General features: G+C 60.4%; 52 protein-coding genes (2 of these 52 cut by a window edge). 25 read left to right on the top strand and 27 right to left on the bottom strand.

Annotated elements, in window-relative coordinates:
- A protein-coding gene (locus IPK17_RS17635; protein ID WP_343419004.1) for a phospholipid carrier-dependent glycosyltransferase crosses the window boundary here: on the top strand, positions 1–659 show its final stretch. Its footprint begins 679 nt before the window's first position; only the last 659 of its 1338 coding nucleotides appear in the window; the start codon falls outside the window, past its left edge; its stop codon occupies positions 657–659.
- A 239-nt stretch (positions 660–898) separates the two neighbouring features.
- Here the strand turns inward: IPK17_RS17635 and IPK17_RS17630 are convergent, their stop codons facing one another.
- Positions 899–1864, bottom strand: coding sequence for a CHAD domain-containing protein (locus tag IPK17_RS17630; protein ID WP_343419003.1), 966 nt, complete (start codon positions 1862–1864; stop codon positions 899–901).
- 107 nt (positions 1865–1971) lie between these two features.
- Positions 1972–3636, bottom strand: coding sequence for a hypothetical protein (locus IPK17_RS17625; RefSeq protein ID WP_343419002.1), 1665 nt, complete (start codon positions 3634–3636; stop codon positions 1972–1974).
- Between the two features lie 307 nt (positions 3637–3943).
- Here IPK17_RS17625 and IPK17_RS17620 point away from each other — a divergent pair, with 307 nt between their 5' ends.
- The 4 genes from IPK17_RS17620 to IPK17_RS17605 all read left to right on the top strand — a co-directional run bounded on the left by IPK17_RS17620 (position 3944) and on the right by IPK17_RS17605 (position 7598).
- Positions 3944–5608, top strand: a complete 1665-nt coding sequence (locus IPK17_RS17620) for an acyl-CoA mutase large subunit family protein (RefSeq protein WP_343419001.1) — start codon at positions 3944–3946, stop codon at positions 5606–5608.
- Positions 5609–5699: 91 nt separating this feature from the next.
- Positions 5700–6485, top strand: a complete 786-nt coding sequence (locus tag IPK17_RS17615) for an SDR family NAD(P)-dependent oxidoreductase (RefSeq protein WP_343419000.1) — start codon at positions 5700–5702, stop codon at positions 6483–6485.
- Positions 6486–6510: 25 nt separating this feature from the next.
- Positions 6511–6978 carry a P-loop nucleotide/nucleoside kinase family protein gene (locus IPK17_RS17610; protein ID WP_343418999.1) on the top strand — a complete coding sequence of 156 codons (468 nt, stop codon included), beginning with the start codon at positions 6511–6513 and terminating at the stop codon, positions 6976–6978.
- Between the two features lie 83 nt (positions 6979–7061).
- On the top strand, positions 7062–7598 hold the full coding sequence (locus IPK17_RS17605; protein ID WP_343418998.1) for an aminoacyl-tRNA deacylase: 537 nt from the start codon (positions 7062–7064) through the stop codon (positions 7596–7598).
- 59 nt (positions 7599–7657) lie between these two features.
- Here IPK17_RS17605 and pfkA read toward each other — a convergent pair whose 3' ends face one another.
- Together pfkA and IPK17_RS17595 are read right to left on the bottom strand one after the other, a co-directional pair.
- A complete protein-coding gene (gene pfkA / locus IPK17_RS17600) occupies positions 7658–8641 on the bottom strand; it encodes a 6-phosphofructokinase (RefSeq protein WP_343418997.1) in 984 nt (327 codons plus the stop codon).
- Positions 8642–8746: 105 nt separating this feature from the next.
- On the bottom strand, positions 8747–12487 hold the full coding sequence (locus IPK17_RS17595; protein WP_343418996.1) for a DNA polymerase III subunit alpha: 3741 nt from the start codon (positions 12485–12487) through the stop codon (positions 8747–8749).
- 166 nt (positions 12488–12653) lie between these two features.
- Here IPK17_RS17595 and IPK17_RS17590 point away from each other — a divergent pair, with 166 nt between their 5' ends.
- The 5 genes from IPK17_RS17590 to IPK17_RS17570 all read left to right on the top strand — a co-directional run bounded on the left by IPK17_RS17590 (position 12654) and on the right by IPK17_RS17570 (position 16403).
- Positions 12654–12959 carry a DUF2267 domain-containing protein gene (locus IPK17_RS17590; protein ID WP_343418995.1) on the top strand — a complete coding sequence of 102 codons (306 nt, stop codon included), beginning with the start codon at positions 12654–12656 and terminating at the stop codon, positions 12957–12959.
- A 123-nt stretch (positions 12960–13082) separates the two neighbouring features.
- A complete protein-coding gene (locus IPK17_RS17585) occupies positions 13083–14039 on the top strand; it encodes an extracellular catalytic domain type 1 short-chain-length polyhydroxyalkanoate depolymerase (protein WP_343418994.1) in 957 nt (318 codons plus the stop codon).
- A gap of 70 nt (positions 14040–14109) precedes the next feature.
- Positions 14110–14937, top strand: coding sequence for a bifunctional DNA-formamidopyrimidine glycosylase/DNA-(apurinic or apyrimidinic site) lyase (gene mutM / locus IPK17_RS17580; protein ID WP_343418993.1), 828 nt, complete (start codon positions 14110–14112; stop codon positions 14935–14937).
- A gap of 3 nt (positions 14938–14940) precedes the next feature.
- The gene (locus IPK17_RS17575) at positions 14941–15897 is read left to right on the top strand and encodes a hypothetical protein (RefSeq protein WP_343418992.1); all 957 of its coding nucleotides are present in this window, start codon (positions 14941–14943) and stop codon (positions 15895–15897) included.
- A complete protein-coding gene (locus tag IPK17_RS17570; protein WP_343418991.1) occupies positions 15879–16403 on the top strand; it encodes a hypothetical protein in 525 nt (174 codons plus the stop codon). The genes IPK17_RS17575 and IPK17_RS17570 overlap by 19 nt, the downstream gene beginning before the upstream one ends.
- Before the next feature lie 100 nt (positions 16404–16503).
- Here IPK17_RS17570 and IPK17_RS40600 read toward each other — a convergent pair whose 3' ends face one another.
- From IPK17_RS40600 to secA, 8 genes are all read right to left on the bottom strand, one after another.
- Positions 16504–16701 carry a WD40 repeat domain-containing protein gene (locus tag IPK17_RS40600; protein WP_350341640.1) on the bottom strand — a complete coding sequence of 66 codons (198 nt, stop codon included), beginning with the start codon at positions 16699–16701 and terminating at the stop codon, positions 16504–16506.
- A 298-nt stretch (positions 16702–16999) separates the two neighbouring features.
- Positions 17000–17341, bottom strand: coding sequence for a hypothetical protein (locus IPK17_RS17565; RefSeq protein WP_343418990.1), 342 nt, complete (start codon positions 17339–17341; stop codon positions 17000–17002).
- A gap of 260 nt (positions 17342–17601) precedes the next feature.
- Positions 17602–18462, bottom strand: coding sequence for an MBL fold metallo-hydrolase (locus IPK17_RS17560; RefSeq protein ID WP_343418989.1), 861 nt, complete (start codon positions 18460–18462; stop codon positions 17602–17604).
- Positions 18459–19496, bottom strand: coding sequence for an adenosine deaminase (gene add, locus IPK17_RS17555; RefSeq protein WP_343418988.1), 1038 nt, complete (start codon positions 19494–19496; stop codon positions 18459–18461). The genes IPK17_RS17560 and add overlap by 4 nt, the downstream gene beginning before the upstream one ends.
- Before the next feature lie 366 nt (positions 19497–19862).
- Positions 19863–20156: a hypothetical protein gene (locus IPK17_RS17550; protein WP_343418987.1), complete on the bottom strand. Its 294-nt coding sequence runs from the start codon at positions 20154–20156 to the stop codon at positions 19863–19865.
- A gap of 8 nt (positions 20157–20164) precedes the next feature.
- Positions 20165–20455, bottom strand: coding sequence for a hypothetical protein (locus tag IPK17_RS17545; RefSeq protein ID WP_343418986.1), 291 nt, complete (start codon positions 20453–20455; stop codon positions 20165–20167).
- Positions 20452–20799 carry a hypothetical protein gene (locus IPK17_RS17540; protein ID WP_343418985.1) on the bottom strand — a complete coding sequence of 116 codons (348 nt, stop codon included), beginning with the start codon at positions 20797–20799 and terminating at the stop codon, positions 20452–20454. Before IPK17_RS17540 ends, IPK17_RS17545 begins: the two co-directional genes overlap by 4 nt.
- Before the next feature lie 14 nt (positions 20800–20813).
- Positions 20814–23615 (bottom strand): preprotein translocase subunit SecA, encoded by a 2802-nt coding sequence (gene secA, locus IPK17_RS17535; RefSeq protein WP_343418984.1) that lies wholly within the window; start codon positions 23613–23615, stop codon positions 20814–20816.
- A 171-nt stretch (positions 23616–23786) separates the two neighbouring features.
- Here secA and IPK17_RS17530 point away from each other — a divergent pair, with 171 nt between their 5' ends.
- Positions 23787–24758, top strand: a complete 972-nt coding sequence (locus IPK17_RS17530) for an aldo/keto reductase (protein WP_343418983.1) — start codon at positions 23787–23789, stop codon at positions 24756–24758.
- Here the strand turns inward: IPK17_RS17530 and IPK17_RS17525 are convergent.
- The 4 genes from IPK17_RS17525 to IPK17_RS17510 form a co-directional block, all read right to left on the bottom strand.
- Complete coding sequence (locus IPK17_RS17525) at positions 24755–26161, bottom strand: GAF domain-containing sensor histidine kinase (RefSeq protein ID WP_343418982.1); 1407 nt, start codon at positions 26159–26161, stop codon at positions 24755–24757. The genes IPK17_RS17530 and IPK17_RS17525 overlap by 4 nt on opposite strands.
- A 74-nt stretch (positions 26162–26235) precedes the next feature.
- Positions 26236–27237, bottom strand: a complete 1002-nt coding sequence (locus IPK17_RS17520) for a ribose-phosphate diphosphokinase (protein WP_343419116.1) — start codon at positions 27235–27237, stop codon at positions 26236–26238.
- Positions 27238–27397: 160 nt separating this feature from the next.
- Positions 27398–28390, bottom strand: a complete 993-nt coding sequence (gene meaB / locus IPK17_RS17515) for a methylmalonyl Co-A mutase-associated GTPase MeaB (protein ID WP_343418981.1) — start codon at positions 28388–28390, stop codon at positions 27398–27400.
- The gene (locus tag IPK17_RS17510; RefSeq protein WP_343419115.1) at positions 28387–28797 is read right to left on the bottom strand and encodes a cobalamin B12-binding domain-containing protein; all 411 of its coding nucleotides are present in this window, start codon (positions 28795–28797) and stop codon (positions 28387–28389) included. Before IPK17_RS17510 ends, meaB begins: the two co-directional genes overlap by 4 nt.
- A gap of 165 nt (positions 28798–28962) precedes the next feature.
- Here IPK17_RS17510 and IPK17_RS17505 point away from each other — a divergent pair, with 165 nt between their 5' ends.
- The 3 genes from IPK17_RS17505 to IPK17_RS17495 all read left to right on the top strand — a co-directional run bounded on the left by IPK17_RS17505 (position 28963) and on the right by IPK17_RS17495 (position 34503).
- The gene (locus IPK17_RS17505) at positions 28963–33117 is read left to right on the top strand and encodes a GAF domain-containing protein (protein ID WP_343418980.1); all 4155 of its coding nucleotides are present in this window, start codon (positions 28963–28965) and stop codon (positions 33115–33117) included.
- Entirely contained in the window at positions 33117–34007 is an 891-nt protein-coding gene (locus IPK17_RS17500) for a tyrosine-protein phosphatase (protein ID WP_343418979.1), read from the top strand. Before IPK17_RS17505 ends, IPK17_RS17500 begins: the two co-directional genes overlap by 1 nt.
- A 199-nt stretch (positions 34008–34206) precedes the next feature.
- Positions 34207–34503: a hypothetical protein gene (locus IPK17_RS17495; protein ID WP_343418978.1), complete on the top strand. Its 297-nt coding sequence runs from the start codon at positions 34207–34209 to the stop codon at positions 34501–34503.
- Between the two features lie 250 nt (positions 34504–34753).
- Here IPK17_RS17495 and IPK17_RS17490 read toward each other — a convergent pair whose 3' ends face one another.
- The 3 genes from IPK17_RS17490 to trxA all read right to left on the bottom strand — a co-directional run bounded on the left by IPK17_RS17490 (position 34754) and on the right by trxA (position 37130).
- Entirely contained in the window at positions 34754–35263 is a 510-nt protein-coding gene (locus IPK17_RS17490) for a nucleotidyltransferase domain-containing protein (RefSeq protein ID WP_343418977.1), read from the bottom strand.
- A gap of 207 nt (positions 35264–35470) precedes the next feature.
- On the bottom strand, positions 35471–36658 hold the full coding sequence (locus IPK17_RS17485) for a DUF4394 domain-containing protein (RefSeq protein WP_343418976.1): 1188 nt from the start codon (positions 36656–36658) through the stop codon (positions 35471–35473).
- Between the two features lie 142 nt (positions 36659–36800).
- A complete protein-coding gene (gene trxA / locus IPK17_RS17480) occupies positions 36801–37130 on the bottom strand; it encodes a thioredoxin (RefSeq protein WP_343418975.1) in 330 nt (109 codons plus the stop codon).
- 97 nt (positions 37131–37227) lie between these two features.
- On the opposite strand from trxA, the gene hrcA reads away from it, so the two are divergent.
- Entirely contained in the window at positions 37228–38331 is a 1104-nt protein-coding gene (gene hrcA, locus IPK17_RS17475) for a heat-inducible transcriptional repressor HrcA (RefSeq protein ID WP_343418974.1), read from the top strand.
- Positions 38332–39153: 822 nt separating this feature from the next.
- On the opposite strand, the gene IPK17_RS17470 is transcribed toward hrcA, so the two are convergent.
- Positions 39154–39708: a Uma2 family endonuclease gene (locus IPK17_RS17470; protein ID WP_343418973.1), complete on the bottom strand. Its 555-nt coding sequence runs from the start codon at positions 39706–39708 to the stop codon at positions 39154–39156.
- 249 nt (positions 39709–39957) lie between these two features.
- On the opposite strand from IPK17_RS17470, the gene IPK17_RS17465 reads away from it, so the two are divergent.
- The 6 genes from IPK17_RS17465 to IPK17_RS17440 all read left to right on the top strand — a co-directional run bounded on the left by IPK17_RS17465 (position 39958) and on the right by IPK17_RS17440 (position 46770).
- Entirely contained in the window at positions 39958–40554 is a 597-nt protein-coding gene (locus IPK17_RS17465) for a nucleotide exchange factor GrpE (RefSeq protein WP_343418972.1), read from the top strand.
- Positions 40555–40595: 41 nt separating this feature from the next.
- The gene (dnaK, locus tag IPK17_RS17460) at positions 40596–42500 is read left to right on the top strand and encodes a molecular chaperone DnaK (protein WP_343418971.1); all 1905 of its coding nucleotides are present in this window, start codon (positions 40596–40598) and stop codon (positions 42498–42500) included.
- Between the two features lie 254 nt (positions 42501–42754).
- Entirely contained in the window at positions 42755–43912 is a 1158-nt protein-coding gene (dnaJ, locus tag IPK17_RS17455) for a molecular chaperone DnaJ (RefSeq protein WP_343418970.1), read from the top strand.
- A gap of 362 nt (positions 43913–44274) precedes the next feature.
- Positions 44275–45192 (top strand): 50S ribosomal protein L11 methyltransferase, encoded by a 918-nt coding sequence (gene prmA, locus IPK17_RS17450; protein ID WP_343418969.1) that lies wholly within the window; start codon positions 44275–44277, stop codon positions 45190–45192.
- 3 nt (positions 45193–45195) lie between these two features.
- A complete protein-coding gene (locus IPK17_RS17445; RefSeq protein WP_343418968.1) occupies positions 45196–45867 on the top strand; it encodes a class I SAM-dependent methyltransferase in 672 nt (223 codons plus the stop codon).
- 195 nt (positions 45868–46062) lie between these two features.
- Entirely contained in the window at positions 46063–46770 is a 708-nt protein-coding gene (locus IPK17_RS17440) for a class I SAM-dependent methyltransferase (protein WP_343418967.1), read from the top strand.
- Here the strand turns inward: IPK17_RS17440 and IPK17_RS17435 are convergent.
- The 5 genes from IPK17_RS17435 to IPK17_RS17415 form a co-directional block, all read right to left on the bottom strand.
- Positions 46767–48209, bottom strand: a complete 1443-nt coding sequence (locus IPK17_RS17435; RefSeq protein WP_343418966.1) for an ArnT family glycosyltransferase — start codon at positions 48207–48209, stop codon at positions 46767–46769. The two genes, IPK17_RS17440 and IPK17_RS17435, sit on opposite strands and share 4 nt — an antisense overlap.
- 13 nt (positions 48210–48222) lie before the next feature.
- Positions 48223–48483: a translation initiation factor IF-1 gene (infA, locus tag IPK17_RS17430; RefSeq protein WP_343418965.1), complete on the bottom strand. Its 261-nt coding sequence runs from the start codon at positions 48481–48483 to the stop codon at positions 48223–48225.
- 102 nt (positions 48484–48585) lie between these two features.
- Positions 48586–48786 carry a 30S ribosomal protein S21 gene (gene rpsU, locus IPK17_RS17425; RefSeq protein ID WP_343418964.1) on the bottom strand — a complete coding sequence of 67 codons (201 nt, stop codon included), beginning with the start codon at positions 48784–48786 and terminating at the stop codon, positions 48586–48588.
- Positions 48787–48961: 175 nt separating this feature from the next.
- Positions 48962–50149 carry a 30S ribosomal protein S1 gene (locus tag IPK17_RS17420; protein WP_343418963.1) on the bottom strand — a complete coding sequence of 396 codons (1188 nt, stop codon included), beginning with the start codon at positions 50147–50149 and terminating at the stop codon, positions 48962–48964.
- Positions 50150–50462: 313 nt separating this feature from the next.
- Positions 50463–50609, bottom strand: a complete 147-nt coding sequence (locus IPK17_RS17415; RefSeq protein ID WP_343418456.1) for a Flp family type IVb pilin — start codon at positions 50607–50609, stop codon at positions 50463–50465.
- A gap of 843 nt (positions 50610–51452) precedes the next feature.
- Between IPK17_RS17415 and fusA the strand changes: the two genes are divergently transcribed.
- The 4 genes from fusA (at position 51453) to IPK17_RS17395 (ending at position 55267) form a co-directional block, all read left to right on the top strand.
- On the top strand, positions 51453–53537 hold the full coding sequence (fusA, locus tag IPK17_RS17410) for an elongation factor G (protein ID WP_343418962.1): 2085 nt from the start codon (positions 51453–51455) through the stop codon (positions 53535–53537).
- Positions 53538–53805: 268 nt separating this feature from the next.
- Positions 53806–54441, top strand: a complete 636-nt coding sequence (locus IPK17_RS17405) for a DNA glycosylase AlkZ-like family protein (protein ID WP_343418961.1) — start codon at positions 53806–53808, stop codon at positions 54439–54441.
- A complete protein-coding gene (locus tag IPK17_RS17400) occupies positions 54431–54865 on the top strand; it encodes a DNA glycosylase AlkZ-like family protein (protein WP_343418960.1) in 435 nt (144 codons plus the stop codon). Before IPK17_RS17405 ends, IPK17_RS17400 begins: the two co-directional genes overlap by 11 nt.
- 96 nt (positions 54866–54961) lie before the next feature.
- The gene (locus tag IPK17_RS17395) at positions 54962–55267 is read left to right on the top strand and encodes a putative quinol monooxygenase (RefSeq protein WP_343418959.1); all 306 of its coding nucleotides are present in this window, start codon (positions 54962–54964) and stop codon (positions 55265–55267) included.
- Positions 55268–55345: 78 nt separating this feature from the next.
- On the opposite strand, the gene ftsH is transcribed toward IPK17_RS17395, so the two are convergent.
- Both ftsH and xylB read right to left on the bottom strand, forming a co-directional pair.
- Positions 55346–57328, bottom strand: a complete 1983-nt coding sequence (gene ftsH / locus IPK17_RS17390) for an ATP-dependent zinc metalloprotease FtsH (protein ID WP_343418958.1) — start codon at positions 57326–57328, stop codon at positions 55346–55348.
- Between the two features lie 44 nt (positions 57329–57372).
- Positions 57373–57671: the 3' portion of a xylulokinase gene (gene xylB, locus IPK17_RS17385; protein ID WP_343418957.1), read on the bottom strand. 1186 nt of this gene lie beyond the right edge of the window; 299 of the gene's 1485 nt are visible here — the last part of the coding sequence; its start codon lies off the right edge, out of view — the gene reads right to left on this strand; its stop codon occupies positions 57373–57375.

Genomic DNA, 57671 nt, shown 5'->3' with positions numbered 1-57671 from the left:
ATGGGGGGAGGGAGCCAGCAGACTCTCTCCGTTTGCACCCCTCCTCGCATTCGGGGAGGGGAGGCGAGCGCAGCGAGCGGGGGTGGGGTCTGGCTTTGTTCCCTGCGTGCTCTTTGCTGGCCGCCTTCGTCGCCGCGCTGACCTTCTACGCGCTGAATCCGGCATGGTGGAGCGATCCGCTCAGCCGCGCGGGCGATGTGCTGCGCTTGCGGCAGGACTTGCTCGCCGGGCAAACGGCGACCTTTGGCGGCTATGCCGACTTCGGCGCGGCGCTGGTGGGGTTCTGGAATCAGGTGTTCGTCACGCCGCCGCAGTATTTCGAGGTAGCCGGATGGGATGTATATATCGCCGATCAGATTGCGGCTTACGAAGGCTCGATCTGGCGGGGGCTGCATATTGGCGCGGTGATCCTCGTGCCGCTCGTGCTGATCGGCGTGGTTTACCTGCTGCGAAAAACGGAACGGTCGCTGCGGGTGCTGGTCGGCGGGTGGGCGCTGGTCATGCTGGCGAGCGTGCTGCTGCTCACGCCGATTGAATGGCAGCGCTACTATCTGCCTGCATATCCACCTGTGCTGCTGCTGGCGGCGTTCGGCGTGGCGGGGATTGTCGACTGGGTGCGAAACAGGACGAGGCCTATAGTAGGCAGCTCAGTACAATAGTGTGAAGTCCGCTTAGGGACAGCGGACGCAATTAGCAATTTACTATGAGCGGGCCGGGGCCCCCCTATTGCGTCCCTACGAAAACAAATCCGGTTTGGCGAGCAATGTTGTCCCCCTCCCTGAATTCGGTTGAGGGCCGGGGGTGGGGTCGGAAGCAACCCGGTTGTTGACTAACGTGCATCGAGGTGTTTTATGCCCCCTCTCCATTTGGAGAGGGGGTTAGGGGGTGAGGTTAGCTTTTACAGTCCCGCAATCGCCGACGCGAGGTGCTTCTGTACCGTCTTGCTGTTGAAGCGCGTCCAGATCTCCGGCATGGCGGTGCGCAGCGCCGTCTCCTTCGATTGCAGGTGCGTGATGTAGTCACGCAGCACTTCGATAGCGGGTGCGGCTTCATCCGGTTCGAGGCTGTCGATCAGTTCGGTCAGGCGGGCTTCGGCGGTGCTGATGTCGTTCAATTGGCCGAGGTGATCCTGAATCACCTTCAGTTCTTCGATGAAGTTCTTGATCGTGCTCCCCAGAATGTCCGAGAACAGCGTTACAGCGTAGCGCAGACGTTTGAACTCGATGCGCAGCGCGTGCAGCGTCGTGGCGTCCGCGTCGGCGATCACGCTGTCGTAAGCGCGCACATGTCCGAGGTGATCATAGACGATGGTGGGCAGCAGGTGGCGTACCTGCACGGGCGCAAGATCCCCGTCAAGGCTGCGCGCCCCGGCCTTCTCCGTCGTCAGGAATTTCCCGAAATCTTCGACAAAGCGCTGATAACTCTTCTTGTCGAACAACTTGTTGAGGTCTTTGCGGGCGGCAGTGCGTTCGCCGTCCAGCTTGGCGATGACGGACTGGAGCGCGGCTTTGCGATCATCGGGCAGGGTGGCGGCGAACCCGGTCAGGTTGTCGATCATGACGTCGAGGTCGCGCACGGTGCCGAGCGCCCGCGCCACCCGGCGCAGGTGCTGGTTATACGGATCAATCGCTTTGGGTTTGTAGTACTCGTTCAACAGGCGCAGCGTCGAGCGAATGCGGCGGATCGATACGCGCATGTCATGCACATCCTCAATGTCTTCTCCCGTGCGGCTGCCCGCCTCATGCTTGAGCATCTTCACGAGGTCAGGCAGCAGCGCTTTGCGCCCCGCTTCCGCCATCGTGTCATCCGGCTTGATCGGCTGGATCTGCGGGTCAAGTAAGGCGATCAATTCGTCGGTTGTCATGCACATCCCTTAGAGTGGTTTTTACCTTATGCAGGGAAGTTTAAGGTTGCCGATAGAAATCCGCAAATTCCTTAACATGATTAAGGAATTTACGGATAACGAGGAATCTAGAACTGGGTCTGGCGCAGCAGCGCGCGGAAGAATTCGAACACGGTGATGTTCGGGTTGTTGATGATGTCGCGCAGGCCGTTGTTGAGGATCGCCCACTGATAGATCTGAATGAACAGCAGCAGCGGAATGCCGATACTCACGATACGAATGGGCAGGCGCGCCACGGTTAGCGATACGGGCGCTTCGGAGAGTTCTGCGAGGCTCTGGCGTTCCGCCACGAACTGCAAGCGCTGCATGTTGAGGTCGTCGCGGCGGCTGTTGAGCTGGACGTAGTGATAGAGCGTGTCCAGCCGCTGATCGTTCACCCAGTTCTGGTCGAGTTGGCCGAGCTGCGTGTTGAGCGTTTGAATCTCGCGTTCGACCTCGGCGAGCTGCGTGGCGAGCGTGCCGCTGAAGGTTTCGCGCCAGCGGTTTTGTCCGCGCCCGTAGGGCACACGTACAAACAGGAAGTAATGCCCGTAGAGCAGCAGCAGCGGGATCACCACATTAAACGTAAGGATGCGCCCCAAGTCCTGCGGGAGCTGCGGCAGTCGTCCGGCGATCAACACCTGGGTGAGCGGAATCGCGACCAGATACAACGTGATAATCAGCACGATCAGAAAGCCAATCGGCAGCTTGCTCACCAGTTCGTCACGCTGCGCGGCGGAGAGCTTGCTCTGCGCCATCGCCAGCGCGTAGATGACCAGCAGTCCGATGATCACGGCATAGAAGGGGATCGTGAACACGAAGGCCAGCGCTTGCTGCGACGATTCGATCAGCGCGCCCGCGCCCGCCTGAATGCGTCCGCTCAACACGCCGAGGAAGCCGCCCCGGTCGCCGATCAGAAACAGATAGGCGGGGATGACGGTCGCCAGCGCCGCGAGGATCAGCAGCATGTCCATATCGGAGATCGAACGCAGACCGCGCGCGAGGCGCGGCGGCAGGCGGTCGAGCAAGATGGTCGGCAAAAAGCGTTCACGCAGACCGCGCCCGCCCGTGTAGATCAGAATGACGACCACGAGGATCAGCAGCCAGATCACCGGGGCGAGCGCCAGCACCGTCAGATCGAGTTCGCTCGTGCCGAGCAGCCCCGCCGTGCGCGGATCCGCGCGGTTGATTAGGCGGCGCGTGATGAGCAGCGTTGTCATGATCAAAGCGAGCGGCGCATACAGGCGCGCGAGGTTGACCCACACGCTGCTGCGGCTGAAAAAATCATTCCAGCGCTGAATCCACATCAGTTCCATACCGCCGTAGTACGTCAGGATGATCACGGCGCTGCCGAGGGTATACAGCGGGTCGACGCGCGTGGTGAACACATCCGGCTGGAAGATGTGCACGAGGATGCCCGATCCAAACTGCGCCAGCAGCCCAGCAGCGACCGCCTCGTTGATCAGCAGCAGCACCTGTTCCCACACGGGCAGGGCTGTGCTGAAGCGGTCGTGAAACTTGGGCGTAATGATCAGCATGGAGCGTACAAACGCCCACAGGAAGGCGATGAGCAGGATGAGCGCGAAGTACGTCGTCTCGCTGCCTTTCCCGGTCAGCGGTTGATTGATCAGGATGCGGGCGAGGTTAGCACACACCAATAAGTAGACCAGCGCTAAGGCAGCATACAGCGGCTGGCGCACAAAGCGCATCTCAATGCGGCGAATCTGGGCGGTGATACGTTTCGGTTGGGTCATAGGCTCGGTTATCGTTTGCTAAATATTCTAAGGCAGATCGCGGTCGGGTGCTATAATGGCGACTAGACACCACCTGTCTTCCCCCGGATATTGGGGTCGGCTAGCACTCGACTGGGGGGCTGACTGACTTGCAACTGGTGCTCAACGCCCCGGGCCCCCCCCCCCCGCCCCCCACGCGGGGGGGGGGGGGCCACCCCCGCGGGGGGGGCCCCCCCCCCCTTTCTTGGGGGGGGGGGGGGGTGGGGTCAGAGAAAGATCCATAATCCATATTGATTATTGTAATGCGAACTATTTTGGAGACGGACTCATGACGACGGATGTCAAAGCGCAGGTGCAGCGGTGGGTTGAGGAAACCTATAACCCGACGCGCGCCAAACTGCCGGAACGTCAGCCGACGTTCATCACCCAGTCGAGCGTCCCGATCAAACCGCTGTACACCCCCGCCGATATCCCTGATCTGGACTATGTGCGTGATCTCGGCTTTCCCGGCGAATACCCGTTCACGCGTGGCGTGCATGCGACCGGGCAGCGCGGTAAGCTGTGGACGATGCGCATGTTCGCTGGCTTCGGCACTGCCGAAGAGACGAACGCGCGTTACAAATATCTGCTGTCACAGGGCAACATGGGCTTATCGGTCGCTTTTGACCTCGCGACCCTCATGGGCTACGACACCGATCAGCCGGAAGCGCTCGGCGAGTTCGGCAAATGCGGTGTGGCGATCAGTTCCCTGCGCGACATGGAAATCCTGTTTGACGGCATCCCGCTCGGCGATGTCTCGACCAGCATGACGATCAACAGCCCGGCGGCGGTCATCTGGGCGTTCTACATCGCCGCGGCGGAAAAGCAGGGTGTGCCGATGGCGAACCTGCGCGGCACGCTGCAAAACGACATCCTCAAGGAATACAGCGCGCAGAAAGAGTACATCTTCCCGCCGGAGCCGTCGATGCGGCTCGTCACGGATACGATTGAATTTGGCTCAAAATATATGCCGCACTGGAACACGATCAGCATCAGCGGCTATCATATCCGCGAGGCGGGCAGCACTGCCGTGCAGGAACTCGCGTTCACGCTGGCGGATGGGCTGGAGTATGTGCGCTGGGCGCTCAAACGCGGGCTGGATATCGACGAGTTTGCGCCGCGCCTGAGCTTCTTCTTCAACGTGCATAACGACTTCTTCGAGGAGATCGCCAAGCTGCGGGCGGCGCGGCGCATCTGGGCGCGCGAGATGCGCGAAACGTTCGGCGCGAAGAATCCGCGCTCGTGGCTGATGCGTTTCCACTGCCAGACGGCGGGCGTCAGCCTGACCGCGCAGCAGCCGGAAAACAACCTCGTCCGCGTGGCGATTCAGGCGTTGGCGGCGGTGCTCGGCGGCACCCAATCGCTGCACACCAACAGCATGGACGAAGCACTCGCCTTACCGAGCGAACACGCGGTCACGTTGGCACTGCGCACGCAGCAGATCATCGCGCATGAGACGGGCGTCGTGAACACGGTCGATCCGCTGGGCGGGAGCTACTTTGTCGAAGCGCTGACTGATCAGACGGAAAAGGCAGTCTACGACTACTTCCGCCGCATCGATGAGTTGGGCGGTGTGATTCCCGCGCTGGAAGCGGGTTTCATCCAGCAGGAGATCGCCGATGCCAGCTACCGGCATCAGGTCGAGATGGACAGCCAGCAGCGCGTGATCGTCGGCGTGAACGAGTACGTGAGCGAAGACGCGCCCGGCATCCCGATTCTGCAGATGGATCCGCGGGGCTACGAACGGCAGTGCGCGCGTCTGGCGCAGCTTCGTTTGGAGCGCGACAATGAGCGCATGAGTCAGGCGCTCGCCGCGCTCAAAACGGCATGCGCGGGCACGGAGAACGTCATGCCGTACCTGCTGGACGCCGCCCGCAGCGACGCGACGCTCGGCGAGATCATTCAGGTCATGCGGCAGGTGTTCGGCGTGTATCACGAGCCGGTGCATATTTGAGCTCACAGTGAACAGTTCACAGTTTACAGTCGGGACGAGGCATGCCTCGTCCGTTTAATCGCGACGGCAAGAAGGGCTACTGACGGATTACATGGCGAACAGAGTGGTGTTGATTACAGGCGCCTCGAGTGGCGTCGGCTACGCGCTGGCGCTGGCCTTCGCACGGCGCGGCGATCATCTTTGCGTCACGGCGCGGCGCGTGGAGCGGCTGGCGGAACTGGAGCAGGCGGTCAAGGCGCTGCCCGGTCACGGCGAATTTCTGGCCATCGCCGCTGATGTCACGGATCGCGCGGCGGTGCAGAGCGCCGTCGATCAGGCGGTGGCGCGCTGGGGGCGGTTGGATGTGGTCGTGGCGAATGCGGGTGTCGGTCAGCGCGGTTCCATCGCCGATTCCAACTGGAACGATCTCGAAACGCTGCTGCGCACCAACATCGATGGCGTGCTGCACACCATCCGCGCGGGCGTCCCGGCGCTGCGCACAGCGGGCGGCGGGCAGATCGTGATCATCTCGTCGGTCGTCGCGGGGATGATCGCGCCGTATGCGGCGGCTTACAGCGCCAGCAAAACGTTTGTGAGCAATCTGGCGCGGTCGCTGCGGCTGGAACTGGAAGCGGACAACATCGGCGTGACCGATGTGCAGCTCGGGCGCGTCGCGACTGAGTTCAGCGAGCGGCGCTTGGGCGCGAGCGGTCACGCGGCCAAAGCGCCACGGCTCCCGGTGATGACGCCGGAGTTCGTGGCCGAGGGCATCATCAAGGCGGTTGACCGAAAGCAGCAGCGCGTTGTCCTGCGCTTGTTCGACTGGCTGATTGTGCTCGGCAATCTGCTGGTGCCCGGTTTCATCGGGCGGCGGGCGCTCAAGCAGTATAAAACGTAGTCTGTCAACGTTTGGAGTGGTAAGTGTGGCGACTCTCCATTTGATGGTTGGACTGCCGTGCTCGGGTAAAACGACGCTGGCCAAGCAGCTTGAGCGTGAGCAATCAGCACTGCGACTGACAACCGATGAATGGCACGTGCGGCTCTTCGGCCAGGATGCTGAGCATCCAGACCATGATGCGCGCCACGGCCTCATCGAGGCAATGCTGTGGAACATCGCCAGTCGAGCACTGGAACTGGGAACGAATGTCATTCTCGATTTTGGCTTCTGGGCGCGCGAGGAACGCGAAGACTATCGAGCGCGAGCACGGCAGCTTGGCGCGAGCAGCGAAGTCCACTTTCTCGATGTCCCGGCGGAGGAGCTGCTGGAGCGGTTGGCGGTTCGCAACGCGCAGGCGTCGCAGACAACTTTCCATATTCCCGAAGCGATGATGAAACCGTGGCTTGCGATCTTCCAACGCCCAACGCCTGACGAACTTGAACGCCGAGCGTAGAGGCAAGAAGGTCGCATTGAGATTTATGGTGAGAACTGACCGAAGACGACACCTGTGTCGTCCCTACCAATAGCTGGATGCTCATGGCCGAAAAACTGAATTCAATGCGCTTGCTGGAACAGCACAAAATCCCGTACGAGGTGTTTGAGTACGACGGGTCGGAATTTCACGACGCGGGGGAAGTTGCGGAGATGCTCGGGTTTCCGCCGCATCACGTCTACAAGACGCTGGTGGTCGAACCGGACGGCGGTGGCAAGCCGCTGCTGGCGCTGCTCGCGTCCAACCGGCACCTTGACCTCAAGCGGCTCGCGGCGGCGGCGGGTGAGAAGAAGGTCCGCATGGCGGCGCACAAAGACGCCGAAGCGCAGACGGGGTTGAAGGTCGGCGGTATCAGTCCGCTGGCCCTGACGCAGAAGAACTGGAAAGTGTTCATCGACCAGCCCGCGACGCAGCTCCAGCACATCACGCTGAGCGCGGGACAGCGCGGCTACCAGATTCGCCTGCCCGTCATCGCGCTGATCGGCTTGGTCAAAGCGCGCATCCCCGGCTTGATCAGGAATAAAGGAACAAAAAATAAAGCCGAATTCGGCGTGGATGATCGAGAGGCCGAGGCTATTTAAAATGAAGCTCCCGTTAGCCGTTAGCTTTTGGCATTTAGCTAAAAGCTGATTGCTAACGGCTAACTGCTGTGCGTTAGCGTGACAGAAACTTGGCCATTTTCGAAGTAGCTCTCGCTGATGGGGCGGAGCTTGCTGATCGCTTCTTCCAGCGGGACGGCCTTCATTTCGCGCCCGCTCAGGCCAACCATCACGCCGGACTGTCCATCGCGCAGGAACTCGACGGCCTTGACGCCCATGCGCGTCGCCAGCAGGCGATCAAACGCCGTGGGGCTGCCGCCGCGCTGCGTGTGACCGAGAATCGTCAGGCGAATTTCGAAGCCGATGTTCTGGTTCTGCTGAAGGAACTTTTCGAGGTCGGTCGCGCGATAGGGCGCGCCTTCCGCGATCACGGCGATCGCGTGCGATTTACCGCGCACATAGGCGTCTTCCAGCGCGGCGGCGACTTCTTCCATCGTCGGTGGGCGTTCTGGCGTCACCACGATCTCCGCGCCGCCAAGGATACCGCCCGTCAGCGCGAGGTAGCCGCAGTTGCGCCCCATCACTTCGATGAGAAAAGCGCGCTGATGCGAGGACGCGGTGTCGCGCAGGCGGTCGAGCGCTTCGAGGATCACGTTCATCGCTGAATCGACGCCGATGGCCATGTCCGTGCCGAAAATGTCGTTGTCAATGCTGCCCGGCACGCCGATCACCGGGAAGCCCATCCGATGCAGGGCGAGCGCCCCCGTCAGGCTGCCGTTGCCGCCGACGATCACCAGCCCCTGAATACCCTGTTCATTGAGGCGGCGCAGACCGCGCTTTTGCCCCTGTGTAGTCTTGAATTCCTCGTTGCGCGCGGTTTGCAGAATCGTGCCGCCGCGCTGCAAAATACCACTGACTTCCACGCTCGTCAGCAGTTCAAAATCGCCGTTAATCAGACCTGTATACGCTTGGCGCACGCCGTAGACTTCGATGTCGTAATTCATGGCGGTCCGCACGACCGCGCGAATCGCTGCATTCATCCCCGGCGAATCACCGCCGCTGGTCATCACCGCTATTCTTTTCATCGCGGATTGCTCCCGTGTGTTTTGTGCCGTAATATTGTATCCACAACACTCACAAACGCCAGAGGTTCCGCGCGTTTCTTAACCAATGCAAACGTTTCCAGCCGCCTAACCCACCTGCCAACGGATGCCTTCGATCGCGCCGAGGCGCTTTTCCAGCCCGTCGCAGATGAAGGTGGTGTCCTTCGGGAAGTCGAGCAGATGGGTTTCCTGACCGTCTTCCATGATGATTACCCGAAACTGATCAACGCCTGCAAAGCCCATAATCTCATTGACCACGCGCCGTAAGCGGCGCTGATCGCGTTCGACTTCGTCCAGCCGCTGGAAGTAGATCGTCAGCAGGCGGGTGGCGGGCGGCGGCGGCGGGGCGAACTCATCGCCGAAGAAGTCGGGCGGCGGCGGCAGTTCGTCGAAGTTCGGCGGTTCTTCGCTGTGATAGCCGTTACCATTGCCGTTGGTCGGTGGGACGTATGGCGGCGGTGCAGGTTCGGGTTCCGCGTTATCGTCCCAGATCGGCGTCACGTCCGGGCGGATCGGTTCGTTGCTGGCGCTGGAGACGAGCGTAATATCGGTTTCGACCGATTCGCACAGGATCTGCACATCGGCGCGCGAGATATCCAGCTTGCCCATGACGACCACCACGGCGCCGTCATTCATCAGCGGTTCGAACTTTGCCCACGTTTTCGGGAACATGACCACGTCGATCGCGCCGAAGCGATCTTCGAGCGTGGCGACGCACATCATATCTTTGTTTTTGGTCGGCATTTTGCGCAGCCCCACCACCAGCCCGACGAAGCGCACGTTTCTCCCGGCGAGACCGCTGTCTTCGTCCTTGAGTTGGAGCGTCGTGACGATGTTGGTGCCTGCCAGCGCATCGGCAATCGGGTCAATCGGATGGCTGGAGATGTACAGCCCGAGCAGTTCGCGCTCCCAGTCGAGCATTTCCCGGTGACTGGTTTCGCTGGTGGCTTTGAGGTTGGCCAGCATGCCTTCGTCCGCGCCCGCGGTTGTGTCGCCGCCCCCGCCGAACAAGCCCATCTGCCCGATATCCTGCGCTTTGTGATGTTCGGCGCTGTAGCCCATGATGCGATCCAGCCCGTCCATCAACTGCTTACGTTCGCCAAAGGCATCCAGCGCGCCGACCTTGATCAGGCTTTCCACCGTCTTCTTGCCGACGTGCCGCAGGTCGACGCGGCGGCAGAAGTCCTTGAGATCGGCGAACAGCCCGCCCTCATTGCGCGTATCGAGAATGATCTGGAGTGCGCCGACGCCCGCGTTCTTGATCGCCGCCATGCCAAAGCGGATGGCGCGTGTGCCATTGTCGAGGAACTGAATGTCGAAGTCGAGGCTGCTGTAGTTCACGTCCGGCGGCAGAATCGGTACATTGAGCCGCTTGCATTCCGCGAGGAAGGTCGCGACTTTCGCCGTGTCGTCAAAGTAGACGGTGAGCAGCGCCGCCATGTATTCGGCAGGATAGTTGCACTTGAGAAACCCCGTTTGCACGGTGATGACGGCGTAATCAGCCGCATGGCTCTTGTTGAAGCCATAGTTGGCGAAGAACTCGATCTCGTCGAAGATTTTCTCGGCGATCTCCGCCGTCATGGTGGGGTCGACCTGCGGTCCCTGCGAAATGAAGATCTGCTTGTGCTTGAGCAGGTCTTCTTTCTTCTTTTTCGACACGGCGCGGCGCATCAGGTCGGCATCGCCGAGCGAGTAACCGAACAGGTTGCCCGCCACCTGCATGATCTGTTCCTGATACGTGATGATCCCGTAAGTCTCTTCGAGAATCGGGCGCAGCCCTTCGTGATGGTAGTTGATCTCTTTGCGGCCGTGCATGCGCGCGTTGAATTCCGGGATGTAGTCCATCGGGCCGGGGCGGTAGAGCGACACGGCGGCGATGATGTGCTCGAACTTGGACGGGCGCATTTCGCGGAGCATGCCCTGCATACCCGTACTTTCAATCTGGAACACGCCGACCGTTTCACCGCGGCCCATCATCTCGAACGCCGCCGCCAGCATGCGATCCTGCTCGGGATCACCTTTGGGGCGGTAGGGGATGGTGTCCATTGAGTAGTTCGTGCCGTGGTAGCGGTTGATCAGGTCGCACGCTTTACGCAGATACGTGAGCGTCGACAAGCCGAGGAAGTCGACCTTGAGCAAGCCGATGGCTTCGCAGGTTTCCATGGGGAACTGCGTCACCTGCTTGATCGTGATCGCTTCTTCGCCCTCTTCCGTCTTGGACTCTTTCGTCTGACGGTGGAGCGGAATGTACTCGTTGAGCGGCTTATCCGCGATGATGATGCCCGCCGCGTGCGTTGAGGCATGGCGGTTGATGCCTTGCAAATGCTCCGCGAGGTCAATCACGCGCTTGATATCCGAATTGGTGTCGTACATCTTCTGGAGTTCGGGGTTATCCGACACGTACTCTTTGACGGGCTTCGGCTTCGGTTCGGTCGGGATGAGGCGCGCCGCCTGATTCACGAGCGTCAAATCTACGCCGAGCACGCGCCCGACATCGCGCACCGCTGCTTTCGCGCCGAGCGTCCCAAACGTGATGATCGCCGCGACTTTGTCTTCGCCGTATTTGCGCGCGCAGTAGTGGATCATTTCGGCGCGGCGGTCGTCGGGGAAGTCCATGTCGATATCCGGCATGCTCACGCGACCGGGGTTCAGGAAGCGTTCGAACAGCAGGTTGTTCTGGATCGGGTCGATGTTGGTGATGCCGAGGCAGTAGGCGGTCACGCTGCCCGCGCCCGAACCACGCACGTTCCACCAGATGTCCGTTTCGCGCGCGAATTCGCACAAGTCCCACACGATAAGGAAATAGGTGTCAAAGCCCATCTTGTTGATGACATTTAATTCAAAGTTGAGCCGCTGGACGAGCGCCTCGTCGTGTTCGCGACCGGGGTAACGCCAGCCCAAGCCCTTTTCGGCGAGGTGGCGCAAGTACGACCCGGCGGTGTGACCGTCCGGCACGGGGAACACGGGCAGGTGATAGCCCTTGCGGCTCAGGTCGATTTCGCACATCTCGGCGATTTTGATGCTGTTGAGCAGCGCCTCGCCATCGTTGACGTGCCCGAACGTCTGCCACATCTGCTCGCCGCTGGTGAGGAAGTAGCTGTTGTCGGTCATCGACATGCGGTTGGTGTCGGATTTGTTCGCACCCGTCTGGATGCACAAGAGCGTGTCATGCACGTCGAAGTCGGAGTCGAGCACGTAATGCACGTCATTGGTCGCCAGAAAGCCGACATCGTCGCGTCGTCCAATGTCGATCAGCCAGTCGTTGACCGGTTTGAGTTCGGGGATGTCGTGGCTTTGCAGTTCAAGGTAGAAGTTGTCTTTGCCGAAGACCTGCACATACCAGTCGATCAGTTCGCGCGCTTCGGCCTCTTTGCCTTCCATGATCATGCTGGGGATTTGCCCGGCGAGGCAGCCGCTGGTCACGACCAGGCCTTCAGAATGCGTGGCGAGGAAGTCGCGGTCGATGCGCGGACGGTAGTAGTAGCCGCGGAGCTGCGCTTCGCTGGCGATCTTCAGCAGATTCTTGTAGCCCGTTTCGTTTTTCGCCAGCATGAGCAGGTGGAAAGGGCGTGCGTCGAGTTTGGAGTCACGGTCGTCCATGGTGCGGCGGGCGAGGTAACCCTCCATGCCGATGATCGGTTTGATGCCCGCTTTTTTGCATTCGTTATAGAAGTCGATGACGCCGAACATGGTGCCGTGATCGGTGATCGCCAGCGAGTTCATGCCGAGCGCCGCCGCCCGCTTGACGATCTTGTCGACGCGGCTCAGGCCGTCGAGCAGCGAGTATTCCGTATGGACGTGCAGGTGGACAAACGGGTTTTCTGACATAACGATTTGTGGAATTCCTGACGCTTCTGCTGGGCTCTAAGTATAGCCGGATGCGAATATTTGTGCAGGTTCGGTTTGCTTGGACGCAGTTATTTTAGGCGATTTGCTAAATGAATCCACAGGTGCTATAAGATCGATTGACCGATCAAATGGAGAGGCACGGACGATGAATCAGATTGTGCAGTTGGTGGCGCAGAAAGCCAATATTTCCGAGGATGCGGCGCGGACCGCGGTCGAGGTGGTCGTCAACTTGCTCAAAACCAAGCTGCCCGCTCCGATTGCCAGCCAGCTCGACAGCATTGTCGGCGCGAATGATACGCTGAACAACGCGGGCACGGTGGTCAAGAATGCGGGGGAAGTGACCAAGAGCGCGGGCGACGTCACGAAAAGCGCGGGCGACGTGGTCAAGAACGCGGGCGACGTCACGAAAAGCGCGGGCGATTTGCTCGGCGGCCTGCTCGGCAAGAAATAAGTCTGAACGGACGTGAAAATCAGCCTGCGGGCTGATTTTTGATTCCAGAGAGAAATGGATGAGAAAAGTTCTGCGCGGGCGGTGGGAGGTGTAGAATCGCTGCGGGTAGGTTAGGAGATCAATATGCGTAATCGAGGATGGATCGTTGTTGTTGGCTTGTTGATCGCCGTGTTCGGCGTCAGCTTGATGAGCGTGTCCGCGCAGGCGCCGGGCGGCGCGTGTGGAGCCGGGGCGACGTTCACGGTCGGCGCGATGAATCGGACGCTGAACTCAGATGGACGCGACCGGTCGTACCGCGTGTATGTGCCGGCCAGCTATGACCCGACGCAGCCGACGCCGCTGGTGCTGAGCCTGCACGGCTTCGCGTCGAACCCGCGCCAGCAGGAAGGCTTTTCGAACTGGGACATGCTCGCGGATGCCGAGGGTTTCGTCGTGGTGTATCCGGCGGGGACGGGCTTCCCACTGCGCTGGAATTCCGGCCTGTTTGACCAAGCGGAAGGCGCGGTGGATGACGTGCAGTTCCTCTCCGAGCTGATCGATCAGGTGGCGACCGACCTGTGCATCGATCTGTCGCGGGTGTACATCAACGGCCTGTCGAATGGCGGCGGCATGAGCTATCGCTTCGCCTGTGAGATGGCCGACAAAGTCGCGGCGTTTGGCGGGGTGGCGGGTGCGTATAACAGCTTTGGCGCCTGCACGCCCAGTCAGCCCATGCCCGTGATCCTGTTCCACGGCACCGATGACCCGATTGTGCCGTACACGGGCGGCGAATCCGGTGACCCGAGCGGCAGCGTGTTCCCGTCGGTGCCCGACTTCGCCGCGGAATGGGGAGCGATCAACGAGTGTGCAGCGACGCCAGAAACCATCGGCGACCTGCCCGCCTCGGTTGAGGGCATCCGCTACACGGGCTGCGCGGCTGATGTGCAGGTGCTGTTCTACACGATTCTGGGCGGCGGGCATACATGGCCGGGCACGGGCGAACCGATCCCCGCTTTCATCGCGGGCGTGACCAACACGGATATCGAAGCGAGCGCGCTGATGTGGGACTTTTTCACGCAGTATTCACGCCCGCAGGACTAAAGCCTGAATGTTAAACAGACTCATTCCATTTTATAATAAATGGGTCTGGATTTAACTTTCAGTGGGGTCTATGCCTGAATTACCCGAAGTTGAAACCGTCGTCCGCGGCCTGCGCGAGCCGCTGATCGGGCGCACGGTGACCTCGATGTGGTACGACTGCGACCGGACGGTAAAAACGCCTGACCCGGTGCAGTTTGCGGCGCGCATCGCCGGGCAAACCTTCCGCTCGGTGACGCGCCGCGCCAAGTACATTGTCTGCGAACTCGATCACGATCTGCTGGTGGTGCATCTCAAGATGACCGGGCGGCTGTACGTTGTCCCTGACGACGCCGTCATGGAGGCGGATCGCTGGCTGCACTTCCGCTTGGGGCTGGATAACGGCCACCAACTGCGCTTCTCCGACGCGCGTAAGTTCGGCTTCGTCGCGCTGACCGCGAGTCTCGACGCGGTGACGCCCGCCCTCGGCCCGGAACCCCTCTCCGACGATTTCTCCCCGGCAGTGCTGCGCGAACGGTCGCGCAAGCACAAAAAGGCGATCAAGGCGCTGCTGCTCGATCAGGCGTTTCTGGCGGGTGTGGGCAACATCTACGCCGACGAGTCCCTGTTTCTCGCGAACATTCATCCCCAACGCCCGGCTGACAGCCTGACCGACGACGAGATCACGCGCCTGTTTGGGACGATCCGGCAGGTGCTGGATGCGGGCATCGACCGCGAGGGCGCGAGCATCAACTGGTATCGCAAGCCGGACGGCACGCCCGGCAAAGCCCAGACGGCCTTCAATGTGTATGATCGAACGGACCTGCCGTGCGTGGTGTGCGGCAGCCCGATCAGCAAAATTCGCGTGGCGCAGCGTGGGACGCATTACTGCCCCACCTGTCAGAAGATCGAGGTGGGATAAATCATGGAAAGCGGACTCGGCGATTTTCTCCAGCAGGTTCCCATTCCGCTGATCGGCACGCTGTGCCTGTCAGCCGTGGTCTTGGTCGGCGTGCTCGCCTACATCTTTCAGGAACGGTCGAAGAAGCGCCAGAAAGCCGCGGTGGCGAATTCGGGCGGTATGGCGGATGTGAGCCTGTTCAGCCCGTCGTCGGACGCGTCCGCGGGGGATGACCTGCCGCTGCCCGACCTGCCCGATCTCGATGTGCTGACGAGCGCGCCCGTCGCGCCCGCGCCGCCGCCCAGCCGACCCGCCGGGATGCAGCGCTTGCGCCTGACCGAAGGCGAGTCGGTGGAAGCCGTCGAAGTGTTGACGATTTTGCGCGATGTGGCCGATGGCGGTCTGCTGGTACAGATCGGCGACAAGGTCTACCGCAATCCGCCCGCCGTCGCCGATCCCGAATTTAAGCGCCGCTTCAACCTGACGATGAAGGAACTGGCCTCGGGCAACCGCGTGACATTAGAGACGCCCGCCGTCAAGCCGCCGCCGCCCGCAGTGACTGAGACTGCGCCAGAAGCGACCGAGCCCAGCGCCGCGCCGCCCGCTGCCCCGCCGCCGCGGGTGACGACGAGTGAGGCGCGCCCGGTCACGGCGACTCCGCCGACCGTGCCGCTGCCGGGCGACCTGCCCAAGTTCAAAATGCCGGATCAGATTGATACATCGCGCCGGGGACGCAAAGCGCCGCCCAAAGAAGTGATTCCCGAAATCAACATCGCCGCGGCGATTGAGAGCTACTTGCAGCATAAGCTGGCGCAGACCCCCGCCTACGCGACGCGCAGCATCCATGTGCGCCCCGCGGCGCATGGCGGCGTCGAGATCGACGTGGACGGCCACATCTACGAGGCGGTCAGCGACATTGCCGACGCCGAAATCCGCGCGTTCATGGCCAACACGATTGAGGAATGGCAGTCCCGCCAGTGACCCTCCGCGCGAATACCGATCCGTCATTTGTGGGCGTGGCCGCGCTGACAGCCCGCCACGCCGCGCAAGTCGCCGACTTTGAGGCGTGGGCGGCGGCGGGGCAGTGGGCGCAGTTCCACCACGGCCACTATGACTGGTGGGCGTATCCGATCATGCGCTCCAGTGCCTACGGGCGGGCCTATACCGTCTACGAGGCGGAGATCGCCCAACTCAACGCCGACCCGCAGTTTGTCGAGCGGCATCGGCGCGGCCTCCAACTCGGCGCGCTGGCGTGGGGCTGGAACGTGCCGACCGCCGCTCCGGTCGCTGCGCCCGCGCCGGGGCAAGTGTGGTCACACTGGCCGGTGCGCCTGCACAAGATGGCGCGGTCGGCGCGGGAATTCGGCTATGACGCGGTGTTCGAATCGCTGGCGGTCTACGCGAAGCGGTTAATGGCGCAGGGTGAGGTGTTCCAGTACGGCGGCCACGACCTGAGCTGGTTGTTCACAGGCGGGCGCGAGCCGTAAAGCGAGCGGATAGGGACGCGATTCAGCACTTCCGATTTTGGCACAGCGGACGCGCCCGAGAGATTAACTCACTCGTCGCATCTGTTCAGATGTGCCACACTCATTTACGAACGGGTATCGCGTTTGCATCGATAACATAGACCTTATGAACATACCCCCAAATAATCACATTTCCATCTTCGCTCTGCAGCAAAAGATCGACACTGGCTGACGCCAGAAATCGACCATCTGGGCTGAAGGCAACACTTTGAACTTCGCCTATGTGCCCTTCGAGACGGTGGGATTCGTGGTCAGCAATTTCTGAGATGTCGCTGGTTGGTATTTCCCATAGGTAAATTTCCTCCGCTCCCCAATCGCCATGATGTCTCCGTTTGGATTGAAACTTACGCTCACACTCCCAGAATTTGTTTCAATCGTTGTTAACTGTTCAAATGTGTTCATGTCCCAAAGAGTTAAATAAGCCTGACCACCATAACCGTAGTTGTTGCTTACCCCTGCTAGCACACGCCCATTTGGAGTCAAGGCAATGTCACGCACAACCGCGTCTGTCGGAGCACTTGTACTAAACTCGTCAAGACTGAGTGAGTCGCGAAAAGTTATCGTATTCCAAACTGCATCGATGATCTAGGAGCCGTAGGCAGATATTCGTTGTCGCCGACTTGCTCAACAGCAAATGTAATCGCTTGATTGATCTCCTGAGATTGTGGTGAAACCAATAGGATGCCTCCATTTCCAGAGACAGCGAGTTTCGTTGAATCTGGAGACCAACTGAGGTCAACAAAATCTCCTTGGTGGATTGTGATGTAAGGTTCGAGATCATCAAGGTTCCTACTTGTTATTGGAACGCAATTCGTTGCTGCTGCCACCCTATAAGTTGGAGCCAGCAATAAAAGTAAGATAGCTATCCAAGACCCTAACATTTGATCTCCAAATTTCATTTATGTTTTTCCCAACTAACCAGATCGTTCACATATAATTGAATCAAGATAGAAAATCTCCCCAGTTCCTATTCTAAATTCGATATAGAAATACGCGACACTCTCCAGCGAAAGCCATTACAATTTTAACTAATATGCGGATTTTGACGGAAACTTGGAAAGGCGAACGGCGGATGTATGGACTGTTCGGCAATATGCAGGCGAAGCCCGGTCAGTGGGAGGCGAGTCAGCGCGTCTGCTGCATCGGATCGTGAAGGGGCTTACACGTACGGCTCGTCGACCTTGACGACGACACGGCGGCCTTTGGCGTCTTCGGTCAGGCGGCCCATCGGGCGCAGCGGGTCGTGCGGGAAGATGAGCAGGGCGTCCGTGTCCAGCGCCCACGCCTGCCACACGCGCTTGCTCTCCAGCGTGACCAGCGGTTCGACGTCGTAGCCCGTCATCCAGCCGAGGCGCTCAAAGTGAATGGCGTAGGAGGCGAGGTCGCACACGAAGGCCGCCCACTGTCCGCCGCTGTGCAGGCGCACGCTCATGTGACCGGGCGTGTGTCCCGGCGACACCACCCCGGTAATCCCCGCCGCGAGTTCGGTGTCGCCGTCGAGCAGGCGCATTTGCCCGCTGGCGACCAGCGGCTCATAGTTGTCGAGGATGTAGGTGGCGCGCGTGCGCTCGTTGGGGCGCATGGCGTCCTCAAACTCGCGGCGCTGCACCACGTATTCGGCGTTGGGAAACACGGCGACGGGCTGCCCATCGATCAGCGTGGTGTTGCCGCCGCAGTGATCGTTGTGCAGGTGCGTGTCGATCACCAGATGAATGTCTTCCGGTTTCAGTCCCTTGCGCGCCAGCCCGCCGATCAAGCCGCCGTCGGAGCGCTGCAACTGCATGAACGCCTTCTGCTTGTCGCTCAGTTTGTCGCCGTAGCCCACATCTACGAGGATGTTCTGCGTCCCCGTCTGGATGAGCAGCGCGTGATGCGTCATGGGGACGGTGTTCGTCGCCACATCGACGGGCATCAGGTCTTGATAGAGCGCGCGCGGCACCAACCCGAACGCGCCGCCCGTATCGACCTGAATCGAGCAGTCGTTTATCAGGGACAGTTGAAACTCGCCGAGCTGAATCATGCACTCAACCACGTTTCGAACTGCGCCACGAGCGCGCTCCGTTCCGCTTCCGGCAGGAAGGCGGAGCGAGCCGCGGTGAGCGTTTGTGCTTTCACGTCGGCCAGCGTCAGGCCGCCGTGCTGCATGGTATTCGCGAATTCGTCGCTCAGGGTGATGTCAGAGATGAGCGGGTCGTCGGTGTTGATGGTCGTCTTGACACCGCTCCGGTAGAGCGGCAGCAGCGGATGCACCCCGTACGTTTCCACGACGCCGCTGTCGATGTTGCTCTGCGGGCACACTTCCAGCACCGTGCCGCGTTCGCGCAGCAGCGCGACCACGTTGGCGTCTTCGGCGGCGCGGATGCCGTGCCCGACGCGATCCGCGTTCAACTGCTCGACGGCTTCGCGGACGTTGTGCGCGCCCGACCATTCGCCCGCGTGGATCGTCACGCCGAGGCCAGCGGCTTTCGCATCCTGAAACAGATCGCTGAACGGCAGGCCGGAATAACCATCTTCCTGACCCGCCAGATCGATGCCGACCACGCCCGCCTGCTGGTAGTCGAGCGCTGCCTGCAGCACTAGTTCGCCGATGCCGACGCTCTCGTGGCGGTTCATCGACAGGATGAGCTTGACGGTGATGTCGTGCTGCGCGCAGGCGTCTTTGGTCGCGGCGCACACCCATTCGACGACCGTCGCATAGTCGCAGTGCATAATATTGTTGAGCGCCTGCGGGGTGAAGCGCAGTTCCATATATTTGATGTTGTCGGCGGCGGCATCGGCGATGACTTCCTGCGTCACCCGCTTGATCACCTTCTCCGAGCGGTAGAACTGGCGCAGCACCGCGAACTTGCCGAGAAATCGCTTGGAGGATCGCTCCTCGTCCGGCATCATCTGCACGTACGGGCGCAGCGTCTCCGCACTGAAGGCGGGCAGGGTCAGCTCATATTCCAGCGCAATGCCGATGAGGGTTTCGAGACGCAGCGACCCTTCGAGATGGCGATGCAGCTCTATTTTGGGGAGGGCGCGCGCGGTGGCGATCAAATCATCGTTGATCAATGAGGTTACTCTCTAGCAGCGATTTTTACTTACTATATACGCTATAACCCTGTTCTGCCAATGAAGGCCGTCCGAACAGGTGAGCCAATTTCTGGGGTGTTTGGTAGGGGAAGGGTATTTGGGTCTTTGGGATGGCGGTAAAGAGGCAACCTCACCCCCTCAGCTCAGCCAAAACCCTGTAGGGACTAGGCATGCCTCGTCCTGTCTTTCCTAGACACAAATCCTGTCATCAATAAAGGCAAAAGAGCTTTTCCAAACTGGGTGACAGCCGTGTTAGCCAAGGAGACGAGGCATGCCTCGTCCCTACAATTGAAAACCTGCCCCTCGTCGGGGGTGGGATCAGTAACCGCGGATGTGCCGGTGCGCTTAATCCCGTTCGGCGAGGAGCCAGCTCCAATAGCGCCACGCGACGACCACGCCGAGGCTGATCGCGATGGCGGGCAGGCCGTCATACAGGATGACCCAACCGATCTGGGAGGTATCTTGCCGGAGGAGAAAGTCATTGAGGAGGCGAACGGCGCTGCTCACCAGCAGCAGCAGCGCCGCCACATAGAAACCGCGATAGTAAGGTTTGGCATGCGTCATCATGCCGAGCTGCTTGCTCAATTGGGCGAGGACGATCAAGGCGAACACTATCCCCAACTGACCGATGGCTTGCATGCAGCACCTTACGTGTGATCCATCATCTTGCGGTACAACTGAACGCACAATCCGATTAAGAGCAGCCCACCCACCGCCGGCAGCAGCCCCATGATGAAGCTGTCGCCGGACGCCTGATTCGTCTGGTACACCGTGTAGATCCCGAACAGCACAATCGGGATCACGAACAGGCGATAGCGCGTTTTCTCCCCGGAGAAGCGCTCATACAGCCGCGCGATCAAGAGCAGGAAGAACAGCAGCGCCGCCAACGGAAACCACGAATACAGCGTGAGCAGTTGGCTGAAGCTCTCAGTGCTCACTCTAAGCCTTCGATGACTTCCTGAATCGCGCGTTCCCGGAACTTGGAGTCATCGCACGCGATGACGAAGCTGTGAATCAGTTCGCGGACATCCGGGTCTTTGCCGAGGCGATAGACCTGCCGTTCCGCGATCGTGCTCACCTGAACGATCCCGTCGACAGTCAGCGCGCCGAGATCGTTCCGGACGAGATAGGGTTCGCGGCCGGTATACCGCGCGATATTGTCGGCGGTATCGGCGGCGAACGGGTTGTCATGGAAAAACCGAACCAAGTCCCATTTGACGAACGAATTCAGCTTTTGTCTGACGAAGTCGAGCAGCTTCGCATCGTCTTGCTTAGTCGTCATTGTACTTACCTTCGCTACACGGGCTGTGTTTCGCCGCGCTCATCCGACTTCAAGTGACAGTTCTTGTACTTCTTACCGCTGCCACACCAGCAGGGATCATTGCGCCCGGGCGCGGATTTCGCCGTCTTGCGCACCGGTTCCGGTTTGCTCGTCGCCGCCGCGCCGGGGCGGACGGCCTGCACCCGCGTCGGCGCGTTGATGAGCTGCCGCATGACCGTCTGCTGCTGGTTGGGCGCTTGCACGCGGAAGATATTGCGCGCCGCCTGCAGCTTGATCTCTTCCTGCAGCGCTTCCCACATGTCGAAGGCTTCGCGCTTGTATTCGACGAGCGGATCGCGCTGCGCCACCGCCATCAAACCGATCCCTTCGCGCAGTACGTCGAGGTCGGTCAGGTGCCGCCGCCAATGATGATCAATTGCGCCGATCATCACCATGCGTTCCGCCCACTTCATCATATCTTCGCCGACATCCGCGACTTTTTTGTCGTAAGCTTCCTGCAGCCCATCGAGGATGGTTTCCTCAAGCTGGTCGAGGTTTTCCGCTTCCAGCATGCGCTCAGGTGTCAGCCAATCCGGGACGGGGAAGAGGGTGAACAACTGGTGATGGAGCGTTTCGACGTCCCATGCTTCGCGATTTTTGGGATCGTCGGCGAACTCATCGATGAGTTTGCCCACTTGTTCGGAAGTAATCGAGAGATATTCATCACGTAGATCGGTGCGTTCCAGCACATCCCGCCGCTGGGCGTAGGTTACCTCACGCTGCTTGTTGACCACATCGTCGTATTCGAGGACGCGCTTACGGATGTCGAAGTTGTGGCCTTCGACGCGCACCTGCGCCTGCGTCAGCGACTTGGTGACCATGCTGTGTTCAATCGGTTCGTCTTCGGGGATTTTCGCCCAATTCATGATGTTCTTGACGCGGTCACCGCCGAAGCGCTTCATCAGGTCATCTTCGAGGCTGAGGAAGAAGCGTGACTCGCCGGGGTCGCCCTGACGACCGGAACGACCGCGGAGCTGGTTGTCGATGCGGCGGGCTTCATGGCGTTCCGTACCGAGCACGAACAGACCGCCTTCGGCAATCACCTTCTGGCGATCAGTGGCGATTTCCTGGGTGACCTGCGCTACCAGCGCCTTATATTCTTCCGGGGATACCTGCGTGATATCACGTTCCTGCTTGCGCAGGCGTTCGCGCGCCAGCCCTTCCGGATTGCCGCCGAGCAGAATGTCGACGCCACGACCGGCCATGTTGGTGGCGATGGTCACGACGCCGGGACGCCCCGCTTGCGCGATGATGTCGGCTTCGCGTTCGTGCTGCTTCGCGTTGAGCACTTCATGCTTGATGCCCGCGCGCTTGAGGGCGCTGCTCAGGCGCTCGGACGTTTCGATGGCGACGGTACCGACGAGCACGGGTTGCCCGCGCTGCTGGTGTTCCTTGATCTCTTCGACGACCGCCTTGAACTTGGCCGCCTCCGTACCGTAGACCAGATCGTCGTGATCTTTGCGGATCATGGGGCGGTGCGTAGGAATGGGGACGACTTCGAGATCGTAAATCTTCTCGAATTCTTCCGCTTCCGTCATCGCCGTACCGGTCATACCGCCAAGCTTCTTGTACATACGGAAGAAGTTCTGGAAGGTGATGGTCGCCAGCGTCAGGTTTTCGCGGCGAATCTGCACGCCTTCTTTGGCTTCAATCGCCTGATGCAGACCTTCGGAGAAGCGACGGCCATACATCAAGCGCCCGGTGAACTCGTCGACGATGATGATTTGGCCGTCCTGAATGACGTACTCTTTGTCGAGGTGATACAAGGCTTTGGCGCGCAGCGAATTGTCAAGGTAGGGGATGAGTTCGCTGTTCTTCTCGTGGTAGAGTTCGTCGCTGATGCCGAGCGCGCGTTCCACCTTTTCGATGCCGCGTTCGGTCAGGAACGAGACCCGGTCTTTGATATCCACCACGTAATCGCCGTCGGGCTCGTCATTGTCGACGCTTTCGGGGCTGCTCTCTTCAAAGCGGCGCACGACCTGCGCGAATTTGGCGTAGAGATCCGACGGTTCGTCCGCCTGACCGGAGATGATGAGCGGCGTCCGCGCTTCGTCGATGAGGATGTTGTCCACTTCGTCGACGATGGCGTAGTACAGGTCGCGCTGCGCGAGCTGGCGCAAATCCGAGACCATGTTATCGCGCAGGTAGTCGAAGCCGAATTCGTTGTTTGTGCCGTAGGTGATATCCGCCGCGTAGGCTTCGGCGCGTTTGACCGGGCGCAGATTCTGGAAGCGGGCATCTTCGGAGGGGTAGGTCGGGTCGAAGATGAACGATCCGGCGTTCGGGTCGCCCGTGCCGCTGTTCTGGATTACGCCGACTTTCATGCCGAGGAACGTGTAAATCGGCCCCATCTGCTGGACGCCGACCTTGCTCAAATAGTCGTTGGGCGTCACGAGGTGCGCGCCCTTGCCCATCAACGCATTCAAATACAGCGGCAGGGTGGCGACGAGGGTTTTGCCTTCACCTGTCTTCATTTCGGCGATGCGGCCTTCGTTGAGCACCATACCGCCGATCATCTGCACATCATAGTGGCGCATGCCAACGGTGCGCACCGCCGCTTCGCGAACCACGGCGAAGGCTTCGGGAAGAATCTCTTCCAGCACTTCGCCCCCAGCTAGGCGGCGTTTAAACTCGTCGGTCTTACCGCGCAGCTCGTCGTCGCTCAGTTTCTTCAATGCGGGTTCGAAGGCGTTAACTTTATCAACTACCTGTCGATAACCTGCCATGGCGCGGGCAATGGGATCGCCAACGACCTTTTTCAGCAAATTGTTGAGCATACCAGCCTCAGTTGATGGGTATACATACGTCAAGCACGGCATTATAGCACAGCGGTATCAGCAACCCGTTAGAAAATATCACGAGACGGCTCCCGTCGGCGTTTGGACGCGCTCGGCACAGGGAGTATGATTCCACCCCATTCTACTGCTAAGCAATTGAGGAGGGGGACGATGGAACAGCGCCGCATGGGCCGTACCGGGCTCAAGGTGAGCAGTTTGTGTTTAGGGACAATGACGTTTGGCTGGTCCGCTGATGTGGCGACCTCGTTTGCCATCATGGATCGGGCGGTCGAAGCGGGCATCAACTTCTTTGACTCCGCCGATATCTATTCCTACTGGATCAAAGGGAATAAGGGCGGCGAATCGGAGACGATCATCGGCCAGTGGCTGAAAGATCGTGCTGTTCCCCGCCACGAGGTTGTGATCGCGACCAAGGTGCGCGGCCCGATGTGGGAGGGCGCGAACGGGCAGGGGCTCAGCCGCGCGCACATCGTCAAAGCGGCGGAGGACAGCCTGCGCCGTCTGGGGACGGACTACCTCGATCTGTATCAGGCGCATTACCCCGACGACGAAACGCCGCTTGACGAGACGCTCGCCGCCTTCGATCAACTGGTGCACGACGGCAAGGTGCGCTATGTCGGCGCGAGCAACTACCCGGCGTGGCTGCTGATGAAGTCGCTGTGGATCAGCGATGTGCAGCACCTGACACGGTTTGATTGTCTGCAGCCGCACTACAGCCTGCTGCACCGCTCGGAATATGAGCGCGAGTTGGAGGCCGTCTGCCACGATCAGGGTATTGGCGTGATTCCCTACAGCCCCTTGGCGGCGGGGTTTCTGACGGGCAAGTACACGCGGGAAAACCGCGACCCGGATACCTCGCGGTCCGAGAGCGGTCTGATCAAGCGGCTGGTGGACGATGATCGCGCTTACGATGTGGTCGATGAAGTGCGGCGCATCGCGGTTGTGCATGATGTGCCATTGGCGCAGATCGCGCTGGCGTGGATGCTGCAGCGACCGGGCATCACCAGCCCCATCGTCGGCGCGCGCACGGTGGAACAGTTGGAAGAGACGCTCGGCGCAGTCGGCGTCCTGCTCGCGCCGGAAGAGATCGCCAGCTTAGAAGGGTTGACGGAGAAGTTCTAAGCGGTTTGCGCGGCGCGCATGGGCAGCCGCACGGTGAACGTTGTACCTAGGTCAATCTCACTGCGCACGCTGATCTTGCCGTGGTGGCGTTCGACGCACTCGCGCACGATGCTCAAGCCCAGCCCGATGCCACTGATGTTTTCGGCATTGGTTGTCTTGTAGAACTGCTCGAACAGGCGCGTTTGCTCTTTGAGCGAGATGCCGATGCCCTGATCCTCGACCTCGATGATGGCGTTGTCACCGTCGGCGGAGAGGCGCAGTTGGATTTCAGTGTTGTCGGTTGAATACTTGATCGCATTGGAGAGCAGGTTAGTCAGAATGCGATGCACGAGGTACTCGTCAACATAGGCTTCGGTGAGCGTGCCATCGCTGACGAGCTGCAGGCGGTGGCGGCTGCCGAGTTTGGCTTGGGCTTCGACCAGATGCAGTTGGCAGATGAGTTCAAGGTTACACTTGATCGGCTGGAACGGCTGCTGGGGGCCGGATTCATGCAGCGCTTCGGTCACGCGTTCAAGCAGATACTCCAACTGATCGACCTGCTGCTGAATGGTATCGAGTTTGTCGTGCTGCTCATTGATCGTCATGCGCTCGTAGTAGTTGTGCAGCAGCGTGCTCGACGACATGATGATCGCCAGTGGGGTGCGGAACTCATGCGAGATCATCCGCATGATCTGCGTCTTGGTCGTATTCAGTTCATGTTCGTGTTGCAGTTCCAATTGCAGGCGGTTGCGCTCGATCGCGGTCGCCTCGGCCAGCTCCCGTTCGATGGTTGCGCCGAAGATGCTGGCGGTGATTTGCAGCGCGTCCAATTCGGCGGCTAGCCAGTCGTGTTCGGCCTGGGTGGTCGCAAAAATGAGACAGCCCCACAACGCGCCGTTGACGAAGATTGGGAAATTCAGACTGCTTTGGTGATCGTCGGCAACAATCTGGTTGGCGGGGCGTTCCGAACGGTGAAAATAGAAGGCTTTGGCATCGTGGAAGTTTTCAAGCATTGGACCGAAGCCCCAGGCGAGCATGTCAATGTTCTGGAAGTTGGGGTTTTGGGCGCTCACTGGATCGATCCGATCCCATCCGTACAGCAGATCGGCCTTGGGGCGGTCCCCGTTGTCCGCGCGGATTTTGATCACACCGACGCGGTCAGCTCCGCTCGCTTCGCCGAGCAGGCGTAGAATGTCCGCAATTTCGGCCCGCCAGCGTTCGGCCCGCAGTAAACGGATTGCCGCCGTGTTAATGCCGGCGAGCAATTGGCTCTGGCGTTCAACTTCCGTCGCGATATCCCGGCGCAGTTCTGCCATCTGTTGCACGAGTTCGCACTCCGCACCTACAACCGTGCGCAGTGTCCGTTCAAACGCGAGTAGACGCTCATGCAGTACAGATCTAGACGCTTCGTGGTGGCCGCGCATGGTAGAAAACCTCAACGAGCTAGAGCTGACATAAGGGCAAATTAATTAAACTTGCCCTTACATCTACTATACACCTATTCGTTGAAAAGCTCGCCAACACTGCGACCCTGATTCGCGCGCAGGATGACGGCGGCCAGCAGCGGTGCGACCGACAGCACCTTCATGTTCGGGAGCTGTTTTTCCGGCGGCATGGGGAGCGTGTTGGTGGTGACAATCTCTTTGAGGCCGATTTCCGCGAGCTTCTGCACGCCGCCCGGCGCTAACACCGGGTGCGTGAAGGCGAGATACACATCCTGCGCGCCGTTATCGCGGACGAGCTGCGCGGCGTTGGCAATCGATCCGCCCGTGAGCACTTCATCGTCCACGAGGAGCACGTTTTTGCCACGCACATCGCCGATGATGGACAACGCTTCCGACTTGGAATCGTTACCTGTGCGGCGCTTCTCGATGATGACGAGCGGCGTGCCGAGTTTCTCCGCCCAGTTGCGCCCCTTCTTCGCAAAGCCGAGGTCGGTGGAGACGACCACCAGATTTTCAATGGCTTTTTCGAAGAAGTAGTCACTCAACAGGTGGAAGGCGGTCAGCGCGTCGCCGGGGATGTTGAAGAAGCCCTGAATTTGCCCCGCGTGCAGATCAATGGTGATATACCGATCCGCCCCGGCTGTCTCAATCAGGTTGGCGAGCAGACGCGCCGTGATGCCGACCCGCGGCTGATCTTTCTTATCCGACCGGGCATAGGAGAGATACGGGATGACGACATTGATGCGCCCCGCGGAGTCGCGCTTGAGCGTGTCGATCATGATGAGCATCTCGAAGATGCTCTCGTGGATCGGTGACGCCAGCGTTTGGACGAGGTAAACGTCCTGACCGCGGACGCTTTCCTTCAACTGAATGAAAATGTTTTCGTTTGGGAAGACTGTACGCTTATATTGCCCGACATGCGTTCCCAAAAAGTCTGCAATTTCTTTGCCCAGCTCTTGTGATGCAGACCCCGGAAAAAGGAGAATTCGACCGAACTGCCCCGGTACTAGGATTTCGTCGTTTTGCGAACTGGGAACATACTTCGTTCCCGGCACTTTCGAAGTAATCCGAACAACCATCCGCGCCCCCTGCCTACACTGCTCAACTCAATATTACACCAATTTAACGAACGCCGCCGCAAAGCACAGCGAATATTAAACAATGCCGGCAAGTACTTAAGGAGGGTGGTCTAAAGGGGCAAAACCCGCTTTGCCCCTACGAAAGTTTGCCCATCAACGTCTTGATCGCGCTGTGCGGATCGATCTCCCGCGCTTGCATCTGCCCGACGAGCCGAGCCAGTGCATCTGGTGGGAGTTCGCGCAGCAAGCGCGCCAGCAGACCGTCGCGCAGCCGGTCGAGTAATTCGATGCGCAAGTGTTCCGCTTCGAGCGCCTGTAAACCCTGCGTTTCTTCTAAGTGACGGCGATGATTGTCCACAGCGGCGAGGACTTCGTCAATGCCTTTGCCCTCCGCCGCGACCGTCTGCAAAATCGGCGGCAGCCAAAAGCGCGTCGGCGTGGCGGGTGGCGGGGTCGTGGCCGTCAGCGCCCGCCCGTGATGATTGACTTTTTCGACCGGGTGGCCGAGTTCGAGCATCATCTTGAGCGCATTGATAGTGTGCGCGACGCCCTGCCGATCCGCCTTGTTGACGACCAGCAGGTCGGCAATTTCGAGGATGCCCGCTTTGATCGCCTGCACTTCGTCGCCGAGGCCGGGCGCTTCTACGACAATCGTCGTGTGCGCGGCGCGGACGATATCGACTTCGTTCTGCCCGGCGCCGACCGTCTCCACGATCACGATCTGGTAGCCCGCCGCGTCGAGCACGCGAATCGCGTCGCGCGTGGTGCGGGCGAGGCCGCCGAGGTTGCCGCGGGTCGCCATGCTGCGAATGAAGACGCCGGGGTCGGTGGAGAGATCCCGCATGCGGATGCGGTCGCCGAGGATTGCGCCGCCGGAGAACGGACTCGTCGGGTCGACGGCGATGATGCCGACGGTTTTACCCGCCTGACGGTAAGCTTTGGTGATTTCGTTGACCAGCGTGGATTTGCCCGTGCCGGGCGCGCCCGTCACGCCGAGCACCCACGTTTTGCCGGTATGCGCGTAGAGCTGGGAGAGTTCGGCTTCAGCCTGGTCGTTTTCGACCAACGTCAACAGGCGGGCAAGCGCGCGGCGATTGCCCGCCAGCAGTTCTGGAACAAGCTGCGTCATGCGGGTTTCGCGGCGACCAGATCACGAATAAACGCGGCGATATCTTCGGTGTTCGTGCCCGGCCCGAAAATGCCCTGCACACCCAGCGTCTGCAATTCAGCTTTGTCAGCATCGGGGATGATGCCGCCGACGATCAGCGCAACGTCGCTCAGCCCATTAGCGTTCATCACTTCGCGGATGCGCGGGACGAGCGCCATGTGCGCGCCGCTGAGAATGCTCAAACCGACCACGTTGACATCTTCCTGTAGGGCGGCTTCGGCGATCATCTCTGGTGTTTGGCGCAGGCCCGTGTAGATGACTTCCATCCCCGCATCACGCAAGGCGCGGGCGATGACTTTCGCCCCCCGATCATGACCGTCAAGCCCGGGCTTGGCGATCAGCACGCGTATCGCTCTCTGTTCGACCATCATTTTCCCATTTATGTGGTTTACACAAATGGCTTAGGTAAGCCATACCCAACATTATAACAATCGGGAAGCGCTCGCCCACAAAATAAAGGCAAAAACGTGAAGCAAATCATAGTGGTTGTGCTATCATTTGTTTTATGTTCGATGTTCCAGCGGTGAATTGCCATGAGTGCTGCAGCGGAAACCCGTGCTCCATCCTTCTCTCTACACAATCTCACGCAGCTCGACAATCGCGTTGGGGTGGGCTTGGTCCTCTTCTCACTGGTGGTCTGTGTCGTCGCCGTCGTGCTGTATTTGCAGGCGGCGCTGGACTGGCGCAGCGCGCCCTTCCTCGGCGTAATGTACTCGCGCACGCTGGTGATCGACGGCAGCACGCCGCTGACCGACGAGGGGTTCCCCGGTTTGAACGCGGGCATGCGGCGCGGCGATCAGATCGTTGGCATCAACGGCGAAGCGCTCCCCATCAGTGATGTCGGCGCGGCGCTGGAGCGCGTAAATGCCATCCGCGCGACGCTCGACGCAACCCAACCCCTGACTCTTGAATTTCTCCGCCACCAAGCGCCCGATGTGCCGCTGGAGAGCGGTTCCGAAACGTGCGTCCCGGTGGACGGCACGAGTAACGCCCGCTGCACGGTGACGTTTGTGCCCGGCTACCTGATCGACGCGGAATTCTTCGGCTTCTTCGTTGTGCCGTTCCTATCCGGCGTGGCGGTCTTGGCCATCGGCATCGCCGTGTTGTTTCTGCGCTCGAATATTGCTTCCACGCGTTACGTTGCGGTGGTGTGTATGCTGGCCGGCGCGTTCATGATCGGCCTGTTCGACGTGAATACCTCACACCAGTATGTCCCGCTGTGGCTGCTGGCCGCGTGTATGCTCGGCGGCGCGCTGATCGGCATGACGCTCGTCTTCCCGATGAAGTTCGCCATCACGCTGCGTTATCCGGCGCTGCGCATGCTGCCCCCGTCGATCACGTTCATTTTCGCGCTGATCTTCATTGAAATGTATCAGAACCCGCCGGATGCGCCGTCCGGGAATGTCATGCTGCAGTGGGCAACCGGGATTGTCGTGCTCGGCGCGGTGGCGCTCACCTTGGGCGCGCTGCGCAGCCGCGTGCTCGCTCCATCAACGATGGTGCGCGACCAGAGCAATACCATCCTGATCGGCATTTCACTGACGTTCATCGTCATCGCCATCTGGCTGCTGAATCTGGTCGCGCCAACGCCGGAAGGCCGCGCGCTCGTCCCGCTCAATACATCGGCCTCCATGCCGTTCCTGATTATGCCGTTCCTCAGCCTGGCGTACGCCGCGCTTCAGTACCGCACCGTCGATACCGACCGCATTCTGAGCGGCGCAATCACCTACGTGGTGATGATGTTCGGCGTGATCATCGGCTTTTTCCTGCTCATGCTCAGCATGGCGATCATCAGCAGCGGCTATATCAGCGCGAATAACCCCGTGCTGCTCGCGCTGTCGGTCTTCCTGACGGCGGTGTTCTTCAACCCGCTGCGCCAGCGCCTGCAAGAGCGCATCGACGCAATCTACTTCCGGCAGCGCATCGACTATCAGGCGCGCGTCGAAGCTTTCGCCCAGAAGCTGACCACGCTTACGGACTTGCGCAGCATCGTCACTGAACTGCAAATGCAGATCGAAACGGCGCTGCTGCCCGCGCAGATCTTCATCTTCCAGCCGGACACGCAGAGCAACGATTTCGTCTCGGCAGCGACCGATGTGCGCTTCACGCCGACCAGCGGCCTTGTCGAACGGCTGCTGCAGGGCGACCCGCTCATCACGTTCTTGCCGGGCGAAACGTGGGAACGCGACCTCGTAGTCGAACGGCCACGCCTGCGCATCCTCAAGGCGATGATCATCATCGGCCTGCGCGGCGCGGATCGGCTCGTCGGTTTCCTTGTGATTGCGCCGCCGCGTTCGCGTGCCGCGGCGTACACCTACGAAGAAATTCGCTTCTTGCAGAACCTGACCTCGCAGATGAGCGTCGCCGTCGAACGCGCGCAGGTCGTCGAATCGCTGGAACAGCGTGTGCGCGAACTCGACGTGTTCAGCCAGGTATCGCAAGCGGTCAACTTCACAGTCGATTACGACAACCTGCTCGAACTCATCAGCGCGCAGTCGGAACGTCTGCTCAACCTGACGCACTTTTACATCACGCTGCGCGACGCCAACACCAATGAGCTGTATCACGCCTTCTTCCTCGAAGACGGCGAACGCTTCAACGACAAGGAAGAGCGCCGCTGGACGTTCGGTAACGACCTGTTCAGCGAAGTGATTCGCACCGGGCAGCCGCTGGCCGTGGCGAACTACAGCGCGCGCCTCGCGGCGAACGGCGGTAACTTCATCTATGAAGACAAGAACCTGAGGGCGTGGATGGCGGTGCCGCTGGTCACGGGCGGGCGCACGCTCGGCGTGATCGCGGCGGGTTCGACCACGCCGGATCGCGTGTTCAGCGACCAGCAGTTGAAAGTGTTCGTCGATATCGCCTCGCTCGCGGCGACCTCGCTGGATAAGGCGCGGTTGTTCGCGGAGACGAACGTGCGCGCCCGTCAGCTCGCCGCGCTCAACGACATCAGCCGCCAATTGGTGGCCGCCGAAGCCGACCTCGAAGAACTGCTCAAGTTCATCACGTCGAGCGCGGCGGACATCCTCAACGCCGAAGCCGGGTCGCTCCTGCTCACCGTTGACGACGGGACGAACGATCTGGAATTCCGGGTGGCCGTCGGCGGCGGCGGACAGGACATCATCGGGCGGCGCGTCCCGGCGAAGCGCGGCCTCGTCGGCGAAGTCGCGTCGACGGGCAAGATGGTGCTGGTCAACGACGCGCGCAATGATCCCCGGTGGGGCGGCGAATTCGCCAAAGGCGCTTTCCAGACCAACAGCGTGGTCGCCGTGCCGCTCATCACGCAAGACCGCGTGATCGGCGTGCTGGAGCTGCTCAATAAGCGCGGCGCTGGCTCGTTCAGCAGTGATGATAGTGACCTGCTCACGACGTTCGCCCGACAGGCCGCGGTCGCGATTGAAAACGCGCGTCTGTTCGAACTCACCGACTTGCAGCTCACGCAGCGCGTCGGCGAACTGGAAACGCTCGAACGCATCGACGTTGAGCTGAACCGTTCGCTCGAACTGATCACGGTGGCGGAAATCACCGTCCGCTGGGCGCTGACCAACACCAAAGCCACGGCGGGGCTGCTCGGCATCGTGCTGCCTGACCCGGTGCGCTTCCAGATTGTCTACAAAGTCGGCTACGAGGCGGAAGACCTGCCCGAACCCGTCGACGGGTTCTACCCGGTTGATAAGGGCATCCTCAGCCGCGTGCTGCGCACCCGGCAAGCTGAACTCGTGCCCGATGTGACCATCGATCCGAATTACACCAAGTCGCTGCGCGGCGGCCTCTCGCAAATCACGATACCGATGCTGTCGGGCGGTGTGGTCAACGCCGTGCTGATTTTGGAGACAAATCGGGAGCCGCGGTTGCGCCTCGCCGATCTGCCGTTCCTGCAGCGCCTCGCCGACCATGCGAGTATCGCCATCGCCAACGCGCAGCTCTACGACGAACTGACGCGCGCGAACGCCTCCAAGAGCGAATTTGTGTCGTTTGTCGCACACGAACTCAAAAACCCGCTCACGTCGATCCGCGGCTACTCCGACGTGCTGCTGACCGGGCGCGGCGGTTCGCTCAACGACATGCAGCGTAACTTCCTCGCCACGATCCGCGCCAATGCCGAGCGCATGAACACCATCGTGAGCGATCTGAACGACGTGACCAAACTGCAAACCAACAACATGCAGATCACGCTGTCAGCCATCAGCCCGCGCAATGTGGTCACCGAAACACTGCGCCCGCTGCAAAAGCAGATCGAAGACAAGGGGCAAAATCTCGTCGTGGATGTGCCGGACGACATCCCACTCATTCGCGGCGACCAGAACCGCCTGATTCAGGTGCTGACGAACCTCGTCTCGAACGCGCACAAATATACGCCGCAGCAGGGCGACATCAATGTGCGCACATATGTCGACCGCAGCCTGCGCGACAACAAGGGGCGACCGCTCCCGGCGATGGTGCACTTCAGCGTCAAGGACAGCGGGATCGGCATGAGCGCCGAAGACCTCGCCCGCCTGTTCACGCCGTACTTCCGCAGCGATAACCCGCTGGCGCGTGAGCAGCCCGGCACCGGCCTCGGCCTGACGATCACGCGTGGGTTGGTGCAGCGGCATGGCGGTGATATCTGGGTTGAAAGCACGGTCGGCGTCGGCACGACCTTCCATTTCACGGTGCCGCTGGCCGAAGAAAAAGAGAAGGCTTCGTAATGCAGCTGCGCACCGTACTCGTCAAGCTGATGGCGCAGCGCGCGCTCCACCGCTTGAAGTCGCAGCCCATTGAGCCGCAGTCGTACATCACGCGCCCCACAGCGGAGATGCGTGCTGACCACAGCGCCGATCTCCCGCTGGCCGGGGCGGTCAATTTTCGCGATCTTGGCGGTTACCGCACCCGTGATGGATACACAGTCAAATCCGGGTTGCTCTACCGCTCCGGCGACCTCGCCGCTCTGACGGATGCCGACCTTAACTATCTGCTCAACACGCTGCACGTCAAATTCGTGTGTGACCTGCGCAACCCGGAAGAAGTGGCCGAGTCGGCACATCGTTTCCCGGCAGATAGCCTCGGCTATGTCAACCTGCCGATCATGCGCGCCAGCGCCAGCAGCGACGAACGACAGGTCGGGAAGGCGCTGTTCAGCGGCGACATCGCCAAGATCGACGCGGCGTTCGGGCAGACCTACATCGGCATGGTCGATAACTCGGCGGCGGCGTTCGGGCAGGCGCTGAAAATCATGACCGATCCCGCTAACCTGCCGACGATCTTCCACTGCACGGCGGGCAAAGATCGCACGGGGATCACGGCGGCGCTGGTGTTGAGTCTGCTCGGCGTGCCGGATGCGACGATCAGCGCGGACTACTCGCTCACTAACCTCGCCTATGACCATGTCTACCTGACGGCGAAGAACAACCGCACGTATCAGGCGACGGGCATCCCCATCGACGTGCTCGCGCCGATTCTGGTCGCCAAGCCGCGCTGGATCGAAGGCGTGCTGGCGCACATTCGGCAACAGTATGGCTCGGTCGAGCAGTACGCGCTGACCAAGGCTGGTCTCACGCCGGCGGACATCGCCGCGCTCCGGGCGAATTTGCTGGAATAACGCCTAATCCAATCACCGAACATCGGTTGTAGGGGCGCACGGCCGTGCGCCCCTACGAGACACACATTCAAATGTTCGCACCACCTTGACACCTTTTTGACCCGCTTTCCCCTACGCCATGCAGTAAAATAGACCGTATCTGTCGAGGTCAATCTTTGGCGGAGACTGCTTTTCTGGCGCACCCGTATCGGAGTCAACCATGCGTCGTCTCATTCTCCCGATTGTCTTAGCCCTCATCACCGTGTTGCTTCTGCTGCGCACCACGCAGCCTGCCTTGGCGCTCGGCTTTGGCGTTGTGACCTACGGCGGCATCGCCATCATCCAGCAGGCGTTGGCTGCCATTCGTACGCGCGACATCATTCTGCCATGGCGCTATGGTCGTGATTTCAGCGCGACCGGCAGCGTGGCCGTCGCTCAGGGCTGGCTGCGCGTGGTGATCGGCGTAGTGCTGGTCGGCGCAGGCGTGTGGTTCGGCGTGCAGGCGCTGGCGGTCTGACCTCACCCCTGAATTTCGGATTGGTGAGGTATTTGATAGAAGCGAAATCTTTGTAGGGGCGGGCTTTGTCCCGTCTACCTTAACGAGCGAGGCAAGCTGGTCAGTGCGCAGAATACCCTGACGACGGGTTGTAGTTCGGTTTTGGGATTTCGCGGACGCGATTTATCGCGTCCCTACGAGAAGAACCGCTTTTATGTAGGGACGCAATTCATTGCGTCCGCTGCCTCCAAACTACCGGCAAGCCTCGCCCCTACAGTAAATCCTGCTCAAATCTAGGTTGGCGAAATTCACCGCTCCCAGATGGTGAGCAGGGGATACACCTTGCGCCAGTCGAGCATCTCCGCTGGCACGTACCCGCTGAACCCCTTTTGCAGCTTATACAAACCGATCTGCGGCGCGCATGTGCTACCAGCGCCGCGTCATAGTCGCGCACGCTGAACATGCGCAGCGCGTCCGGCGACCCGAACGGCGCGGCGACGTCCACTTCGACCGGGCTCTGCCATGAATTGAGCGTCGTCTCGATGACCGCGCGCAAGAACTGCTCACGTTCCGGTTCGGCGGGAGGGAGCATGGCCGGGTCGACAATCAGGCTCAGGTCGATGTCGGAGTCGGGGCGGGGGTGGCCGTCCAGCCCGCGCGAGCCGATCAACACCACGCGCAGCACGCCGGGATGCACCTGCCACCGCGTGATCTTGAGCAGCGCCGCGGTCTGCGGCAGCAAGCGGTCAAGTTGGGGGGAATAACGCGTAATCGGACTCATGCTCACCTCTTCGGGAAACGCCTACCATAAAGTATACGGCAGGCGTTTCTCGATGGGCGAGACATACGCGTGCTTAAACCCCTCACCCCAACCCCTCTCCCACGCAAGCGGGGAGAGGGGAGACATTGCGTGCGAGGTTGGCTCCCCTCCCTGAATTCGGGGAGGGGCCGGGGGTGGGGTCAGTACGAAAACATTCCGTAACCGATGTTAGTTGCTGGTCAGCACGACCGTACCGGGGCTGCCGATGAAGGCGCAGGTGAAGCCGCCCTCGCTCATGCTGGTCAGCACCTGCGGTTGGCGCGGGCTCTGCTGCGCGCTCAGGAAGATGAAATTACCTGACCCCTGCAAGCACACCTTGATCGGGCTGGCGAAGGTCGGCGCGGTCATCGAGTCCGGCATGAAGAGGTCTGCCGCCTGAATGACGCCGGCGCTGATCACCGAGGCGTCGCCGATCTGCGCTGCCGCTTGACCGATCAGGGTGCGGTTTTCGGCGAGCACGCGGCAGAAGATGTTCCCGACATTGGTTGGGAATTCCGCCCGGACAACCGGATTAAGGCTGCCGTTGAAATCGGCGCACATGGGCACGGTCATCGTCGTCATCGTTGATCCGGCGACGGCGATGGCTGTGACGGATGCGCCGATGGAGCCGATCAGCGTTGCGCCGCCCGAAGCGAGGTTGACGAGGTACAGGTTCGAGCCGATTGACAGGTAGCCAATGTCACTGCCGAGCGCGTCGCTCAGAATGTCGAAGCTGGTCTGCGCGGTGGCGTCGACGCCCAGCGCGCCGATGGTGTTGAGCGTCCCGGCGTTCGGCGGGTTCTGCGTGACGAGTAGATCCAGTGTCGCGTCGATGTTGTAGAGCGTCGTCGTGGTGGCGGTCGAGAAGTTGTTGGTGTAAGCCGAGGCGACAATATTCGGCGTCGCCGTATTGTTGCGATCTGTTGAGGCGAAGCCGAGCGCGCCATCAATTGCGGCGACCGCGCCGTTGTTCGGGTTGAGGCGCAAGTCCTGCCGCGCGTCACTGGTCAGGCGGATGCGATCAACGGTGGGATTGAAGTCAAAGCCGAAGCTGCCGCCATTCAACGGGGTGGAGAAGCTGCCGCCGAGCGCGGTCGCGCTGCCGTTCGCGGTATTGAGCACATACAAGCGGCTGCTGCTCCCCAGCGCGATCAACTGCATGTTGGCGGGACGGAAGTCGATCCCCTGCACGGTTTCACCGTCGGCCAACCCGGTGATCGACGTGCTGCTAAGGAGCGTGCCCGGGCTGGCGCTGTCGAACGAAATGAGACGGTTGTCGGTGGTGATGGCATACACGGTCGCCCCGGTTGGGGTCTGCGCCAGGAGTGGCACCGCGGTCAAGAGCATTGCGAACACCAAAACGATAAGTCTGCGCATGATTTTCCTCACAAGTCTGTGCGTACACCGTGTAGTTCGTACACGGCAGCAACTTGGATGACACAGCTTATCAGGCTTTAAGTTTTGCGTAGGGAATCAAAAACGCCCATCGGCGGATGGGCGTCTGAGATGCGCGTGTGACTTAGCCGAGATGCGGCTTGAGCTGGTTGGTGATGCGATCCTTCGGCTGGAAGCCGGTGATGCGCACGACGGGCTGCCCGCCCTTGAACAGGATCAGGGTGGGGATGCTCATGACGCCGTACTGCATGATGACGTCCGGGTGTTCGTCCGCGTCCAGCTTGGCGACGCGAATCTTACCGGCGTATTCGTCCGCGATCTGATCCACAAACGGCGCGATCATCTTGCACGGGCCGCACCATTCCGCCCAAAAATCCACCAGCACGGGCGTGTCGCTTTTCAACACTTCCGCCTGAAAATTTCCCGTGGTCGCTTCAAACGTTTTGACACCCATCACCTTATCTCCCTTGCGTTTTGACGCCTCACCCCCACTATGCTATCATGACTCGCACCGAGTAGTAGACGCAATATTGGGAGTGTTTTATTGTTGTATGATCTCAGACGATGCACATCTACCGGAACTTACCCGCCGCCAAGAAGAAATCCTCTCGCTCATTGTTCGAGCGTACACGCAGCACCCCGAACCCGTTAGCTCCAAACACCTCGTCGAAACCTTCGGGCTGAGCTACAGTTCGGCGACCGTGCGCAATGAGATGGCCGTGCTGGAAGACCTCGGCTACATCGTGCAGCCTCACACCTCCGCCGGGCGTATTCCATCGCAGCTAGGCTATCGCTACTTCGTCAAGCGCCTCATCAGCAACGGCGATATTTCGTCGTCGGAACAGTCGCGCATCACCGAACGCTTGCAGAGCATGCCGCTCGCCACCGAGCAGTGGATGCGCCTCGCCGCGACCATCCTTTCGCGCACTACGCAGACTGCCGCGCTGGTCACGCCGCCGAGCGCGGAAACCAGCCGCTTCAAGCATCTGGAGCTGATCTCGATTCAGGGGCGGCTCGTGCTGATGGTGCTCGTGCTGCAAGAGGGCACGGTCTACCAGCAGATGATCACGCTGACCGACCCGATCCCGCAGGCGAAACTGGGCGAAACCGCGCAGTTGATCAACGCGTTGTGCATGGACGCCAGCGCGACGCAGATACGCGCGCGCAGCGTGCAGCTCGGCTTGCTGGAACGCGAGATCACCGAACTGGTCAGCGACATGCTGGAGCGCGCCGACGCGAATCAGGTGCGGCTGATCTACCGCGAAGGCTTGAGCGACCTCATCCCCACGTTCCCCAACAACGAGGGCGCGCAGCAGGCCGTGCGCGTGTTGGAAGAACGCGCCGTGCTCAACATGATCCTCAACGAAGTGCTCACGCCGATGGTCAACAGCGTGCAGGTGGTGATCGCCGGGAATGGCCGCTGGGAGCAGATGAGCCATTTGACGATGGTCGTCAGCCGCTACGGGATTCAGGGGCAGGCGAGCGGCGCGGTCGGCGTGCTCGGCCCGACGCACATCAACTATGGGCGGGCGATCAGCGCGGTGGGCTACATCTCCGGCGTGATGACGGACATGATCGCGCAGGCGTTTGAGAAGCTGCCGCCGGGGAACAAACCCGACGACCCCGCCGATCAAGCCGACGAAACGGACGACTAACGGTAAAGGTATAGGAAACAAAGGTACCGGCAGCATGCAGCGCACACTGCCGGTGCGTTGCTACTTACGATTGAGCAAGTCTAGCAGCATCGAAATTACCACCAGTGCTGATGCTGGCGAACGCGTCTCATAGAACGTCATGAACGAGAACAGCACAGCGAGCACGTGCAAGGCAAGTGAAACCCACCTCGTCACCCGATCAAGCGGCATGGCCATACCTCCTTTCTTATCGAATTTGAGGTCACCACTGCGCTTGTCGGTTGAAATGTAATGAACATGCCACTACAATGGGGATTGACTAGATCACCCGTCAACCATCAAGCCCAGCAATGAACCCGTTGACACAAGACGCTCACATCTTTTGACGAAGATTGTGGGCGTTTTTGTTGCTGACACGTTGAATTGAATACGTCAAGCAACATCATCAATATACCAGACCACCCCACATTTGTGCACGATGGAAACTCGTCAAATATAGAACAAATGTGCGGAATTTTTGCTAAATTTAGGTGCTTTTTTGGCACATATTCGTAGTAGAACATCAGCGCATGCCGCGTGATTTATCGCCACAAAAGCTGCGCCCAAAAAGCGCTTGAAATAGTCCTCCCTTGATGTTGGAATTTGACATAACAAAAACGGGGCTGAGATGTTGATCTCGGCCCCGTATGTATAGATATGTTCTAGCAATGATGCTCATCTCATCACTTTACAAGCGTTCATAAGTCATCCTCAAATGAAAGCCGTTCTTGTAGGAATGGAGGATTTGGTATTACATCATTTACGTCTACAGTATCGTTGTATTGCCTTAGGAGCTGCGTGAGGCTATTCTTCGAACACGTCCTTCACCGACAGCGTGAAACCGGGCAGCACGTCGCCACCGTCGAGCGTATCGCCCAAGATCATGGTTTTGAGCGTATCCAGCCCCAAAACTTCGATCCGCTGGGTATCCGGGTACACCAGCCAGACGAGCTGCACGCCGTTGTCGAGATAGTACAGAGCTTTTCGGCGCATGACCGCCGCGCGATCCGTTGGCGATTTCACTTCCACAGCCAGATCCGGTAACTGCGGGACGGCTCCGCGCTTCACAACAGGTTGCACCCGCTCGGCGCGCGTAAATTCAACGTCTGGCAGGCGCGAATTTTCGTTGTCGCCAGTGAGTTGGTGGCGCACTTCGAACAGCACGCGCCCGAGATTCCGCGGCTTGACGAAGTCGCGCAGGGCGGCGTAAATATTCCCGGCGACGATGCTGTGTTCTTCGGTTGGTACTTTCTCGACGATCTCGCCGTCGATGAGTTCAAAGAGCCGATCCGCATTTTCCGGCAGATCGACAAACTGCTCAAACTCATCCACTGTGTATAGCTTCGCCCGATCAGTCATCTCGACGCTCCACAAGTTCCTGACTCCATTATGCGAATGTCGGGGCGTCTATGCAACACCGTATCCAACATCGCTACAAAGTCGCCGGGTGCGGTTACGAACTCCCCCCACAAACTAAACCGTTCTTGGTAATTTCTCAAGCTTTCACGGCGAGGTTCGTCGCATCTGTTAACGTGATTCTATGATTGCCCTGCTACACTTCACCACTGATTTAGGAGGGGCGTTGGCGTTCGAGGAGCGACCAGACACATGAGCCAAGAGACACCGATGACCGAAGACCAGAAGCAGCGCGCTGAAGGGGAGCAGGCCACCACGGCAGGCGACAACGCAGCCGCGGCCAACTCGACCGACGGCGGAGAGACTGCACAAGCGGAAAAGCAAGCGACAGTGACAGTTACGGAATTTCAGGCAGCACAAGCGAAAGCACAAGAGTATCTCGACGGGTGGCAGCGCGCGCGGGCGGAATTCGCCAACTACAAAAAGCGCGTCGAACGCGAGATGAAGGATAACCAGTACCTCGCAGCGGGCGACACCATCAAGGCGTTGCTCCCGGCGTTGGATGATTTCGAACGGGCGCTGGCGAACGTCCCGGCGGATCTGACGGGCAACCCGTGGGTCAACGGCCTGAGCATGGTTCAGAAGAAGTTCAACAAGTTTCTGGACGAGGCCAACGTCACCATCATCGACCCCACCGGCCAGCCGTTCGATCCCGGTCAGCATGAAGCGATTGGGATGGATGAGGCGACCGATGCCGCGCCCAGCGGTCATGTGACCGTGACGTTGCAGCGTGGATACATGATCGGAGAGCGCGTGCTTCGCCCGGCGCTCGTCCGTGTAGCTCAGTAACGACTAGCAGTAACGCACTTATCACAGGAGATCATAATCCAATGGGACGTATTATCGGTATTGACTTGGGCACGACAAACTCTGTCGTCGCCATTATGGAAGGCGGCGAGCCGACGGTGATCCCCTCGTCCGAAGGTGGACGCTTGATTCCGTCGGTGGTGGCGGTCAATCCCAAGACGGGCGAGCGCATCGTCGGCAAAATGGCGCGCAATCAGGCGGTCATCAACCCGGAAAACACGATTTTCTCGGTCAAACGCTTCATGGGTCGCAAGTTCGAAGACGCGGAAGTCCAGCGCGCGATCAAGTTTGTGCCGTACAAGGTGAGCGCCGCGCCCAATGGCGATGTGCGCGTCCACATGGGCGGGCGCGAATACAGCCCGCCGGAAGTCTCGGCCATGATTTTGCAGAAGATCAAGGCGGACGCGGAAGCCTACCTCGGCGAAACGGTGACGGACGCGGTGATCACGGTCCCGGCTTACTTCAACGACGCGCAGCGTAACGCGACCAAAGACGCGGGCAAGATCGCCGGTTTGAACGTGATGCGTATCATCAACGAGCCGACTGCGTCCAGCCTCGCGTATGGCATGGGCGAGAAGAAGAACGGCATCATCGCAGTGTACGACCTCGGCGGCGGCACGTTCGACATCTCGATCCTCGAAGTGGGCGACGGCGTGTTCGAAGTCCGCAGCACCAACGGCGACACCTACCTCGGCGGTGACGACTTCGATCAGGTGATCATCAATTGGATCGCCGACGAATTCAAGAAAGAACAGGGCATCGATCTGCGCAACGACCGGCAGGCGCTCCAGCGTCTGAAGGAAGCGGCGGAACGCGCCAAGATTGAACTGTCGACCGTCATCACCAGCGAAATCAACCTGCCGTTCATCACGGCGGATGCCTCCGGCCCCAAGCACCTCAACATGACGTTGAGCCGTGCCAAGCTGGAAAGCCTGACCGCCAGCCTCGTCCAGCGTTCGATTGACCCGTGCCGCGCTGCGCTGCGCGACGCTGGCCTCGAAACCAAGGACGTGGACACGGTCATCCTCGTCGGCGGTATGACGCGTATGCCCGCGGTCGTCGAAGCGGTCAAGGCGTTCTTCGGCAAAGATCCGAGCAAGGGTGTCAACCCCGATGAAGTCGTGGCGCTCGGCGCGGCGATTCAGGGTGGCGTGCTCGGCGGCGATGTCAAGGACATTCTGCTGCTCGACGTGACCCCGCTCACGCTCGGCGTGGAAACGCTCGGCGGCGTGGCGACCCCCATGATCGAACGCAACACCACCATTCCGACCAAGAAGTCGCAGGTCTACTCGACCGCGGCGGACAGTCAGACGCAGGTGGAAATTCACGTCGTGCAGGGCGAACGTCCGATGGCGAACGATAACAAGTCGCTTGGGCGCTTCATCCTCGACGGCATTCCCCCGGCTCCGCGCGGTACGCCGCAGATCGAAGTCACGTTCGACATCGACGCCAACGGTATCCTCAACGTGAGCGCGCGCGATAAGGCGACGGGCCGCGAACAGAAGATCACCATCACCGCCAGCAGCGGTCTGAGCGAAACCGAAATCCAGCGCATGGTCAAGGAAGCGCAGGCGCACGCGTCGGAAGACGCCAAGCGCAAAGAAGGCGTGGAAGCGGCCAACAAGGCGGAAGGCGCGATCTTCACAGCGGAGAAATTCCTGCGTGATTTCGGCGACCGTCTGCCGGACGACGCCAAGAAGCAGACCAACGAGCGCATCGAAGACGTGCGCAAGGCGGAAAGCAGCCAGAACATCGAAGAGATCAACGCGGCGGTCGAACGCCTGAATCAGCACCTGCAAACGCTCGGCGGGCAGATGTATCAGGAAGCCCCCGGCGCAGCGGATGCGGCCAATGGCGCGCCTAATGCGGGCGGCTCGACTGGACCCTCCGGCGAAGACGTGGTCGAAGGCGAATACAAAGAGGTCTAACCTCAATCCAGCGTGAGCTTGAGGGGGACCTGTCTGCCAAAGGGACTGGCGTGTTGAAAACCCCTCAGCCCCCCCTCCCGCAAGGGGGAGAGGGGGAGGCAAGCGAATCTGCTGTCTCCCCTCCCTGAATTCGGGGAGGGGTCGGGGGTGGGGTCTGACACTCCTGGTTGGATGATTCGGAAAACCTTCTCTATTGGCGTGCGTATTACTCTGTAGACTAGTCCTGTAGCACAAAGCGATATTCTGGGTGGGCAATGGCACGAGATTACTACGACGTATTGGGCGTCTCCCGCACGGCGGACAAAGCCGAGATCAAATCGGCGTTTCGAAAGTTAGCCCGCGAATATCACCCGGATGTCAGCAAACACGCGGATGCCGAAGCCAAGTTCAAAGAGATCAACGAGGCGTACGAGGTTTTGTCGGATGACGACAAGCGCGCCCGCTATGATCGCTTTGGGCACGCCGGGGTGAGCGGCGCGGCTGGGCAGGGCGGGTATGGCGCAGGCGGCGTCGGTTTCAGCGGCTTCGAGGAGATTTTCGAAGAGTTCTTCACGGCCTTTGGCGGCGCGCGTCAGCAGCAGCGGCGGCGCGGCCCGCGTCCGGGATCGGATCGCCGGGCGGATGTGACGATCACCTTCGAAGAGTCGGTCTTCGGCACGCAGAAAGACATCGAATTCGAGCGGCAGGAGATCTGCGAGACGTGCGGCGGCAGCGGCGCGGCTCCCGGCAGCACGCCGATCAAGTGCGTGCAGTGCGCGGGGACGGGCGAAGTCCGGCAGGTGCAGCAGACCATCCTCGGCTCGATGGTGCAGGTGACCACCTGCCCGCGCTGCAACGGTCGCGGCGAAACGGTCGCCACCCCATGCCAGACGTGCAAGGGCGGCGGTCGTTTGCGGCGTAAGACCGCGCTCACCGTCGATATCCCGGCGGGCGTGCGCGAAGGCTTGCAGATTCAGGTGCGCGGCGAAGGCGATATGGGCGAAAAAGACGCCCCACAGGGCAACCTGTACGTCGTCGTGCATGTGCAGGAGCATGAATACTTCAAGCGCAAAGACAGCGACATCATCCTCGAAATCAGCATCAACGTGGCGCAGGCGGCGCTCGGCGACAAAATCCAGGTGCCGACCGTCGACGGCGATGTCGAACTGATCGTTCCCAATGGCACGCAGACGGGCAAAGTCTTCCGCCTACGTGGCAAGGGGATCCCGCGCTTGCGCAGCGATGGCACGAACAGCGGTCGCGGCGATCAGCTCGTGTATGTGCATGTCGAGATTCCGCAAAAGCTCAGCGAAGAGCAGGTGCAGTTGTTCGAAAAGCTGGCGGCGACGATGGGCACGGGCGTGCAGACGCAGCGCAACGGCAAGGGCTTCTTTGACCGCGTGCGCGAGATGTTCGCCGGTGAGGGCGGCTGAGGTCGCAAAGTTCACAGTAGACAGTTTCCAGTTTACAGTCAAGAATAAGGCTGTGAACTGGTGGGTCGAAAATCGGGGACGCCAGCAGGGCGTCCCTTGTGATTCAAGTGGGTTGTGGGAAGAATATCAAACCTCACCCCGACGCTTCTCCTAGAGGAGTGGGGAGCTGTGCGGCGAACGTAAGTCCCCTCGCCCTTGGGAGAGGGGATTTAGGGGTGAGGTTCGATCTTGCCTTGCCCCTACAGACAACCCTGTTGGCTGCATCCGCAAGTGTGATGTAGATCGCCGTCACCACGGTTCTCTAGCTGTGAACTGTGAACTGTCAACTGAAAACTATCAACTGAAAACTGTGAACCCAACCTATGACCAAATGGATTGAAGTGACCCTCCGCGTAGACGGCGAGGCGGCCGAAGCGACCGCCGAAGTGCTCCAGCGCTATGGCTATCAGGGCGTGGCGATTGAACACGAAGGCATCCCGCCGGATAAGCTCGACGAAGATCAGATCCCGCCCGCGACGCAGTTGGCCGTGCGCGCCTACATCCCTGATGACAGCCGCGCCGATGAAGTCAAAACCAAGCTCGAAGAAGCGCTGCGCTACATGAGCCTGATGTATCCCATGCCCACGCCGATCTATCGCATGGTCGAGGACACCGACTGGGCGGAAGCGTGGAAGGTGCATTACCATCCGCTGCGCATTGGCAAGCGGCTCGTGATTCGCCCGCTGTGGACGGAAGTCGAACTCGGCGCGGGCGATGTCGAAGTCGCGCTCGATCCCGGCATGGCCTTTGGCACGGGCACGCACCCGACGACGCAGCTTTGTCTCGAAGCGATTGAGGCGCTGCTGCCCCCCGGCGCGCGCGTGCTCGATCTCGGCACCGGCTCGGCGATTCTGGCGATTGCGGCGGCCAAGCTCGGCGCAACCTCCGTGCTGGCGCTGGATAATGATCCCGTGGCGGTCGACACGGCCATCAAGAACATTGAGCAGAACGGCGTGAGCGAGAAAATTGTCGCGCAGGAGGGCAGCCTCGACACGGTGATCACCTCGGCGCGGCGCTTCGACGTGCTGCTGTGCAACATCCTCGCCCGCATCATCATTCAGATGTGCGACGAGCATCTCGGCGACACGATTCGCCCCGGCGGTCTCGGCATTTTCAGCGGCATCATCCTCGATCAGGCCGACGATGTCGAAGTAGCACTGCGCAAAACGGGTCTCGAACCGTATGCGCGTCGGGTGCAGGGCGACTGGGTCGTGATCGAAGCGCGGCGACCGGGGGAATAGACTATGTTCCAGCCACCTGAACGCATCCAGCGGGAGTTCGATCAGATCGCGCCATTTTCCAGTGATGGCTGGACGCATAACAACCACTATCACCCGTTCCTGCTCAAGCACCTGCCGCCGCGGATTGAGTCGGCGTTGGATGTGGGCTGCGGAGTCGGGACGTTTTCCCGGCTGCTGGCCGCGCGCGCGGATCGCGTCCTCGGGCTGGACTTGTCACCGGAGATGATTCGCATTGCGCAGGAACGCTCAACCGCATTCCCCAACATCGAGTATCAGGTGGCCGATGTGCTGCAAAGCGATTTCGCGCCCGCCTCGTTTGACTGTATTGCCAGCATCGCGACGCTGCATCACATGGCGCTGGATGTCGTGCTGCCCCTGTTGGCGAACGCCCTCAAACCGGGTGGAACGCTGCTCATCCTCGACCTGTATCAGGCGGAGAGCAGGGGCGATCTGCTGTTTGGCGCCTTAGGCATTCCGGTCGCGTTCGTGTACGGCAAGCTGAATCACCATGAGCCAGATTCCGAAGCGGCGCGGCAGGCGTGGGAGGAACACGGCAGCGGCGATAATTATACGCGTATCAGCGACGTTCGCCGGGTTGCGCGCGATCTGCTGCCGGGCGCGCAGATTCGCAAGCATGTGCTGTGGCGCTATTCGCTGGTGTGGCGCAAGCCGTAGATCACCTCACCCTGCTTGCTGCGCAAGCCGTCCCTCTCCATGGGGAGTGGGACAAGGACCCGGCTTTGCCCCCGCCCTAGGGGGGTCAAGCGCAACGCGGTGAGGTCAAGCCGCTGGCAACTGAATCACCCTCATTCGCGTCTAACCAAGCTCGCGTACAATAGTGGGCATTTCTGGTAATCAAGTAGGAACAGCATGGCTACACTCCAAGGCAAAGAACGCGCCGCTTACGTCCAGTCGATGTTCGACCGGATCGCGCGCCGCTACAACTTGATGAATCGGCTCATGACTTTCGGGCAGGATCTGCGCTGGCGCAAGTTCGTGATTCAGCAGGCGCACCTGCCGCCCAAAGGCACGCTGCTCGACCTCGCGACCGGCACGGGCGATATCGCCTTCGAAGGGCTGCGCGCCGTCCCCGATTTGACCGCCGTGGGCGGCGACTTCTCGCTGGGCATGATGCAGGTGGGTCAGACGCTCACCGACGGCGACCGTGTGCGTTGGGTGGGCGCGGACGCCATCCAACTGCCGTTTGCCGGGAACAGCTTTGACGCAGTAACGAGCGGCTACCTGATGCGCAACGTGATCGATATTCCGCAGGCGCTGCGCGAACAGTTACGCGTGCTCAAACCGGGCGGGCGCATCGTCATCCTCGACACCACGCCGCCGCCGCGCAATCTGCTGCGCCCGTTCATCCTGATCCACATGCGCTATGTGATTCCGCTGCTCGGGCGGCTGATCAGCGGCAACCCGGACGCCTACCAGTATCTGCCGGAATCCACGCAGAAGTTCAAGACGCCGGAAGCGCTGGCCGGGGCCATGCGCGAAGCAGGTTTCCAGAATGTGCAGTTCAAACGCTTTATGTTCGGCACGCAGGCCGTGCATTGGGGCGAAAAACCGCGCTAACGGGCGTCCAAGCGCCACAGCACGACGGCGGCGTCCGCTTCCGTTTCGCCGGGGCGGGGATAGCCCGCGATCCGCGTAGCGTCCGCGTCCAGCGTGGTCACATCCACGCCGATGATGGATGAGGTTTCCGTCAGCACGTAGACCGCTCCGCGTTCAGCCAGCGCCGCTTGAATGCGGTCGATGCCGGGCGCGTCGGTGCATTCCATCAGGCGACCGTCCTGCGCGTAGAAATTGGCGCGGCGGCAGCTGTCGGGGAACATGCTGGCGATGATCGGCAGGTCGTCGGTCAGCGTGACCGGGAAGGCTTGCACGGCTTCGCGCAGGCCAAAGCCCGCGCTGTGCTCGGTGATGTACTGCGTGCGCATCAGCGGTGGCAGGGGCAGATCGCCGGGCGCGGTGTAAGCGATTTGCGCGAACGGCAGGAGGCCGAGGCCCAGCAGCGCCGCGATCCCGATGGTGGCGATCTGCCGTGCCATCGGCGACTTCACCCACCGTTCCAGCGCCAAGCCGATCCCCGCGCCGCCGAGCAGCAGAAAGCCGGGGAGGGCGACCACAAAATGGCGCGGCTGCACATCCCGACCCAGCAGCAGAATGCTCAGCAGCGGTACAGCGATCACGACGAGCAGGAAGCCGCCGCGCCTCGGGCGCAACATCAGCAGCAGCGCCAACCCGATGCCGAGCGCGACCGTCCAGACCAGCGTGCCAAAGCCCGTCAACTGCGCCCACAAACGCGTGAGATTTTCCGCGAGCCCGGTGCTCATGCCGCCGCCGCTCACCCAACCCAGCGCAATCGAGAACAAGTCGTCACCACGCAGCAGCAGATAGGCGATGGGGACGCTGAACAGTGCCGCGACCGTCACACCGATCACCATCAGTGCGCGAATACGCTGGCCCAGCGGCGCACGACTGGCCAGCACGATGATCGCAATCGCGGCGGCGAAGGGGAGCGCTGTGAATTTGAACAGGGCGGCGAGTCCGAGCGCGACGCCCGTGAGGATGGCGCGCTGAATCGTGCTGCGGTCGGCGAGCCGTACCGCGAGCCACACGGCGAGAATCGCCAATGCGCCGGCTTCGGCATCGCTGAAGATCATGCGTTCATAGAAAAAGAGGTAAGGTGAAGCCACCCACAACAGCCCGCCGAGGAGCGAGGCGGTGGAGCCAAAGACTCGACGCAGCAGGGCAAGGCCAGCGGCCAACCCGAGCAGGCTGATGAAGAGGGTGGAAATGCGCCCGACGAAGACTGGGGATGATTGCGGGTAAAAGAGTGCGATCACCCAATGGTTGATGATCTTACCGTCGCGGATTTCCCAGAACGGATGCAGATTCCACACTTCGACCGCGCGGGTGAGGTGCAGACCTTCATCGTTGTGTAACGGCAGACTGTCGAGCGCCTGTAAGCGGATAACCCAGAAGAGAAGAAAGAGCAGCAGCCACTTCACGGGATAATAACGCTTACGAAAGTTCCTCTTCGCCGGGTTCCAGCCGCTGACCATCACGGTAGCGATACGTGATGCGCCCGCGCGCCGGATCGTACACGCTCATCTCCACGCGCACCCGGTCGCCCAGCAGAATGCGAATGTAATATTTGCGCATTTTGCCGGACAGGTAAGCCAGAATGCGGTGCTTGTTCTCCAGTTCCACCAGGAACTGAGTATTGGGCAGCGCTTCGACTACCGTCCCCTCAACTTCGATCTTGTCTTCTTTTTTCGCCATATCTATCCTTGCTATCACACCCATAAACAAACAATGCCGCTGCCTGAATGAACGGGCAGCGGTTTTCAAAACGCGCCTATGGAACGCACTAGCTTTCCAAGTTTAGCGGGTCGCAGCTTTACGCTGACGACGGCGGGAACGGCGAATCGCCTTCTTCTTCTCGATTCGGCGCAGCTCGCTCTTGGAAATGTGCCAACGCTTCCGGCGGACGGTGCTGAGGATCCCGCTGTTCGTCACGCGCTTACGGAAACGCCGCAGGAGCGATTCTTGGGTTTCATTTGGTTTCAGAGTCACATGTGCCATATTTTGCCTTTCACCCCCTTTCGTTAGGAATTTAGGAAATCCCGACTGCAGCCTCATTATTGTAATAGATAAGCTGCACCTTGACTACCGTCAGGTTGTGCCTGGTTTAGGCACAATGATGTAGGGGCTTGGCGCGCCAAGCCCCTACAGGTGATATTGTTCGGTGTGAGCGTGCTTACGCTTCAGCGACCGCTTCGGCGGGTGCAGCTTCGGCGGGTGCAGCTTCAACGGGCGCGGCTTCAGCTTCGACACCGTCGACCTTGGCCTTGGCAAAGCGCTGCTTGTCCTCGTCGGTGACTTCCTTGAGGCTCAGGCCGAGGCGCTGCTTGTCGGCTTCGATGCTGATGACACGCATGACCAGACGCTGACCTTCGTGGACGACCAGCGAGGGGTCTTCCGGCGGCGGTTCGGCGATCTGGCTGGTGTGGAGCAGGGCTTCGATGCCCGGGTCGAGGCTGACGAACGCGCCGAACTGCGTTACGCGCGACACAATGCCTTCGACCAACTGGCCGACATGGTAGAGTTCTTCCACCGCCGCCCACGGGTTTTCCTGCAGGCGCTTGAGGCTCAAGCCGATGCGCTTGCCTTCCGCGTCGAGGCGCAGGATGTAAACTTCGACTTCATCGCCAACCTTCAAGACTTCGCGGGGATGATTGACACGGTGCCACGCGAGTTCCGAAATGTGGATGAGACCGTCAGCGCCGCCGAGATCGACGAACGCGCCGAAATCACGCAGGCCGCTGACCACGCCCTTGCGGACTTCACCTTCGCGCAGTTGGTCGAGCAGCACTTCCTTGCGGGCCTCGCGGTTGCCGCGGTTGGCGTCGCGCTGGCTGAAGACCAGACGGCGGCGCTTGCGGTTGACTTCGATCACCTTCATGCTGATCGTCTGACCGACGAGGCGCATCATGCGCAGCTTGCGGTCATCTTCGCTCAGGCCGCGCGGCAGATCGAGGACGTGGCTGGCGGGGACGAAACCGCGCAGGTTGCCGAACGGCACGATCAGGCCGCCGCGGTTTGCTTCCGCCACGATGCCTTCCCACACGCCTTCGGTGGCCATGAGCTCTTCGGCCTTCTTCCAGTCTTCGGTCTGCTGGGCCTGCGACACGGACAGCAGCAGATTGCCGTCTTCGTCTTCGACGCGCAGGATCATCACGTCGATGTCCGCGCCGACGGTGAAGTTTTCGATGTCGACGTTCATGCGTTCCAGATCTTTACGCTGAACGACGCCGTCGCGCTTCATGCCTTCGATGCTGACGATCAAGCCCTGAGTGTCAATGGCAACGATGTTGCCCGTGACAATGTCGCCGCGTTCCATCTGTTCTTCCGAAAAAGAAGCTTCCAACAGCGCAGCAAAATCCATTTCGTTCTCTTTGAACATAAACTCCCCCCAACGATGTGTGATGATTTGTGGAAATGGGCAAAAAAAAACCCGGCTAACCCAAGCGCAAAGCGTGAGTTACCGAGTCCTGAGTGCGGTTCTAGCAGAGTGAGCGTACAAAAAATTCACTGCGGATCGGTACAGCGCCCGAACCGCATCCCCTTTCCTTAAAGTCGCGGGGATTATAGAGTTTTCACGGGGCATTGTCAACGGGAGATTTGTGAATTGGGGGAATAAAACGAAAGACCCCGCCAAATGGCGAGGTCTTTCGCAAAAGTGCAGCTTGCTATGATGATTAGAGGGTGTTGACGATGTTCGAGAAAATGTTGCCGATGGCCGGCCCGAGCAGCGCCAGAATGACGATGACGACGACGGCGACGAGAACGAGAATGAGGGCGTATTCGACGAGGCCTTGGCCTTCTTCACGCGGTTGATACAGCATTGTGGGTTACTCCTGCGTGTAACTCAATTCGATGTTGAGAATCTATCATGACTATCGTACTGGCGTCAATTGTGATTCACTGCAAAGACTTAAGATTTCACTTGATTCACGGGAAATTCGGAAAAATCTCGTTTCTCGTCTAGCCTCCTGTGAATCTCGCGCCTACATTAAAGGGGGGGGGGAACGGGCGCCCCCGCCCCCCCCCCCCCCACCCCCAACAAAAAGGACGGGGGGGGGGGGCCCGAACCCCCACCCCCCCCCCCCGCCCCCCGGCGCTTCCCCCCGGGGCCCCCCCCCCCGGGGGCGCGGGGGGGGGGGGGGGGGGGGGGGGGCGGGGGGGGGGGGGGGGGGGGCCGGGGGGGCTGTCGGGGGCCCGGGGGGGGGGGGCGGGCGCCCCTCGGGTTTTTTCCTGGGGGGGCCCACCCACCCAAGAAAAACCTCCCAAAACCTCCACCAGGGGGGGCCGTGCGTGCCGTAAAAACGTTGCCGATGGCCGATCCAAGCGCAGCCAGAATGACCACGACGATGACGATCACAATGAAGACGATGAGCGCATATTCGAGCACATGCGACTCTTTGCCTTCTGGCGGCTGCTCCATGACCTGCCCCCTTCTGGTGATAAGCTGCACTTTCACCGTCAGCATAGGGCACATTTAAGGCGGGAGTCTCGTGACAAACGCGTGATTTTGCAGTCGAGGGACTTTCCAGCGGAGGGGATCGTGATAACCGTCACAGATTTACCGATACGTGTTTCTTTTGACAATCGCTTAAGGCGATCTTAAAATCCCTCCATTGTCCGAGGATCGTTAAATAAACCACTTTCTTTACAGGAGTGTCTCCATTATGAGAGAGTATACCACTGACAAACTGCGTAACGTTGCCCTGGTCGGTCATCAGGGCAGCGGCAAGACGACGCTTGTCGAGGCGCTGTTGTTCAACACGGGCGCAGTCTCCCGTTTGGGGCGGATCGAAGAGAAGACCACCGTCTCTGACTGGGAAGATGAAGAAAAGGAACGCGGCATTTCGCTGTCGACCTCGCTCATCCCGCTCGAATTCAGCGATCATAAGATCAACGTTCTGGACACCCCCGGTTACACTGACTTTCAAGGCGAAGTGAAGAACGCCATTCGCGTGGCCGACTCCGTGATCGTCGTGGTAGATGCGGTGTCGGGCGTGGAAGTCGGTACGCAGTTGGCGTGGGAATACGCCGAAGCGTATCAGCAGCCGATCGTCGTGGTGGTCAACAAGCTGGATCGTGAAAACGCGAGCTTCGACCGCACCATGACCAGCCTGCGCGAAAGTTTCCCCGAATACAAGTTTATCCCCGTTATGATCCCGATTGGGGAAGAAGCGAATTTTAAGGGCGTGGTCAACCTGATCACGTTGAAAGCCTACCTGGGCGCGGGCGCGGAACGTTCCGACCTGCCCGCCGATATCGTTGACACGGCGAAAGCGGCGCACACGGTGATGGTCGAAGCCGCAGCCGAAGCCGACGACAGCCTGATCGAGAAGTATTTCTCCGAAGGCGACCTGGCTCCTGAAGAAATCCGCGACGGCATGCGTAAAGCGGCCCGCGATGCGTATTTGAAGACTGTCCCGGTGTTTGTGACCTCCGGCGCGAAGAATATCGGCACCGTCCCGCTTATGGAAGCGATGGTGGTGTATGTGTCGCCGCCCTCCGAACGCCGCGTGCAGGTGACCCCCGGCGATGGCGGCGAAAAGACCTTCCTGTATGCGCCGCAAAGCGACAGCGGCCCGCTGGCCGCGTACGTGTTCAAGACGAGCAATGACCGCTTCGTCGGCACGTTGAACTACTTCCGCATTTTCTCCGGCTCGCTCAGCAATGACAGCCGTCCGTATAATTCGACCCGCAGCGTGGAAGAACGCTTCAATTCGCTGATGCTGCTGCGCGGCAAGGAACAGATCGCGGCGACGACGCTGCACTGCGGCGATATCGGCGTGGTGGCGAAGCTGACGCACACCAAGACGGGCGACACCTTCGCTTCGAAGGACAACGCGCTGCAAATCAGCAAGCCGGAATTCCCCGACCCGCTGTACACCGTGGCGCTCACCCCGCGCACGCAGGCCGACAGCGCGAAGATGGGGACGATCCTCACCAGCCTGTGCGAAGCTGACCCGACGCTCCGCTGGCGGCAAGACCCCGACATCAAGCAGACGGTGCTCGAAGGCATGGGCGAAGCGCACATCGCCGTGAGTCTGGCACGCGCGGAAAAGCTCGGCGTGGGCATCGACACCAGCGTGCCGAAAGTGCCGTACAAAGAGACCGTCCGCAAGGTCGGCTCGGCGACGCACCGCCACAAGAAGCAGTCGGGCGGCGCGGGGCAGTTCGGCGAAGTCTCGATGCGCGTGGAACCGAACTCGGAATCGAACTACGAATTCAAGTGGGCTGTGGTCGGCGGCGCGGTTTCGACCTCGTTCGGCCCCTCGATTGAAAAAGGCATCAATTCGGTGATGGAACGCGGCGTGCTGGCGGGCTTCCCGATTGTGCAGGTGCGCGCGGTCGTGTTTGACGGCAAGGAACACCCGGTCGACTCGAAGGATATCGCCTTCCAGACCGCCGGACGCGAAGCCTTCAAGGAAGCGTTCCTGCTCGGCGAGCCGATTCTGCTCGAACCGATTATGGACGTGAAGATCACCGTGCCCGAGTCGATGATGGGCGACATCCTCGGCGACCTGAACACCCGCCGCGGGCGCGTGCAGGGCATGGACACGATCGGCGGCAAGAGCGTGGTCACGGCGCAGGTGCCGCACGCCGAAATGCTGCGCTATGGCAACGACCTGCGCTCGATGACGGGCGGTCGCGGCATCTACACGATCAAGTTCAGCCACTACGACACCGTGCCATCGAATGTCGCGCAGCCGATCATCGCCGCGCACAAGGCGGAAGAAGCCGCCGCGCACAGCTAAAGCAGGTTTCAGCTGACAGCGAACAGTTCACAGGGGGCGCAGACGACCTCGCTCACTGTGGACTGTTTTTGTTTGGGGTAGACTTGGTAAGAATGCTCTTCATCGCGTCCGCTGTGCCTGTCATGTATAAGCAGATGTTCTACACTTTGCGCACCCTTGGGTGTCCCACTTGTGTTGACAATTTGCATACCATGTCTCCACCTGAACTATGCAATGGGGTGGGGATCAGAGCATTTAGCGACCTAGGGACTCAAAAGGAGCATCCGTTATGCACCAGATTGCCCTGCAACGCCTGTATAATCAACGCCTCGTCGGCACACCTTTTGATAAGCCAGAAGCTGTCGTGGCATGGATGGGGGCGGTTCAATCACAGGAATATGCGCTGGCAAAATGGGCATTAGGTCAACGCACTGCCGCTATGAGTGATGACCTCGTTGATCAGGCTTTTGCCGCTGGGAAAATCTTGCGTACGCACGTCATGCGTCCGACATGGCATTTTGTTACCCCCTTTGATATTCGCTGGATGCTTCAATTGACCGCGCCCCGTGTCCATGCCTTGAATGCCTACATGTACCGCAAACTTGAACTGGATGAAGCGCTCTTACAGCGTGCTAATGGGGTGCTTGCCGAAGCCTTGGAGGGTGGTCAGCAGCTTACTCGTGAAGAACTGGCAACTGCGCTTGAGGCGGCAAATATTGCTGCAAAAGGGATGCGCCTCGGCTATATAATGCATTATGCTGAATTAGAGGCGGTTGTTTGCAGTGGTCCTCGTCGTGGAAAACAATTTACCTACATGCTGCTGGATGAGCGTGCGCCCCACGCCCGGACGTTAGCACCTGATGAAGCATTGGCTGAACTAGTTACACGGTTTTTTCACCGGGCATGGACCCGCCATGATCCCTGATTTTGTCTGGTGGTCAGGGCTAACCGTTGCCGATGCTAAACGCGGCCTAGACATGGTCCGCTCTCAACTGTTTCAGCAAGTCATTGATGACAAAACTTATTGGCACGGCGCACTGCTCCCCACCGCACCGATCCCCGCACCGACAGCCTGCTTATTGCCACCGTACGACGAGTTCTCCAATTATCGGGATCATTCCACTGTGCTAGATCAGCAGTATCTTGACCAAGCCAGCAGTACGGTTTTTGGCGGTTTTACCGTCATTGATGGCAAAGGTGTCGGCAATTGGCGGCGTACTTCCAAGGGTGGGGCAGTTGTCGTAGAATCCGCGCCATTCCGCCCCTTTACCCGAGCCGAAAATGAGGCGTTTGCCGCTGCCGCCCAGCGCTTCGCTGATTTTCTCCAAATGCGACTGGTATTGGCTTAAGTTATCAGCAATGATGGACTGTTGGCAAAGCAGAAAACCACTGCAATCCTAGCTGGTATGTCGGTTTTGGCGGGAACATGGAAAGGTAAATGGCGGATGTACGGATTGTTCGGCAACATGCAAGCGCAGCCCGGTCAGCGGGAGGCGCTCTTGGGTCACTTACTGCACGCGGCGGCGCTCCTGCGCGATCTCGACGGGTGCTATCACTACGTCGTCGGCAGCGACCCCCATGACCCAAACGGCATCTGGATCAGCGAAGTGTGGCGCACCCCGGAAGATCATCAAGGCTCGCTGACGCACCCCGCCATCCAGCAGTTGATCAGCGTGGCGCGCCCGCTCATCGCCGCCATGCCGCAGCGCTTTGAATACACGCCGCTCGGCGGCAAGGGCCTGCCGGAGTAGCCACACGTGCCCAAATAAAAGCCCCTCTCCCAAGGGAGAGGGGCAGTTGAGCGGAGCGAAACGGGGTGACGCTTGTTCTTACTCCGAATGATTGGTTGGGGCGACGACCGCGGGCGGTTCGACCTCGGCGGGGACCGCCGCCGGGCCGGCAATTTCGAGCAGGCGCGCCCGGTCGACGACTTCGCTGGTCATCAGTTCATGCGCCAGCGCTTCCAGCTTGTCGCGGTTTTCCTCAAGCAGCGTCTTGGTCTCCGCGTACGCCTCTTCAATGATGCGATGCACTTCCTCGTCAATCTTGGCGGCAGTTTCTTCGCTGTAAGCGCGTCCCTGCGAGAGCGAATAGCCGAGGAACGGCTGGCGTTCGTCTTCGCCATAGTTGATCTGGCCGAGGCGGTCGCTCATGCCGAACTGCGCCACCATGCGCCGCGCCATCGAGGTTACCTGCTTGAGATCGCTGGCCGCGCCCGTCGTCACGTCGCCGAACACGATTTCTTCGGCGGCGCGCCCGCCCAGCGCGACTTTCATGCGCGCCAGAATGTAATTGCGCGAGTGGTTGCGGCGGTCATCTTCCGGCATCTGGTAGGCCACGCCGAGCGCCTGCCCACGCGGGACAATCGTCACCTTGAAGATCGGATCGGTGTTGGGGATGAGCGTCGCGACTAGCGCGTGTCCACCCTCGTGATACGCGACGATGCGCCGTTCTTCTTCATTCGCCAGCGGCGGACTCGCCGTGCCGAGCACGATGCGGTCAAACGCTTCGAGGAAGTCGTTTTGCGTGATGCGGCGGCGATTCTTGCGCGCGGCGGTCAGCGCGGCTTCGTTGGCAAGGTTGGCAATGTCCGCGCCGCTAAAGCCGATGGTGGCTTTCGACAGCCCGGTCACATCGACGTTGTTTTCCAGCGGCTTGCCGCGCACGTGCACGCGCAGAATGTCTTCGCGGCCTTTGCGGTCGGGCAGCGCGACCGTCACCTGCCGGTCAAAGCGACCGGGGCGCAGCAGCGCGGGATCGAGCACGTCGGGGCGGTTGGTCGCCGCCATGACGATCACGCTCTCGGTGCGGTCAAAGCCGTCCATTTCGGCGAGCATCTGGTTGAGCGTCTGTTCGCGCTCGTCGTTGCCGCCGCCTAAGCCCGCGCCACGCTGGCGACCCACGGCGTCGATTTCGTCGATGAAGACGATGCTCGGCGCGGCGGCTTTCGCCTTGTTGAACAGGTCGCGCACGCGGGACGCGCCCACGCCGACGAACATTTCGACAAACTCGGAGGCGGCGATGCTGAAGAAGGCTACGCCCGCTTCACCCGCGACCGCGCGCGCTAGCAGCGTCTTGCCCGTTCCGGGCGGGCCCACGAGCAGCACGCCGCGCGGAATCCGCGCCCCGAGCGCGATGTATTTATCCGGCTCTTTCAAAAAGTCGACGATTTCGACCAGTTCGCTTTTCGCGGCTTCCTGCCCAGCAACATCGACGAACGTGATGGCGGGCTTTTCCGCGTCATACTGGCGGGCTTTGGTCTGCCCGAAGCCGAATACGCCGCCCATCTGGCGCTGCGCGCGGCGCGCCTGCCAGATGAAGAAGCCGATGATCAGCAGCACGGGCAGGAAGTTCCACAGCAGCAGCAGAATCGGGTTCGGCTCGGAGATTTGTCCGACAATCAGCACGTTGTTGGCGCGCAGCGTCTCGATCAACTGCGGATCGTTGACGGGCGGCAGCGTCGTGTTGAATGTGGAACTCGTCCGCTGCGTCAGGCCGTCTTCGAGCAGGGGCGAACCGTCTGCGGGGAAGGTCACCGCCGTGTCGAAGCGTCCGCGAATCGTCGTTTCCTGAATCACGACTTCGGCGACGTTGCCATCGGTCACTTGTTCGTAGAAGGTGGAGTAGGGCAAATCAATGGGCTGCTCGGTGCCCACGCTCATCATATCCGGCACGCGGAAGATCGCCCAGAACAGCAGCAGCCCGACGAAAACCAACCAGATCCAGTTGGGCGAGGGGAAGTTGGGGCGGTTCGGCTGTTGTCCGCCCGGTTTCCCCTCGGAGGGATTCTCACGATTAGGGGGTAAAAACATCACACGTCCTTTCACGTCATACGGGTGATGCTACTCCCCAACTATTAGAGCCGCGTAAATATATCCTTCAGAGCGGGATAAAGCGCCCTGTAATTGGGGTATGCCGCCGCATACGCCGCGACGTTCGCGCTCGGCGTGACGGCGTCGCTCGTCTTGATCGCCGCGCTGGTGGCCGATTTCACATCCGGGAACACGCCCGCGCCGACCGCCGCCAGCAGCGCCGCGCCATAGGCCGCGCCCTCGGTCGAGTTGGTCGTCATGAGCGTCGCGTTGAGCACGTCGGCGATGATCTGTTTCCACAGGCGACTCTTTGCCCCGCCGCCGCTCGCGCGAATTTCGAGAT

This window comes from Candidatus Flexifilum breve, from assembly GCF_016713355.1.
This window is presented reverse-complemented; position numbering and strand designations above follow the sequence as displayed.

Bases quoted from the DNA above. Each gene is read 5' to 3' on its own strand.
- ftsH (WP_343418958.1), bottom strand. From the start codon at position 57,328: ATGTTTTTACCCCCTAATCGTGAGAATCCCTCCGAGGGGAAACCGGGC.
- meaB (WP_343418981.1), bottom strand. From the start codon at position 28,390: ATGACGCAGCTTGTTCCAGAACTGCTGGCGGGCAATCGCCGCGCGCTT.
- IPK17_RS17400 (WP_343418960.1), top strand. From the start codon at position 54,431: ATGATCCCTGATTTTGTCTGGTGGTCAGGGCTAACCGTTGCCGATGCT.
- IPK17_RS17595 (WP_343418996.1), bottom strand. From the start codon at position 12,487: ATGTCAGAAAACCCGTTTGTCCACCTGCACGTCCATACGGAATACTCG.
- IPK17_RS17560 (WP_343418989.1), bottom strand. From the start codon at position 18,462: ATGATTCAGCTCGGCGAGTTTCAACTGTCCCTGATAAACGACTGCTCG.
- rpsU (WP_343418964.1), bottom strand. From the start codon at position 48,786: ATGGCACATGTGACTCTGAAACCAAATGAAACCCAAGAATCGCTCCTG.
- IPK17_RS17550 (WP_343418987.1), bottom strand. From the start codon at position 20,156: ATGCAAGCCATCGGTCAGTTGGGGATAGTGTTCGCCTTGATCGTCCTC.
- IPK17_RS17485 (WP_343418976.1), bottom strand. From the start codon at position 36,658: ATGCGCAGACTTATCGTTTTGGTGTTCGCAATGCTCTTGACCGCGGTG.
- IPK17_RS17530 (WP_343418983.1), top strand. From the start codon at position 23,787: ATGGAACAGCGCCGCATGGGCCGTACCGGGCTCAAGGTGAGCAGTTTG.
- IPK17_RS17585 (WP_343418994.1), top strand. From the start codon at position 13,083: ATGCGTAATCGAGGATGGATCGTTGTTGTTGGCTTGTTGATCGCCGTG.
- trxA (WP_343418975.1), bottom strand. From the start codon at position 37,130: ATGGGTGTCAAAACGTTTGAAGCGACCACGGGAAATTTTCAGGCGGAA.
- IPK17_RS17615 (WP_343419000.1), top strand. From the start codon at position 5,700: ATGGCGAACAGAGTGGTGTTGATTACAGGCGCCTCGAGTGGCGTCGGC.
- pfkA (WP_343418997.1), bottom strand. From the start codon at position 8,641: ATGAAAAGAATAGCGGTGATGACCAGCGGCGGTGATTCGCCGGGGATG.
- infA (WP_343418965.1), bottom strand. From the start codon at position 48,483: ATGGCGAAAAAAGAAGACAAGATCGAAGTTGAGGGGACGGTAGTCGAA.
- IPK17_RS17495 (WP_343418978.1), top strand. From the start codon at position 34,207: ATGCGTCGTCTCATTCTCCCGATTGTCTTAGCCCTCATCACCGTGTTG.
- dnaK (WP_343418971.1), top strand. From the start codon at position 40,596: ATGGGACGTATTATCGGTATTGACTTGGGCACGACAAACTCTGTCGTC.
- IPK17_RS17440 (WP_343418967.1), top strand. From the start codon at position 46,063: ATGGCTACACTCCAAGGCAAAGAACGCGCCGCTTACGTCCAGTCGATG.
- secA (WP_343418984.1), bottom strand. From the start codon at position 23,615: ATGCTCAACAATTTGCTGAAAAAGGTCGTTGGCGATCCCATTGCCCGC.
- IPK17_RS17590 (WP_343418995.1), top strand. From the start codon at position 12,654: ATGAATCAGATTGTGCAGTTGGTGGCGCAGAAAGCCAATATTTCCGAG.
- IPK17_RS17490 (WP_343418977.1), bottom strand. From the start codon at position 35,263: ATGAGTCCGATTACGCGTTATTCCCCCCAACTTGACCGCTTGCTGCCG.
- IPK17_RS17525 (WP_343418982.1), bottom strand. From the start codon at position 26,161: ATGCGCGGCCACCACGAAGCGTCTAGATCTGTACTGCATGAGCGTCTA.
- IPK17_RS17510 (WP_343419115.1), bottom strand. From the start codon at position 28,797: ATGGTCGAACAGAGAGCGATACGCGTGCTGATCGCCAAGCCCGGGCTT.
- IPK17_RS17505 (WP_343418980.1), top strand. From the start codon at position 28,963: ATGAGTGCTGCAGCGGAAACCCGTGCTCCATCCTTCTCTCTACACAAT.
- fusA (WP_343418962.1), top strand. From the start codon at position 51,453: ATGAGAGAGTATACCACTGACAAACTGCGTAACGTTGCCCTGGTCGGT.
- IPK17_RS17625 (WP_343419002.1), bottom strand. From the start codon at position 3,636: ATGACCCAACCGAAACGTATCACCGCCCAGATTCGCCGCATTGAGATG.
- IPK17_RS17500 (WP_343418979.1), top strand. From the start codon at position 33,117: ATGCAGCTGCGCACCGTACTCGTCAAGCTGATGGCGCAGCGCGCGCTC.
- IPK17_RS17605 (WP_343418998.1), top strand. From the start codon at position 7,062: ATGGCCGAAAAACTGAATTCAATGCGCTTGCTGGAACAGCACAAAATC.
- mutM (WP_343418993.1), top strand. From the start codon at position 14,110: ATGCCTGAATTACCCGAAGTTGAAACCGTCGTCCGCGGCCTGCGCGAG.
- IPK17_RS17565 (WP_343418990.1), bottom strand. From the start codon at position 17,341: ATGAAATTTGGAGATCAAATGTTAGGGTCTTGGATAGCTATCTTACTT.
- IPK17_RS17540 (WP_343418985.1), bottom strand. From the start codon at position 20,799: ATGACGACTAAGCAAGACGATGCGAAGCTGCTCGACTTCGTCAGACAA.
- IPK17_RS17420 (WP_343418963.1), bottom strand. From the start codon at position 50,149: ATGGATTTTGCTGCGCTGTTGGAAGCTTCTTTTTCGGAAGAACAGATG.
- IPK17_RS17395 (WP_343418959.1), top strand. From the start codon at position 54,962: ATGTACGGATTGTTCGGCAACATGCAAGCGCAGCCCGGTCAGCGGGAG.
- IPK17_RS17445 (WP_343418968.1), top strand. From the start codon at position 45,196: ATGTTCCAGCCACCTGAACGCATCCAGCGGGAGTTCGATCAGATCGCG.
- IPK17_RS17570 (WP_343418991.1), top strand. From the start codon at position 15,879: ATGGCAGTCCCGCCAGTGACCCTCCGCGCGAATACCGATCCGTCATTT.
- IPK17_RS17575 (WP_343418992.1), top strand. From the start codon at position 14,941: ATGGAAAGCGGACTCGGCGATTTTCTCCAGCAGGTTCCCATTCCGCTG.
- dnaJ (WP_343418970.1), top strand. From the start codon at position 42,755: ATGGCACGAGATTACTACGACGTATTGGGCGTCTCCCGCACGGCGGAC.
- hrcA (WP_343418974.1), top strand. From the start codon at position 37,228: ATGATCTCAGACGATGCACATCTACCGGAACTTACCCGCCGCCAAGAA.
- IPK17_RS17470 (WP_343418973.1), bottom strand. From the start codon at position 39,708: ATGACTGATCGGGCGAAGCTATACACAGTGGATGAGTTTGAGCAGTTT.
- IPK17_RS17415 (WP_343418456.1), bottom strand. From the start codon at position 50,609: ATGCTGTATCAACCGCGTGAAGAAGGCCAAGGCCTCGTCGAATACGCC.
- IPK17_RS17620 (WP_343419001.1), top strand. From the start codon at position 3,944: ATGACGACGGATGTCAAAGCGCAGGTGCAGCGGTGGGTTGAGGAAACC.
- prmA (WP_343418969.1), top strand. From the start codon at position 44,275: ATGACCAAATGGATTGAAGTGACCCTCCGCGTAGACGGCGAGGCGGCC.
- IPK17_RS17405 (WP_343418961.1), top strand. From the start codon at position 53,806: ATGCACCAGATTGCCCTGCAACGCCTGTATAATCAACGCCTCGTCGGC.
- IPK17_RS17630 (WP_343419003.1), bottom strand. From the start codon at position 1,864: ATGACAACCGACGAATTGATCGCCTTACTTGACCCGCAGATCCAGCCG.
- IPK17_RS17465 (WP_343418972.1), top strand. From the start codon at position 39,958: ATGAGCCAAGAGACACCGATGACCGAAGACCAGAAGCAGCGCGCTGAA.